The following is a 54,563-nucleotide window of genomic DNA, read 5'->3' as shown; positions in this document are numbered from 1 at the left end:
GGCAAGAGACCTTTGCCGGTTTTCAGGGCCAATGGCACCCCATGCCCTGGTACTTGCGCACCTTGTCCAGCTGGATCAATGCCCTGGACATGGCGGGGTTCAGGCTGATCGCCCTGCAGGAGCCGCAGCATCCGCAAAACCCGCTGCCGCAATCCTTGTTGCTGGTGGCCGAGTCGAGAGGATGAGCTCGGTCACATCCCATTCCATCCACGTAAAAGGAAGCACGCGTCATGAGCGAAGAAACAAAAGTAAAAGGGCCAGCTTCGTACTTCCCCTCCATCGAGAAAAAGTACGGCCAGCCCATCAGCCACTGGCTGAACCAACTTGGCACGGTCAACGACAAGAAGCACATGGAAATGGTCAACTGGCTCAAAGCCGAACATGGTATGGGCCATGGCCATGCCAATGCGCTGGTGGCGTACTTTTTAGCGAGCGCTAAAAACACCTGACGATACAGGCCCGATACCACAAAGCACAGGCATCACCGCCGAGCGGGTCGTGCTGTCGGTGCCGCACTTCATGTTCCTCGCCTCGGTGCTGGCTGCGCGAGCTGATCAGCCGTTGCCTGGCAACGTCCTGACCGGCGAACCTGGCTCAGCGGTCTTTCGCCAGGTAAAACAGGATATAGCCCGAACTCACTAGGCTACCGGCCGCTATTTCGGCGTTGAAGCAGGCCTTGAGTGCATCCTCATCGGCAAAGCCGTACGAAGGCAGTCTGCCCTCAGCAAAGCCGGCGAGCCGCCACAGGTCGAAGCCATCGAGCTCACCCTGCTCGCCAAAGTCGAAATCGACGGGGCCGGTGGGCAAGTGAACCGCACAGCCGTAACCGTGCTTGAAGTAACCAACGCCGCCATCAAGCTCGCCGCGATGGGGGATATCCATCGTCACCCACGCCATAGCGCTCGAGGGTCTCGGGATGCCTGAGCGTTGCATGAGTTCGACAGCGGCGCTGACACTTGCCTGGTAATCGCGGATCAGTCTGGCGAGGAGATTGTTCATGCCGGCTCGCGTTGACAGGGCTGGTCCTGGTCACACCAGCCAAGCGCTTTGTAGGAGGTTTTATCCTGCTCGGGAAAGTCGCTTCGGTACTCTCCCCAGTCCATGTAGGCATAGTATTGGCTCATTGCGTCGAAATAACTGTCAGCTTCGACTTCCCACACAAGCCTTGAGCCGGCGCCCATCAGCGCCCGCGCGTTGTCACCGCGGGGCCCGGCCAGGCAGAAGGTTTGACAGTCATCCGGCTCCATCCAGAGTTCATGCTTCATGTACAACGCTCGCGATTGAGTCCGCGCTATCGTGCCCGAAAACATCGGTGCATGACCACTCCAAATCCTGTGGGGGCTGCGGTGCGACGTCCCGACTTGCCCAGCAATCGAGCGCGAAGCGGTCGCAACCCAGCCGGTGCCTACCGTGATTCGTGCAAAGCCCGGCAACACTGCTATTCCTGTACCCAGGTCCGCGTTTGCAAGGAACAACCGTCCAATGCTGGTCATCGAACACCTGCACAAGTCCTTCAGCACCGCCCAAGGCCCGCTACCGGTGCTGCAAGGCGTCGACTTGCACCTGGCCCAAGGCAGCAGCCTGGCGTTGATGGGCGAGTCCGGCAGCGGCAAGAGCACCCTGCTGCACCTGGTCGCCGGCCTCGATCGTGCCGACAGCGGGCGCATCCTGATCGACGGCCAGCCCCTGGACGGACGTTCAGAAGCCGCCCTGGCACGCTGGCGGCGGGAAGGCATCGGCCTGGTGTTCCAACAGTACAACCTGATCAGCAGCCTCGATGTGGCGGCCAATCTTGCCTTTCAGGCCAGGCTGGCGGCGCGCTGTGAGCAGCACTGGCTGGACTACCTGACCACCCGCCTTGGCCTCGCCAGCCTGCTGCAGCGCTACCCGGAGCAACTCTCCGGCGGCCAGCAGCAGCGGGTTGCCATTGGCCGCGCACTGGCTGCCCGCCCGCCACTGGTGCTGGCTGATGAACCCACCGGCAGCCTCGACGAAGCCAGCAGCGATGAGGTACTGACGCTGATGCTGCAACTGGTCGGCGAGGCCGGCAGCAGCCTGCTGATGGTCACCCACAGCCCGCGCCAGGCTGCGCGCCTGGAGCAGCGCTGCGTCCTGCATGCCGGGCGTATACAGCGCGAGGCGCTGTGATGAGCCCGCTGCTGATTGCCCTGCAGGCACTGCTGAGCCATTGGCGGCGCCATCGCTTGCAGTTTTTCAGCATCTTTACCGGCCTGTGGCTGGCCACCGCCCTGTGGACCGGGGTGCAGGCACTCAACAGTCAGGCCCGGGCCGACTACGCCCGCGCCAGTGCGGTGCTGGCCGGCCCTGCGCAAGCGCAGCTGGTGGCCCGTAGCGGTGAGCGCTTCGATCAATCGCTGTATCTGCAACTGCGCAAGCTCGGCTGGCAGCTGTCGCCGGTGCTGGAGGGTCGCCTGCGCTTTGCCGGCGAGCAGCCGCTGACGGTGCGCCTGATCGGCATTGAGCCGCTGAGCCTGCCAGCGGCAATGACCGTTGCCGGCACCTCGCTGCAAGGGTTCGACCTGCAGGCATTCATTGGCATGCCGGGGCAAGCCTGGGTAGGCCCCGATACGTTGCGACAACTGGGTGTGGATGCCACCGGGCGAGCTACCAGCAGTGATGGTCAGGTGTTACCGCCCCTGGTGGTGCAGCCGCAGTTGGCACCGGGCGTGATCGTGGTGGATATCGGCCATGCACAAGCGTTGTTGCACGCGCCAGGGCAATTGTCGCGATTGCTGGTGGGCGATGAGGCCAGGCCCTTGCCGGCAGCATTCGCCGAGCGCCTGACCCTGCACGCGCCCAGCGACGACGGCGACCTGCAGCGTCTGACCGACAGTTTTCACCTAAACCTCACCGCCCTCGGCCTGCTGGCTTTCGTCGTCGGGCTGTTCATCGCCCACGCCGCCATCGGCCTGGCCCTCGAACAGCGCCGCGGCCTGATTCGCAATCTGCGCGCCTGCGGCATCAGCTTGAGCACCCTGTTGATCGCCCTGGTACTGGAGCTGGGTGTTTTCGCCGTACTCGGCGGCCTGGCCGGGGTCGCCAGCGGTTATGGCCTGGCCGCCCTGTTGCTACCTGATGTCGCCGCCAGCTTGCGCGGCCTGTACGGCGCCCAGGTGGCCGGGCAACTGAACCTGCCGGCCTGGTGGTGGCTGGCGGGGGTCGTGGTGAGTGTCTTCGGTGCCTTGCTCGCAGGTGTGAGCAGCGTGCTGCGCGCCGCCCGTTTGCCGTTGCTGGCCCTGGCGCAGCCGCAAGCCTGGCGCCTGGCCCAAGGGCCCTGGTTGCGCCGCCAGGCGCTGGCGGCCGGGCTGTTGCTGGCGGTTGCGCTGGGCTGCTGGCAATGGGGCAACAGCTTGGCCAGTGCCTTGCTCCTGCTCGCCACATTGCTTCTGGCGGCAGCGTTGCTGTTGCCCGCCCTGCTCGATAGCGCGCTGGCCTGGCTGGCACGCCTGTGTCGCGGGCCGTTGGCGCAGTGGTTTGTCGCCGACAGCCGCCAGCAGCTCCCTGCCCTGAGCCTGGCGCTGATGGCGCTACTGTTGGCATTGGCCGCCAGCGTCGGCGTAGGCAGCATGACCGAGGGTTTTCGCAAGACCTTCAGCGCTTGGCTCGACCAGCGCCTCTCTGCCGATCTTTACCTCACTCCCCAGGACACGACACAGGCCCTGCAGATCGCTGAGTGGCTAAGCCGGCAACCGGCAGTCACCGTGCTGCTGCCCAGCTGGCGTGCAGAAATACGCTTGCAGCAGTGGCCGGTTCAAGTCCAGGGCATCATCGATCACCCCGCCTACCCTGCGCGTTGGCCATTGCTGGAACAACGCCCGCAGGCCTGGGCGCAATTGGCCAGCGGTCGGGCAGTGATGCTCAGTGAACAACTGGCCCGGCGCCTGGGCGTGCAGGTGGGCGCCCCCCTGCAGCTACCGAACCAAGCCATGACCGTGGTCGGCATCTATGCCGACTATGGCAACCCCAAGGGGCATCTGCTGGTCAATGCCGACTGGCTGCGCGGGCACCTGCCAGAGGCAAAGCTGAGCACTATCAGCCTGAACCTGGCGCCTGAAGGTATTGCGCCGCTCAAAGCCGACCTGCAACAACGCTTCGCCCTGGACGACAGCCGCGTGGTCGAGCAAGCCAGCTTGAAACGCTGGTCTACCGAGATCTTCAGCCGTACCTTCGCCGCCACCACGGCGCTCAACAGCCTGACCCTGGGGGTGGCGGGCGTCGCTCTGTTCATCAGCCTGCTGACCCTGAGCCAGAGCCGCCTGGGCCAGTTGGCACCCCTCTGGGCCCTGGGCGTGCGGCGCACCCAGCTGGTGTGGTTGTCACTGGGCCAAACCCTGATGCTGAGCAGCCTGACCGTGCTCCTGGCCATCCCCTTGGGGCTGTTGCTGGCCTGGTGCCTGGTGGCGGTGGTCAATGTCCAGGCCTTCGGCTGGCGCCTGCCCCTGCATGTATTTGCCGCGCAACTGCTGCAACTGGCGCTGCTCGGCCTGTTGACCAGCCTGCTGGCCAGCGCCTGGCCGTTGTGGCAACTGGCGCGGCGCCAGCCGAGCGCGCTGCTGAGGCAATTCGCCGATGAAGCGTAACCGCTGCCTGTTGATCGGCCTGTTGCTGCTGGCCGGTTGCGACCAGCCTGCGCCAACGCCCAAAGGCTTTGCCGGATTGGACCAGGACGCCACTGCCTTCAGCCAGGTGACGCGCGCCCATTCGCTGGTGTTCCCCCTCGACCACGCGGCCCACAATGGCTTTCGCATCGAGTGGTGGTACGTCACCGCCAACCTCAAGGACAACCAGGGACGTGACTGGGGCGCACAGTGGACGCTGTTCCGCTCGGCCCTGCGCCCCGGCCCGGAAACAACCGGCTGGAACAGCCCCAACCTGTGGATGGGCCATGCCGCACTCACCGGCCCTGGCGGCCATCAGTCCAGCGAAACCCTGGCGCGCGGTGGCATTGGCCAGGCGGGCGTCGAAGCCACGCCGTTTCGGGCCTGGATCAACGATTGGTCATTGCAGGGCAGCAACGACCTCGCACGCTTGCAAATGACCGCCAACGGCAAGGGCTTCAACTACACCCTGAACTTGGTCAGCACTGGCCCGCTGGTGCTGCATGGCACCCAGGGCTACAGCGAAAAATCCGGCAAGGGCCAGGCGTCGTACTATTACAGCCAGCCGTTCTACCGGGTCAGCGGCGAGGTCGAACGCGACGGCCAACGCCTTGCGGTGACCGGCAGTGCCTGGCTCGACCGCGAATGGAGCAGCCAGCCCCTGGCGTCCGGGCAGTCGGGCTGGGACTGGTTTTCCCTGCACCTGGACAGCGGCGCCAAACTGATGCTGTTTCGCGTGCGCGAGACCCAAGGCACACCCTACCGCGCAGGTACCTGGATCAGTGCCGAGGGTCGCGCCCAGGCACTGCAGGGTGAACAGATCCAGTTGCAGGAGCTGGCCTGGGGCAAGCAGGAAAACGGCCGCGAGGTGCCTACCCGCTGGCGCGTGCAGGTGCCGGCGCATGACGTGGATGTGCAGGTCGATGCGCTGGAGCCGAACGCGTGGATGTCTACGCGTTTTCCGTACTGGGAAGGGCCCGTGCACTTTAGTGGAAGTGTGAGCGGCAAGGGCTATCTGGAAATGACCGGGTACTGACTTTGCAGGAGCGGGCTTGCCCCGCGATAGCGTTCTGTCAGCTACATCGCATTGCGGGGCAAGGCCCGCTCCTGCAGGGTTATTGACTAGGCACTGTACTAAAAGTAATTTCGCAAACACCGCATAGCACAAACTAACGAGACCATCGCTCCGTAGTTTTTCGCGAGCTTGTCGAAGCGTGTCACAATGCGGCGGTTTTCTTTCATCCAGCCGAACATGCGTTCGATGATGTTGCGTTGCCGGGAAGTACGCTATTAGCGTCGCAAAGCATATGAATCTTGGTCGTCAGCTCTCCGAGACTGCGACCTAGTGCGTGATCTGAGGGCTCATCAGGCCCCCTTTTTTCCCGGCGCCAGATGAGGCTCGGGTTACGCGTTCAGCAGTGGAGTCGATCATCCAGGTTTCCAGGTCGATCAATCTTTGCTCGTTCAGCTTGATGTGCCGCCGCTTGTGCATCAGGTTGAACGTTCCTTGGTTACGCCAATCCCGAAACCGTTGGTAGACCGTTGACCAAGGGCGGAAGCGATCGGATATTTCGCGCCACGCGGCGCCTGAGTAAAACACCCAGAAGCACTGAGCATCAAGCGGTCATCGGCTCTCGGCCGACCGTTGCGGCGGGGCTGTTCAAAGAGCTCAGCAACCAGCTCCCAGGCTGCATCAGGAATTTCGTACCACTTAACCATCCTGGCCTCCTGCCTTCAATGGGCCCGCACTCTTCCGAATCTCAGTGTTCAGGTGCGGCAACAGCGGTTTCAAAGAGTTTCGTACAGAACCTGACGTCCTCAGACCCCGTCACTCAAACCCGAAGCAAAATTCCAATTTTGCTCTATAGCAGGTTCAGAACGCTCTGTAGTCGAATGGCGAAGTCAGCATCTCCGCCTCCTCCAATGTAATAAATTTTTCGCCATATCATAGAATCCAGGATTACTCACCAAATGGAAATTTTCAAACTCACGCCTAACATCTTTCAATAACCTATCAGGCATTTTACTGACACTCTGATGAGCTTTGAAGTACACACTCCTCGGGGAGGTTAACGGAGAATAAAGTGGTTTGACTCCTGTGACGGGAAAAATAAATTCAGCATAGAAATCCTCTGCAAATTTAACTGCCACACCCTCCTCAATCGCAGCTACTGGAACAACATTCGTGTCAGCCGGACCGAGAAGATGTACAGATTCATGAGCAAGCTCGTAAAAAAACTGCTCCCAAGTTTCCACCAAAGTCCCAATACAAGCGAGATTCACTACATCAGGATTATCTGTCGTAGACACAGTTACGCCCACACGTAATCTTGGAGAGTCCAGAAAAGCTGGCCTGGTACAAATTTCGTGATCTTCCAAGGTCGAGCGCCCATATTTTTGCTCGACGAGGTTAAGTAGCAACTCACCTGTACAATCAACGACACATCGATTGTCGGCGTGACGTAGATCTTTTGAGACCGGCGCCATTCTCTTGTTTATACGATCAAGAATTGCATTCAAGTCAGAGCAGTCGGACATTATCACTTCTGTCATTTTAATAATGACGCTTTTAACCCAATCCAAAGTACCTCCTCAGGCAAATTACTCAAACATCGACAAACAGTCATATCTTATTTACTAGGAAAACTGGACTGCCCCCGCCCCCATAGGCATTTTCGTACACCTGCTTAAACGAATCTGCTTTTACTGTGGGACATTTCCGATTCCGTCCACCGGTGCGTTATGCCGCTAGCGTTGGTGCTAGGTTCCGGGCCTCATTGCCCAAGGAACCTGCGCATGACAAGGATGCCGCCCTCAACTGCTTCTCCAGCCCCCTCGATAACCTCTACCTCCGAATCGCTGCAGCCCGGCTTCTACATCGTGCCGCGCAGCATGACTAGCGGTCAGGTAGTGGCATTGCTTACTACTGCACATGGACCGCAATTGATCGCCCGGCTGCAGCGGCTTAACCCGACCTTTGCCAGCGGCTTCAAGGCAGGCGAAATCTTCGTCATTGGCGACCCGGACATCGACAGTGCCTGCACGCGCGAAGAAGCCCAACTAATGAATTCAGCAGCCCAGGTACGCGAAAGCCTGGCCTTGCTCACTTCCCATGAAGCAGACTTCATGATGCGCAACCTGCCCGAAATCGCCGGCATGCTGGGCACCGCAAGTCTATCGATGGGTATTGGCAAAGATATGCTGGAGAAGGGCTTGAGACAGATAGAAGGTACATTGCGCAGTATCGAACAATTACACCAGCGTGAGTTCAATCGCAGTGGCAGGTTGAATAGTCCAGCGTTCTTCAATGCCCGGCGCGCGCTCTTCCAGCAGCTTGATGCACAGTTGAGGAGTATCTTTCTTAAGAAGCATCTCAGCCTTGGTAGCCACGAGAGCTTACGCAAGAACCTGGGGATTTCCACCCGCAGTCTGGTTCACCACTGGAGCCGCGCTGGTGGAGCTGGACAGATTCCTGGCTACGCTACGCATCTGGAACAGGTGGCAAAGACCGCCAAGTATCTCAAGTATGGTGGCTATGTTGGAGTTGGACTGGGTGGAACTGCATCCTGGTTGAAGGTGCAGAAAGCGTGTCAAGCTGGAGCGACTGAGGAATGCAGGAAAATCCGTTTTACCGAGACCGGCAGCTTCACGGGCGGACTTGGAGGCGGGTTGGCTGGCGCATACGCAGGTGGCAGAGCCGCCGCTTCGGTATGCGTAAGCTTCGGACCGCACGGCGGCGCCGTTTGCGGCATAGTTCTGGTAGGCATTGGCACTTATGTGGGAAGCGTGGTTGGCAACACCTCCGGTGATCTTGCGGGAGAGCTATTCTACAACTGGACAGGCCCATGACTATTGACCCTCGCTCATGGCCTCCGGAAGTACAAATAGTGCTAATCCTTGGCCCGTGGATCATCATGTTGACTGGGATCGTGATGAGCGCATGCATCGCAAATGGCCGAAATTTCGAGAGGTCACTTGCAGCGCTGCAAAACAGCACCTGGCTTGAGCAGCAAATTCGCGTTTGGGGGACGTCAAGCCTGATCTCCCGTTGGGTGCTTATCGGGATGATCAGTGGCTTGCTGGCCTATCCGCAAAAACATATACGCCAAGGCCAACTCGATGCAACGCAACTGCACAACTTCCCCAGGCAGCTCAGGCGCCGTTTGCTTGTTTCCGGCAGGCTGATCTTTATTGGGTTCATGCTGATGATCATGAGTGTCGGGTTGTACAAAATCTGCGAAGCCTAGCCCGCGAGGTGTCCAGTACAACCAGCGCCCACACCATGCCCTGAACACACAACAGGAGACGCACCATGGACCACTTCACCGGCGGTTGCCTGTGCGGCAACGTGCGCTTTGCAGCCTCGGGACGCCCCTACCGGGTCGGCCTTTGTCACTGCCTGGACTGCCGCAAGCACCACGGCGCGCTGTTTCACGCTTCGGCGATCTTCCCCGAGGATGCGCTCAGCATCGAAGGCGAAACCCGTGACTACGCCGGGCGCCATTTTTGCCCCCGTTGCGGCTCGTCGGTGTTCGCCCGCTCAGGCGATGAAGTCGAAGTGAACCTCGGCTCGCTGGATGCCCCGGACCTGCTCACGCCCACCTACGAAAGCTGGACCCTCCGCCGCGAGTCCTGGCTGCCGCCCTTCCCGCTCAGCAGGCACTATGAACGGGATCGCGACCCTTCAGGGCGCTTCGAGGATTAAGCGCTCAGCTGTCGCTGCATCCCCTGCGACATCAGGCTGGAACCCTCGCGCAGTGGCTCCGGCGCGCCAATCGGCTGAAAGCCATGGGCCTGGTACAAACGCATCGCCGGGCTATCGGCGAGGGTCACGCCCAGGCCAACCCGGCGCACCGCAACGCTGGTAGCCCAGTCCAATGCCGCCTTGAGCAAGGCACCGCCGGCGCCCAGGCCGCGCGCCGCCGGGTCGACCCACATCTGATAGATGTCAGCCACACCCGGCTCGGCGGCGGACAATTTGCACCAGACCAGCCCGCATACCACGTCGCCATCAACCGCGAAAAACGCCCGGTCGTTGCCACTGGCATGGGCCGCCGCAATCCGCGCCGCCCAGTTTTCATCGGTTCGTTGCGACTCTGCTGCGAAGGTGCTGCCAAACGCATCCGGCGAATCCTGCAATGCCTGCAGGCGCAGGTCGCGGTAGGTTGGCCATTCATGGGGTAAAACGGGACGGATGGCGATCACAAGGCTTCCTGCTCTGGTTGACCCTAAACAGCTGCCAGACTACCACCAAGGTGCGATCATGCCGCTCTTCACCGACACCGCAGGATCAATGCACGATGCTTTCAGCAAGATGGACCTGGCTGGCCCTTACCCTGTTACCCGCTTTGACCCTGGCCGCAACGCCGGAACAGGTGCCCTTGACCCGGGTATTCCAGGACTGGCGGGTAGCCTGCGACAACACCCGCCGCTGCACCGCGGTGTCGGGCAGCACCGACAACCCGGGGATGGGCCTGTACATCGTTCGCGAAGCCGGCGCCAAGGGCAGCACCCGGGTCAGTGCGATCAGCTACGACGACGTCGCCCTGCGTTACGAATTTCACCTCGATGGCCACCCCACCGAACCTTGGAAATACGGCTCGAAGGGCCGTGAGTACTATTATCTGGAAAACGACGCCGCCATTGAGAAGCTGCGCGAGCTGCGCAACAGCGACACCCTGAGTTCCAACAGCAACTTTGGCGAACGCCGGGTATCGCTGCAGGGCTTGAGCGCCACCCTGCTGCTAATGGATTCGGTGCAAGGGCGCATCGGCCACCCCAGCGCCTTCGTGCGCCCCGGCTACCAGCCGGACAGCCGCGTGCCGCCGGCCCCGGCCACTCCCAAACTGCCGCGTTTCACCCTGGCACCGGCCTTGAACGAGGCCGAGCAACAGGCCATCGGCGACTACATGATCGCCTTGAGCAAAGACGAACTGAGCGCTGCGCCCCATCAAAACTGGCAGGCCCAGGCCGAGGTCTACCCCCTGGACCCGGCTCACGCCCTGGTGCGCCTGCGCTACGGCTGTGCCGAGGACGGCTGCAACCACAGCCTCTACCGCGTCTCGCGTACGGCGCCTTACCAGGCGACGCCGCTTGAGCTCAAAGCGGCCCCCGAGGCTGATTTTGCCCCTGACCTGTACGGGTTGATCAGCTTCAACCCGGTCAGCGGCCAGTTGAAGATTTTCCGCGAGATGGGCAAGGACTGCGGCGATAGCTCGATCTGGCAATACGACGGTACGGCCATGCAGCTCAAGGACCGCCGGACCATGTGGCGCTGCGACAGCATCAACGAGGACTATTGGCCAGTGACCTGGCGCGCCAAGGGTTGACTCAAGCGCCCAGGTCATCCCAATACGGCGGCGTGCCGATGGCGTCGAGAAAGTAGTCCCACACCCGCCGCACCTTCTGCGAGCGCAGGCGGTTTTCCGGTGACAGCAGGTGGATCTGGCTCGGCGTCGCCTCCACGGCGCCTTCCCAGTCGGGCAGCAGTTGCACCAGAGCCTTGCTGGTAAAGCTGTGCTTGCTGAACAGCCAGGACGGAAAGAACACGATGCCCCGTCCGGCCAGGGCCGCCTCGACCAGCACCTGGGCATTGTTGCTGCGCAGCGGCCCGTGCACGTCGACCACTTCAACGGTATCGCTGCCCGGGCGGCGCAAGTGCCAGCGCTGCGCCCCGCCGGTGCCTTTGTAGACCAGGCAGCAATGCTGGCGAAGGTCCTGCGCGGACGTCGGCTGGCCATATCTGTGCAGGTAATCGGGGCTTGCGCACAGCACATACCGCTGGGTGCAGATCTGCCGCCCGATCAATCCAGAATCCTCCAGGTGGCCGACGCGGAAGGTGATGTCGGCGCCCTCCTGCACCGGGTCGATATAGGCATCGGTGGCCGTCAGTTCAACGGTCAGCTCCGGGTACTGCTCATGCAAGCCATTGAGCAGCCGGACGATGTGCAAATGGGCGAAGGCCACCGGCGCGTTGATCCGCACCAGGCCGCGAATGTCGCCGGTCTTGCCGCTGATCGATTCGTCGGCGGCATCCAGCAGCTCCAGCACTTCGCGAATCTGCAGGTAATAGCGCTCGCCGGCGTCAGTCAACTTGACCGCACGGGTGTTGCGGTACAGCAACTGCTGCCCGACCTCGCGCTCGAGCGCGGCGATGAAGCGTGACACCGATGAGGCCGGCACCTGAAAGTGCCGGGCGGTGGCGGAGAAGCTGCCGGTTACCGCCACCATGGCGAAAAAGCGGTGGGCCTTGAGGTGCATGGGCAGCTCCTGCAACGGGAAATCCGCCCAGTATAGGCGCACATATTGCTGTTACAGCAATAGTGTTTTGCCATTTGCCTCGATTGTAGCTGTTTTCGCAAGACCCTAGGATGGCGCCATTCCACCGAGAGGCCCCACTCATGAATGACCTGTTTGCCCCTTATGACCTCGGCTCGCTGCAACTGAGCAACCGTTTCGTCATGGCGCCCATGACTCGCTCACGCGCCCCCGAAGACATCGCCACCGAACAGATCGCCCTGCATTACACCCAACGCGGCACCGCCGGTTTGATCGTCTCCGAAGGCACGCCAATTTCCCGCGAAGGCCAGGGTTACCTGTTCAACCCGGGCATTTTCACCGAGCAGCAAGTCCAGGGCTGGAAGCTGGTGACCGACTCGGTGCACAGCGTCGGCGGCAAGATCTTTGCCCAGCTGTGGCATGTCGGCCGGGTATCGCACACCTCGATCCAGCGCGATGGCCAGGCCCCGGTCAGCGCCACCAGCAAGGTCGCCCAGGGCGCGATTGCCTTCGGCTATACCGACAGTGGCGAGCCCGGTTTTGTCCCGACCTCGACACCGCGCCCGCTGAACACTGAAGAAGTCGGCCGGGTAGTCGAAGACTTCGCCCAGGCCGCCGCCAACGCCGTTGCCGCAGGCTTTGACGGCGTGGAAATCCACGGCGCCAACGGTTACTTGATCGAGCAGTTCCTCAACCCGCTGGTCAACGATCGCAGCGACCGTTACGCCGCAGACACCCTGGAAAACCGCCTGCGCTTCGTTTTTGAGGTGGTCGATGCCGTCGTCAGGCGCATCGGCGCCGACAAGGTCGGCATCCGCATCTCGCCGTACGGCCAGCTGTTCGACATGCCAATCTACGCGCAAATCGACGAGACCTACTCGGCCCTCTGCGCCGGCATGGGTCAACGCGGCATCGCCTATGTGCATGTGATGGACCAGACCCACTTCTTCCTCGCCAGCGAAGGCGCGGTGGCCCAGGAGCAGGCACTGCGTGAGCTGCTGGCGCAGTGCAAGGCGCAACTGGGCCAGACCGCGCTGATCCTGGCCGGGGACATGACCTTGGAGCGTGCCCAGGACCTGGTGGACGCAGGCTTGATCGACCTGGCGGGCTTTGGCCAGCCGTTCATCGCCAACCCCGACCTGGTTGCCCGCCTGAAAAACGGCTGGCCGTTGACCGCGCCGGATCGCGACACCTACTACGGTGGCGGCGCCAAGGGTTACCTGGACTACGCCCCGTACGCCCCGGCCTGATCAGCGAGCAGACCCGCCGTCGTCATGCGTGGCATGATTTGCGAAAAGCCCTGTCCCCTTTTGTTCGCTCGCTTGTCATCAAGGGCATGTGAACCCAAAAGAGAGCGCAACAATGCCCGCACTGACACGCCACCGAACGCGCCTGGCGTCTTCGTTTTCGTCCCCGACCCTGTGCCTGATGCTCGGCCTGGCGTCGCTGGCCCCGCTGTGCGCGCTGGCCGACAGCGCCACCCGCAGCTACCAGGTGCCGGCTGGCGACCTGGGCGCGGCGCTGACCCGTTTTGCCGCCCAGGCCGGGGTCAGCCTGTCGGTGGACCCGGCCCTGGTCAATGGCCAGCGCAGTGCCGGCTTGAGCGGCAGTTTCAGCGTCGATGAAGGGTTTGCCCGGCTGCTGCAGGGCTCGGGCCTGCAATTGCAACCGGTGGCGGCAGGCGCCTATACCCTGGTGCCGGCACCGCAAAGCGGCGACGCCGTGGAAATCGCCCCGACCAGCATCCTCGGTGCCCACAGCGGCGCTGACGACGATGGCCAACGCTATGCCGGTGGCCAGGTCGCCCGCCGTGGCTCGCAAGGCTTGCTCGGCTCGCGCGACTTCATGGAAACCCCCTTCAGCATGACCACCTACACCCGCGAGGCGATCAAGGGCCAGCAGGCGCGGACCCTCGGCGACCTGATCGCCAGCGATCCGTCGGTGCGCGCCACCAACCCGGCTGGCGGGCGCTTCGAGCAGTTCACCATTCGCGGCTTCAGCCTGTTCAACAGCGATGTCGCCTACAACGGCCTGTATGGCATCCTGCCGACCTACTCCATCGACATGGAAATGGCCGACCGCGTCGACATCATCAAAGGCCCCAGCCAGCTGATCAACGGCATCTCGCCACGCGGCAGCGTCGGCGGCGGCATCAACGTGGTGCCCAAGCGCGCCAGCGACAAACCGATCACCGAGTTTACCGGCAGCTACGCTTCCGACAGCCAGGTCGGCGGCGCCGTGGACATCGGCCGGCGTTTTGGTGAGGACGGCAAGTTCGGCCTGCGCTTCAACGGCGTCAAGCAATCGGGCGACACCGAATGGGACCAGCAGAGCGTCGACCGCGAGATGGCCGTGCTCGGCCTGGACTTTCGCGGCGAGCGGCTGCGCCTGTCCACCGATATCGGCCATACCGAGCGCAACACCGATGCGCCCCAGGAGCGGGTGATCGTCGGCGCCAATGCCAAGGTTCCGGATGCCGAGGAGGTGCGACGCAACTACGCCCAGGCCTGGAGCAAGGCGCGCACCAACGATACCTTCGGCGCGGTGAACGCCGAATTCGATATCAACGACTCGCTGATGGCCTACGGCGCCGTCGGCGCGCGCAAGAGCAACCATGACTTCCTCCGCCACAACGTGCCGGTCTCCAACGATGCCGGTGACTTCAGCGTCCAGCCGCGCGACTTCACCCGCGACGAGAACGTGCGCACCGCCACCGCCGGCCTGCGCAACTGGTTCGAAACCGGCCCGGTGAGCCACGAGGTCAACCTCGCCGCCAACGACTTCTACATGGATTTCGAGAACGGCGGCGGGCGTTATGCGGCACGCCCGAGCAACCTCTACAACCCGCGCCCTACCCCTACTCCCGGCCCCCTGCTGCGCTCGGACCCCAAGGTCTATACCGAGAACCGCTTCAGCGGCGTGGCGCTGTCCGACACCCTGGGCTTTTTCGACCAGCGCCTGCTGCTAACCCTCGGCGCGCGCTGGCAGCGGGTCCAGGTCGATGACTGGAGCGATGGCATCAAGGGCGACACCGCCTATGACGAAGAGAAGGTCTCGCCCTCGGGCGGCATCCTGTTCAAGCTCACCGACCAGCTCTCGCTGTATGCCAACTACATGGAAGGCCTGAGCCAGGGCAAGATCGCCCCGTCGACCTCGATCAACGAAGACCAGATCTTTGCACCGTTCATCAGCCGCCAGGTGGAGGTGGGTGCCAAGTATGACCTGGGCAGCTTCGCCCTGACCGCCAGCGCCTTTCGCATCAAGCAGCCGGCTTACGAGACCAATGCCAGCACCCGGGTGTTCGGGCCCAACGGCAAGCGCGAAAACAAAGGCGTCGAGCTCAATGTGTTTGGCGAGCCGCTCAAGGGCTTTCGCCTGCTGGGTGGGGTGATGTACATCGACAGCGAACTGACCGACACCGTCGGCGGCAGCTTCGACGGCAACCGCGCCCCGGCAACGCCGGAGTACAACGTCAGCCTGGGCGCCGAGTATGACGTGCCTGCCCTCGCCGGCCTGACCCTGACGGCCCGCGGCCTGCATTCCAGCTCGCAATACCTGGACCAGGCCAACAGCAAGCAGATCGACGGCTGGGAGCGCTACGACCTCGGTGCACGCTATGCCTTCAAGGTCGATGACAAGGACATCACCCTGCGCGCCAGTGTCGAGAACGTGCTGGATGACCGCTACTGGGCCTCGGCGTGCGCCTCCGATGACAGCGAAGCGGGGTTGACCTTGTCGACGCCGCGCACCTACCTGGTGTCAGCGACCTTGGGTTTCTGAGGGCACAGCGGTTAGCTGCAATAGGATCCCTGTGGGAGCTGGCTTGCCAGCGATGAGGCCAGTCCAGTCAATACATCAAGTGCTGACCGGACTACGACCGCTGCGCGCTCGATCGCTGGCAAGCCAGCTCCCACAGTTCAACCCCTGACCGCCGCCTCAATCGCCGCAATATCAATCTTGCGCATCCCCATCATCGCCTCGAAGGCGCGCTTGGCCGCAGCACGGTCTGGGCTGGTCACCGCCTCGACCAGCACCCGTGGCGAGATCTGCCACGACAGCCCCCACTTGTCCTTGCACCAGCCGCAGGCGCTTTCCTGGCCGCCATTGCCGACAATGGCATTCCACAAGCGATCGGTTTCGGCCTGGTCTTCTGTTGCGACCTGGAACGAGAACGCCTCGTTATGCTGGAACATCGGCCCGCCGTTCAACCCCACGCAGGGGATGCCCAACACGGTAAACTCCACGGTCAGCACATCCCCCTCCTTGCCTGAGGGAAAGTCGCCCGGCGCCCGATGCACTGCACCGACCTTGCTGTCGGGGAAGGTTTGCGCGTAAAAGGTCGCAGCCTCCAGCGCGGTGCCGTCGTACCAGAGGCAGATGGTTGTTTTATTGCTCATCCTGGTTCTCCACGGTTGGTGAATGGCAGGTTGATTCTAGTCATGAAGACAGCGCACATACGTGAGGATTTATACAGCATGACCAGAATCAGCATTGCCTGCGCCTCACCCACCCGTGACCTGGAAATCGCCGTGTTTTTGCATCAACGGCTGAACATGTCGATCAGCGGCGCCCGCAAGCTGTTGGCCCTCGGCGCGCAGGGCTTTTTCTATAGTGCTGACCTTTACGGCAATGACCATCTGCAGCGCGACAGCGACATTCGCGACATCCTGGCCTTCTTCCAGCAAAAACAGCTGGCGCTGCTGTTGGTGGAAACCGACGAAGGCCAGGCGCTGCCTGTAGAGGATCTTGAGCAATATTCAATACCCGAAGAGTACCTGCTGAACGCGCTGGATGCCTGCCGAGGGCGTTACCACTAGCGGCTTCATGCACCGGCAAGCTCACAACGCGCCATTCAACTGCCCCAGATCCGCTGCCAGTTGCAACCGGGCGGTGTACCAGTTGACCAGCGACTCCACGCGCCGCTGCTCGGCGATGGCCAGATCGTTCTGTGCCCTGAGCAGCTCGATGATGCTGCCCACCCCGGCCTTGTAACGCCCCAATGCCACCTGATGGGATTGCCCGGCGCTGGCGACAAAACTACGGCTGATCGCCAGCGCCCGGGTGCGCGCATCCAGAGCCTGGCGGCTCTTCCAGACGTTGAGGGCGACCGTGCGCTCGGCCTGCTCCACCGCCTGCTCGCGGGCACCGGCTTCGTAGTCGGCGGCACGGGCACGACGACGGCTAAGAAAGCCATCGAAGAGCGGCACGGTGATCTGCACCCCGACACTCCAGGTCTCGATCTGCTGGCGCGTCGACACCTGGTCGATCGGTGTGTCCTCCTGCTGGTAGCTGCTGAACAGCGACACCTTCGGGCGCCCCTCGGCACGCGCTTGATCTGCCTTGGCGCGGGTGGCGGACCACTCGGCGCGAGCCTTTTCGATGGCCGGGTGCAGGGTCCTGGCTTGCGCCATCAAGGCATCGACGCTGGCCATGAACTCGCCCTCCTGCCCCGCTGGCTCGTTCAAGGCCGTAAGCTTCAGCGGCGCCGAGGGTGACAGCCCGAGCGCGCTGGCCAGGGCCCCCTGGGCCGCCGCGTATTCACCCTCGGCCAGCACCCGTTCGAGCTGCGCCTGCTCATGAGTGGTCTGGGCCTGCAAGCGGTCGGTCTGCTCGCCGGCCCCGGCCTGGTATTTGGCCGTGGCCGCCTTGAGGCTGTTGGCCGCCAGCGATTCGGCGCTGCGCTTGGCCTCGAGCAACGCGGCGTTGGCCTGGACCTGGTAGAAGGCTTTGCTGGTGTCAAGCACCGTTGCCTGGATTTTTTCCACGCGACTGCTGGCGGCGGCATTCAACAACTGGCGGGCCCCCTCCACTTTCGCCGCCCGCAGGCCAAAGTCATACAGCACCCAGCTCAGGTTCACGCCATAGCTGTTGGTGCGGGTGTTCAAGGTTGAGTCCGCTTCGGGAAAGTTGTCATAGCGTGTCTTGCGGCTCGCCCGCCCGCTGCTGAGCTGGGCTTGTGCGGTCGGCCAGTACGCCGAGTGCTCGGCATCGAGGTTGGCCTGGCTGCTCAGCTGCGACAGCCAGGCTTCGCGCACCTCAGGATCGGCGCACAGGGCAATGGCGACTGCCGTGGACAACCCCAGCGGCTCGTCCAGTTGCACGCGACCGGGGCAGGCATCAAGCGGTTCGGCGGCCCAGCCCGGCGCAGCCAGGCTGGCTGCCAGCAACCCTGCCAGACACAGGCTGAGCAGGTGCCGGTTCATGACGACGACGCCGCACCGCGGATAATCTCGCCCGACTCGGCTGGCGCGTGCTCATCCGTCTCGATCAGCGGGCCGTCATAGACCACCCGGCCGTTGTCGAGCGCCAGCACCCGGCGCGCCGAGCGGATGGTATCGGGGCGATGAGCGACAATGATGCGGGTGATGTTCAGCGCTTGCAGCGCCTGGTTGACCGCCGCCTCCCTGGCGATGTCGAGGTGGCTGGTGGCTTCATCGAGAAACAGCAGCTTGGGCCGCCGGTACAGGGCCCGCGCCAGCAAGATTCGTTGCTTCTGCCCACCCGACAGTACCGTGCCCATGTCGCCCACCAGGGTGTTGTAGGCCATGGGCATCTGCGCGATGTCATCATGCACCGCAGCCATGCGCGCACACTGCTCGACCCAGCGCGGGTTGGCTTCGGCACTGAAAAAACTGATGTTGTCGGCAATCGAGCCGGCGAACAGCACATCGTCCTGCAACACCGTGGCGCTGATCCGCCGCAGGCGGTCCAGGTTATGGCTATCGATGGCAACGCCGTCGAGCAACACGCTGCCGCTGCTGGGCGTGAGGATGCCGAGCATGACGTTGAGCAAGGTGGTCTTGCCGCCGCCCGAGGGGCCGACAATCGCCAGTGAATCCCCGGCCTCGATGCGCACCGACACCTCATCCAGCACATAGGGTTCATGCTCGCCGTAGCGGAACTTGAGCTGGCGTACTTCAAGGCTCGGTACACACTCATCGGCGTCGCTGTCGCCGGCGGCCGGGAACTGCCTGTGTTCGGGTACCTGCAGCAGGATATCGGCCAGGCGCTCGCCATGCAGGCGCAGCATCAGCACATCGACCAGCTTGTCGATCAGCCCGGCCACACGGCTGTTGAACTGCTCCTTGTAAGCGTTGAAAGCGATAAGCATCCCGGCGCTGAACTGGCCCTCGAGCACCAGCCTTGCGCCGAGCCAGATCACCAGCAACGTCACCAGGCCAAACAACAGGCCGTTGAAGGCGCGATAGGCCAACTCCAGTTTCTGCGGGCGCAGGCCGGCGTTGATTTCCTCGACCAGCAAGCTGCCCCAGGTGCTGGCGCGCTGCTCCTGATGGCCGAACAACTTGATGGTGCGCACCCCGCGCATGCTTTCCAGAAAGTAGCTCTGCTGCCGGGCGGCGTGTACCAGTTGCTCTTCGCTGGCGCGGCGCAACGGGCCGAACCAGGCCCAGCGCGCCAGTGCATAGATAACCATGGCCAGCAGGGCGATCAGCGCCAGCGGCGGACTGTAGGCGAACATCAGACCCAAGGTCACCAAGGTCATCAGGCCATCGAGCAAGGCCTCGACAAACGAGGTGGTCAGGGTGTGCTGGATCGATTTCAGCGAGCCGAAGCGCGACACGATATCGCCCAGGTGGCGACGCTCGAAAAAGGCCACGGGCAAGCGCACCAGGTGACTGAATACATTGATCTGCCATTGGCTGCTGAGCAGGGTGCCCAGGTACATCAAGGCCCAGGAGCGGGCCAGTGCCAGGGTTTGCTGCATCAGCAGCAGCAAGCCAAAACCGATCGCCAGGACCGCCAGCAGGTCGAGGTCGGCGCTGACCAGCACCTTGTCGATCACCGTTTGCAAAAAAAACGGGCTGAGCACAATACACAGCTCCAGCGCCGCCGCCAGCAACAGCACATGGCTCAGCACCCCGGCAAAGCCTTGCACCCGGCCCAGCAGCTGGCGCAAACGCAGCGGTGGGTTGGCCGGCCCCGGCTGGAAGTCGCCCTGAGGCCACAGCTCCAGGGCCACGCCGGTGAACGCCGTCGAAACTTCATCGAACGACAGTTTGCACACCCCGCGTCCCGGGTCGTGCAGGATTACCCCGCGCGGCCCGACCTCCTTGAGCACCACGAAGTGGTTGAAGTTCCAGTGCAGCACACAGGGCAATCGCAACTGCCCCAGCGCTTGCAGCTCCAGGCGCAACGGCCGGCTGGCCAGGCCCAACTGAGCGGCCATGGCCATCAGTTGCTTGAGGGTTGCGCCCTTCATTGACGGCGACAGCTTCTGGCGCAGCGAAAACAGGTCGTGGTGCTGGCCATGGTAACCGGCGATCATCGCCAGGCAGGCCTGGCCGCACTCGGCGGCTTCGGCCTGGAGCACCATGGGCAGCTTGCGACCGATGCCGAAGGCCAGCGATTGGCGAATATTCAAAGGCGTTTCCCTATGCCGCGCAGGGGTTCAAGCAGCCACTCATAGAGAGGCATGTTCTCCTGCAGGATGTCTGCGTCCAGTTGCATGCCCGAGCGCAAGCGCTCGTTCAATCCGCGCCCGAGCATGCTTTGTTGTTCGAGGGTGACCCTGACCCGGTACAACGGGCCCTGTTCGCGCTGCTGCTCGGAGACGCCGCCCACGGACATGATTTCATCGGCCGGCAGCGCACTGCGCGACACCGACGCCACAGTGCCGCGGGCCAGGCCAAAATGCTGATAGGGATAAGCCTGATAACGCAGCAGTACCGCATCCCCAGGGCGCACGAAGCCCACCGAGCGGCTGGGCACATAGAGTTCGGCATACAGCTGGGCATCCTTGGGCACGATGCTCAGCAACGGCCTGTTACTGTCGGCGCGGGTGCCATTGACCACGCCAATGGCCGTCACTTCGCCACTGGCCGGCGCGGTAATCACCACCTGGCGTTTGACTTCGCTTTCCAGCAGGCTGCCCTGGCTCTGCGACAAGCGCCGCTCAAGCTCAGCCAATTGCTTGCCCTGGTTGAACGGCAACTCGGCAAGCTCGGCGCGCAACGTCGCAATATCGTTGCGCAACGACAACAATGAACGGCTCAGTTCCTCGCTGCGCAGGCGCACTTCCAGCACCGCATCCTGCTTTTCCTGAAGCTGGTCGCGGGACACGTAGTCCTGGCGCTGCAGGTCGGCGTAGCGTGCGGCGATGCCCTGAGCCAGGCCCAGGCGCTGGCGGCTGATGTCCATCTGGGTGACGACTTTGTGCTGCTCGCTTTCCAGCACGGCCAGGCGCCGTCGCTTGCCCTCCAGCTCTTGCAGGTGCAGCGCCCGGGTAGTGGCGATCTCCTCGGCAAGGCTATCGTTACGGCGCTTGATCAAACGGCTGATGGCGACCTGCGCGCCACCGGCCTCGGCATACAGGTCACTGCCTAGTGCCATCAATGTCGCGCCCGCCTCGACGGTCTGCCCCTCGACTGCGGCCAGGCCTTGCACCACCCCCGCCTGCGGCGCAAACACCTTGATCAGGCCCCCCTGGGGTACCAGCACACCGGTCACGGTGGCGCGGCGGGTGTAGCTGGCGCAGGTCAGAAACACGATCAACAGCACGCTGAACAGCAGCGCAGCAAGTGCCGCCCAGCGCAGGGGCACGGGCGCCACCAGCAGCACACTGCCCAACTCCTTGTCACGCCGTGCGTGCACGGCTTCGCTCCTGAATAACATGCCAATCCATGACCCGGCGGATAACGTTAATCACACTGAACAGACTGTTCACCTGAGTCCGTAGCAGCATAACGGCGGGTTAATCCGCAGGCACTAGCACACTTGTACTATTGCACGTGAGCCCGTGGCATTACTAACTTGGCCGGGGATCGAAACAGCGAACAACTGTAATTACAACTGTGATCGGTCTCTCATTTTTAAAATGAGTAATACGCTGCGCCCAGGCCCTCTCCTGGGGGGATCAACCTAGGACGAACCCACTGTATCAACGAGGTAACTATCTCATGACCCATGCACAAAACATCGACATGACCACCGCCACGCCAGCCGCCCTGCGGGTGCTGGACGATCAGGAAGTAGACCAGGTAAGCGGCGGATTTTCCGTCAGCGCAGGCTCCTGGACACTGACCGGTGGTTCCTACAACTTCGGCGCTGGCGCCGGTTACCGCTTTGACTTGTACAGGGGCGGTGCGCACCAGGGCAGCTATACCCTGTGTAAATAAACGCGGCACTTAGATGAGTTGGTTGTAAGTAAAGGGCCATTGCGGCCCTTTACTTAATATAAAACTCAACCGTGGGAGCAGGCTTGCCCCGCGATCTTTTACACCTGCCACAACATCAATTACCGTCCGCCACCTTGCGCTCGATTTCAGCGATCTTGCGGCTGAGCTCTTCGGCGGCGTCTGCCTGGGTACGATGGGTGGTCGGGGTGATCGGCCGGTTGGCAGGGTCGTTGTCTTCAGCAGGCTTGTCCGTCTCGTTGGCGGGCTTGTCGCGGTCATTGCTGTTCATTGCAGTTACCTCCCGTGTCATACCCGTTGGATAGCACAGCAGCCTCGGAGTTCTCATCGGCAACGGCTTGAAGTTGGCCTGGCTTCTGCGATGATGCCCGGCCAAAACGCACGTTCGCTTACCCCGCAGGATTGAACCACAATGGTTGACGCAAGATGGAACTGGCTGCCCTTGATGCTCCTGCCGGCCCTGGCCCTGGCCGCGCCGGAACCGGAACAGGAGCCGGTGCTCAAGCAGTTCAAGGAATGGGTTGTGGGCTGCGACAACACCCGGCGCTGTACCGCCGTGTCGCGTAGCGTCGACCAGGGCGTGGGCCTTGAGCTTGTGCGCGAAGCCGGGGCCGAAGGTGCCACCGCCTTGACCCTGTTCACCGACGCCAGTGTCGACCTGGGCGCCAGGCTGCTGATCGACGGCGGCCCGGCGCCAGCGGGATTTCGGCCAGGCTCGCAGGGGCAGATGGGTTATCACGCAAAAGGTGACGTCGCCGTGAGGTTGCTGCGCCAACTGCGCAACGGCCAGACCCTGTCATTGGACACTACCAACGACCAGCACCCGGTATCGCTGCAGGGCCTGAGTGCCTCCTTGCTGTTTATCGACTCAGTGCAGGGACGCATCGGTCACCCCAGCGCTTTCGTAAACCCCGGCACGCGACCCGACAGCCAGTTGCCGCCAGCACCGCCGACACCCACCCTCGCCCCCTTCACACCGGCGCCAGGGGTGAGCGATGGTGAGCAGAAGGCCATCGCCGACGCAGTCATTGCCATCACCCGGCATGAATGGAGTGAGCCCGAGTATGACAACTGGCAAGCCGAAGCCGAGGTCTCGGCCCTGGACGCGACCCATGTGCTGGTAGGCCTGCGCTACGGCTGTGCGGCCCAGGGCTGCATGTACAGCTATTACCGCGCCTTGCGAACCGCACCCTATCAACCCACCTCGCTGCACATCTCGGTTCCCAAGCATGATGTGCTGGGCGGCGAGATGTATGGCTTTTTCAAGTTCGACCCGGCCCGCGGCGAGCTGACCCAGCTGCAGCCGGGAGGGCGCTACTGCGGCGCGAATGCAACCTGGCGCTATGACGGAGCCGTGATGCAGCTCAAGTCATTTAGCCGGATGAGCTGGTGCGACAGTGTGGATACCGCCCACTGGCCGCAGATCTGGCGTACCAAGGGATAGCGCCAGGCATACAGCTTGGCGCAGGCATTCGGTACACTCCGCGCTTTGACCCTAGAGCTCATGCGCATGGATGCCCTCGCCCGCTTCGCCCTCAAGCCGCTTGCTGCGGGTCTCGGTGTGTTCACCCTGGCCGCTTGCAGTCTCATCCCAGCAGGTGGCGAGACCGACCCGCCAGGCGACGGCCACCTGCCTATGCACCAGCGTCAGGCCCCCGACTGGCGAGCCCTGAACCTGGACGCGGATCAGGACTGGCTGCTGATCGACCTAAACAGCCTGCAGCATGAGGGCGGCATTACCTACGCCTGGACCGGCATCCAGCGCCACCGCTATCCAATGCAATACGGCCACGCGGTGATGGCCCTGCACAGCCGCGAGCACCTGGCGTTTTATTGCGAGCGCCAGCTCATCAGCCGGCAAAGCCAGTTCTTCCTCGACAACGACAACCGCGTAGACAGCACCCGGCTCAAGTCGCAGCCCTTCAGCGCGTTCTACCGGCAGGCCCCGCTGTACTATCAGCAGTTGTTCAACGCCGCCTGCCAACCGCCGGCCGAGCTTGCCAAGCTTGCGCCGCTCAAAACCCGTACGCCGTTGCCGCCGCCGTTCCTGCCGCCCAGGGCCAGGCCTGAAGTGCTTGCGGCCATCGCCGCCCTGGAGCTGCCGGCGCCACGCCTGACCCTGCACAGGCTGGACTATCGCTACGAGGCGAAGCTGACCGACGGGAACGCTACCGTCGACAGGCCGCGTCAGGTGTTCCTCAGCAACGACAGCCGCTCCGGCCAGCTGTTACTACAGGCCGTGGACCCGACGATAGCGCAACAGCTGCAACTGAGTTTTCGCGGCCTGTTCGATCTGGCCGCACGCGGTATCGACATCATGACCGGGCAGGAACAGGACGCCAGCGACAGCTTGACCGCGCTGTCATTCACCGGCGCCTGGCAAACCCTGCCCGCCCATGCGCAACTGAGCTACACCATCAGCTATGCCGGGCAAACCGCGAGCATTACCCGCACCACCCACTGCCAGGTCGGCAAGGCGCGACCGGCCAGCACCTTGCACTCGGCCCTGCAGGGCAGCGCCAAGCCGTTGACCTGCACCTGGCAGAGCCCACGCGGCAACCGTTGGGTCGAAGGCTACAGCTACCTGAGCGACTATGGCGTGTTCGTCCGTACCCGAGAAGACAACCCGCTGGGCACCTGGCGCTGGAAAATCGAGTCGCTGCAGTGAGTCAATGCAGGACGGTGGCGAAAGTCGCGTCCATGCGCTCGCGGTCGTAGTCCAGCAGCCACGGCTGATGCTGACGGTACAGCAGCGAGAGCACGTCATGGTTGGGGCCCACCACATCCATGCCCCGATCGTCATAGGGCAAGGCCATCAACCGCTGGTTGAGGTTGAACAGGTAGACAGCGCAGCAAGGGTTCGGGCGAATGGTCCCCGGGTTATCGGCCAATGCGCACCAGAGCACCGGTTGCAGCAGCGACAGTGGCGCCTCGAAGGCGAGGTGCAGCCAGTACTCGGGCTGGTGCTCTTCGAACCAGTCGTCCGGGTCCAGCCGCTGGCTCCACAGTGAGCGCTGGGCGGGGATGCGAATACCGGCGGCACGCAGATCGCGCAACACGTCGCGATGGGCAAAACCGTTACCGTTGGAGTGCACGCGCAGGCACACCACCATCGATTGCTCGCCGGCAAACAGGTCGCGGCACACCGTGGTTGCCTTGCTGACCGCCAGCAGAAAGCGCTCGAGGGTCCCGGCGCCTTCGGCCAGCTCGAAGCGCAGGCCTTGCGGGTAGCGATAGAACAACGGCCTGGCAAAGGCCAGGCCGCTGAAGATCTGTTGGATTTGCAGTTGTAGAGTCACATTACCTTCCTGGCTGTCGGCCCCACACTTCAGGGGCCAGAGTCCGTTCAGGCATACTACTGGAAATCAACTGGCTACCGCCACGCTGTCTACTGAAAGGAGTTCACATGGACGTACACTGCACCTCGATCGAAGAAGTTCGCCACCACATCGACGGCATCGACCGCGAACTGGTCGCCCTGCTCGCCCGGCGCGGCAACCTGGTCAACCAGGCGGCGGCGTTCAAGAAAACCCACGACGATGTCCGCGCCCCGGCACGGGTCGAGCAGGTGATCGCCAAAGTGCGCGCCCTGGCCGCGGAGTCCGGCGCCTCTGAAGAGGTGGTCGAGCGGGTTTACCGGGCAATGATCGCAGCCTTCATCGATGCAGAACTCAAGGCGCATGCGGCGCTGTCAGTGCAGCCTGCACCTTAGTTATGATCGCGGGGCGACGCTTCGACTTGCCCCGCGATGCCTCACTCAGTGCGGTGCGCGGGGGATGGTCTTGAGCAGGTCTTCAGGGCTGATGTGGCCCACCACCTGCTGCACGCTACCCGGTTGCGGCAGGCCGAGGATGTGGCCTTTCATCTTGCCGATCACGTGCATTTCGCACGGTTTGCAGTCGAACTTCAGGGTCAGCACTTCATCGCCGTGAATCAACTGCATCGGCGCGACCTTGGTGCGCACGCCGGTAACGCCCTTGGCCTGCTTGGGGCACAGGTTGAAGGAGAAACGCAGGCAGTGCTTGGTGATCATCACCGGCACTTCGCCTGGCTCTTCGTGGGCCTCGTAGGCGGCGTCGATCAGCTTGACCCCGTGACGGTGATAGAAGTCGCGGGCCTTCTGGTTGTAGACATTGGCCAGAAACGACAGGTGCGACTCCGGGTACACCGGCGGCGGGCTGGTCTCGGCCTTGCGGCCACCGCGCGGGTGCGCCTGGATGCGCGCGGCGGTCAGCGCTTCGATGACCTCGCGGCGCAGCGCCTTGAGCTGCGAGTTGGGGATGAAATACGCCTGCGGCGCATCAAGCTGAACGTCGGTGGCATGGTACTCGGTGGTACCCAGCTGGCCGAGCAGGTCGCGCAGTTGCTCCAGCGCCTGCTCCGGCTTGTTGGCCAAACCAAACGGACCGTCCAGGGCGACGCTGGCGCTGATGCCCTCCTCGCTGGTGGCGGTCAGCGCCAGGCGCTGCTCGCTCAACTGCGCAACCCAGGCCAGGCCGATACGGCGCTCGGCCGAGGTCTTCTGCAGGGCCTGCTGCCAGTTGTGGTCGAGGTTGCGGCTCAGCGGGTGATTCGGCCGCAACTGGTGCAGGCCCTTGGGCATCTCGTTGGGCTCGACACGGTAGCGGTAGCGCTTCTCGCCTTCTTCATCGAACTCGCCCTTGGGCTCGGCGATGTTGGCGCGAAAACCCACCACTTCGCGCTTGACCAGCACATTGAGGCCGTCGCCGTTGGACAGTGGCTCATGGGTGACCACCTGCAGGTCACGCTTGCCGACTTTTTCAACCACGCCCACCGGCAGGCCGGTGAAGGTCGGCGAGTCGAAGGCGCCGATGTCGATCTTGCGCTCGCTGACAAAGTAATCGGTGCTGCCGCGGTGGAAGGTCTTGTCCGGGTCGGGCAGGAAGAAGTGCGCGGTACGCCCGCTGGAGGCGCGGGCGAGGTCCGGGCGGTCTTCGAGCACGGCGTCCAGACGCTGGCGGTAGTAGGCGGTGATGTTCTTCACATAGCCCATGTCCTTGTAGCGCCCTTCGATCTTGAACGAGCGCACACCGGCCTCGACCAGGGCACGGATGTTGGCGCTCTGGTTGTTGTCCTTCATCGACAGCAGGTGCTTCTCGTAGGCGATCACACCGCCCTTCTCGTCTTTAAGGGTGTACGGCAGGCGGCAGGCCTGGGAGCAGTCGCCACGGTTGGCACTGCGGCCGGTCTGGGCGTGGGAGATGTTGCACTGGCCGGAGAAGGCCACGCACAACGCGCCGTGAATGAAGAACTCGATCGCCGCGTCGGTTTCGTCGGCGATGGCACGGATTTCCTGCAGGTTCAGCTCACGGGCCAACACCAGCTGGGAAAAGCCGGCCTGGTCGAGGAACTTGGCCCGGGCCAGGGTGCGGATGTCGGTCTGGGTGCTGGCGTGCAGCTCGATCGGCGGGATGTCCAGTTCCATCACCCCCAGGTCCTGGACGATCAGCGCGTCGACGCCGGCATCGTACAGTTCGTGGATCAGCTTGCGCGCCGGCTCCAGCTCGTTGTCGTGGAGGATGGTGTTGATGGTGGTGAACACCCGGGCGTGGTAGCGATGGGCGAACTCCACCAACTGGGCGATATCGCTGACGTCGTTGCAGGCGTTATGGCGAGCGCCGAAGCTCGGGCCGCCGAGGTACACGGCGTCGGCGCCATGCAAAATGGCCTCGCGGGCGATGGCGACATCGCGGGCGGGGCTGAGCAATTCCAGGTGATGCTTGGGCAGGGACATGTTTTTTTAGTCAGGCTGTCACGGTCGAGGCGCGCATTGTAGCGGCGAAACGCCCGATCGGCACCCGTAGCCTGCCCGGTGGCCTGTGTAGGTCTATCGCTGGCAAGCCAGCTCCCACAGGTTCGGCGCTGTTCCCAGGATTAGCGCAAGACCTGTAGGAGCGGGCTTGACCCGCGATGAGGCCAGCCCAGCCACCGCAACAACTCAGGCCTTGGCCGCCATCGCCGTTACTTCCACACGCATGCCTTCCACTGCCAGCGAGGCCACGCCGACGGCGGCGCGTACCGGCCAGGGCTTGGCGAAGAAGCGCTGGTACACCTCGTTGAAAGCAGCACGCTCGGCCATGTCGGTAAGGTAGATGGTCAGGTGCAGGACCCGGTCCATGGAGCTGCCGGCACGCTCCAGGGCGACCTTGAGCGCTTGCAGGGTGCACTCGCTCTGGGCAGTGATATCGCCCAGTTCCAGGCTGCCGTCGGCACGGGTAGGGATCTGGGTCGAGACCAGGATGCCAGCGAAACCGGCAACGTCGGAAGAGATCGACTCGGCGTCCGGATCGGGGATGAAACTGATGTCTTGGTTAGCCATGGATATCTCGTGTCTGGGGAACTAAAAAAGGGCGGTCACCCGCCCCTTTTGCTTACTTGCCGCTGGCCAGCGCTGGCGTACGCGGAGGCACCAGGCGCTTGGACCCGGTCGACTCAAACGCCGCCGCCAGGCGCAGCAACGACGAATCGTCGTAGGCGCGGCCGGCAAAGGTCAAGCCCACCGGCATGCCGATATCGGCCATCACACCCATCGGCACGGTCACCGTCGGCACGCCCAGGTGACGGATCGCCAGGTTGCCGTTGGCCACCCACACGCCGTTGCTCCAGGCAATGTCGGCGGACGCCGGGTCGACATCGGCGTTGGCCGGGCCAACGTCGGCGACGGTCGGGAAGATCACCACGTCGAGCTTGAGTGCATCCATCCAGTCTTCAAGGTCAATGCGCCGGGTCTGTTCCAGGCCGCGCAAGCCATCCGGCACGGTGCTGATCTGGTCCCACGGGGTGATGCCGCGCTCGGCCATGCGCACATATTCGTCCATGCCGGCCGCCAGGTCGCCTTCGCGGTTGGGCAGCGTGCCCGGATCATGCGGGAAAATCTTCGGCCCGTCGACGTCGACCAGGCGGTTGAGTTTGGGGTCGCCGTTGGCCTGGAGGAAATCATCGAAGGCCCAGGCGGTCAGGTCCCATAGTTCATGGTGGAGGAACTCCTTGGACACCAGACCGCGGTTGAACACGGTCGGCGCGCCCGGGCGGTCGCCCTCGCAGTTGGACACCAGCGGGAAGTCGACTTCGATCACTTCGGCACCGGCCGCTTCCAGCGCCTTGCGCGCCTGCTCCCACAGGGCGATCACCGACGGCCGGGTGTTGATCCGCTGCCCGGTCGGGCCACCGATGCCGGGGGCTTCGCTGGTGCCGGCTTCAGGGTCGGCGTTGATGTACATACGCGGCACGCCGAAACGCTTGCCCTTGAGCGCGCTGGCATCGGCCGCAAGCTCGTGGTAGGACGCCGGGCGCACCGAGTCGACGCTCGGGATCGGTACCCAAGGCTGCAGGCGCCACAGGTCGCCGCGTTTGTCCGGGTCCTCGGCGACGACGATGTCGAGCACTTCCAGCAGGTCGGCCATGGTCCGGGCAAAGGGCACCACCACGTCCATGGTCGGCGTCAGCGGCCAGTTGCCGCGCACCGAGATCACCCCGCGCGACGGCGTGTAGGCACACAGGCCGTTGTTCGAGGCCGGGCCGCGGCCGCTCGACCAGGTTTCTTCCGCCAGGCCGAAAGCCGCGAAGCTTGCGGCGGTGGCGGTACCGGCACCGTTGGATGAGCCCGAGGCAAAGGGTGCCGTCAGGTAGTCGGCGTTGTACGGGCTTTCGGCGCGGCCGTAGACCCCGCGCTGCATGCCGCCGTTAGCCATCGGCGGCATGTTGGTCTTGCCCAGGCAGATGGCGCCGGCAGCGCGCAGGCGTTCAATGGTGAAGGCGTCGCGATAGGCCTCCAGGTCAGCGAAGGCCGGGCTGCCGGAGGCGGCGGTCAGGCCCTTGACCAGGTAGCTGTCCTTGGCGGTGTAAGGGATGCCGTCGAGCGGGCCGAGGGCCTGGCCCTTGGCGCGGCGCGCATCGGAAGCCTGCGCTTCGCTCAAGGCTTCGGGGTTACGCACCACCACGGCGTTGAGCTTGGTGGCAGTGTTCGGGCCATCGTAGGCGTCGATACGCGCCAGGTAGGCTTTAACCAGTTCAACCGCAGTGGTCTGGCCGGACTCGAGCGCAGCGCGCAGCTGGGCAATGGAAACCTCTGTGACTTCGATCATGCTGCTACCGCCGACTGTTGATGGCTGACTGGGTGAAGGCTTCCATCACAAGGGGTCTGGAACACAGGGACTTCACGGGTTTCAAGATGGGTTCTCATAGCTGTTCTCATTGCACGGCATGACGCTGCAGGGTCTGGACGAATTACCTGAGCGGCCTATTTAGCACCAAAAATGCCCACAGAGGAACGGGTGGCCAGCGGGCAGCGGTGCATTCAGCCGCGTGCGGGGTTGCAAAATCGGGCGGAGCCCCAGCTCCGGCGCCAGCCTCGATTCAGCTTTACCCTTCCCGACGCCACGAGCATCATGCGCAGTTCGCGTTCACGGAGGACTTCGCACATGTTCAGGGCACTTTTCGACACGCTGTTCAGACGCACACCTACAGAGGAAGGGTTTGCCCGGACCTTCATCAAGGCCGCCCGTGCCGGCGGCTATGCCGAGCCCCTGGACTACCTGGCCGACGAATTTCGCCTGCGCTACGGCGACAGCGGCTATTTCAACCTGCACAGCGCCTACCGCGACTACCTGAACGCCGACAAGTCGCGCAAAGCCGATGTGCTCGCCAGTTACCTGCGCGCCTTGATCGACACCCGCAACAGCACAGCGCCACAACCGCTGGCGCAGGTGCGCCCGCTACTGAGGCCGGTGATCCGCAACCTGGCGATGCTCGAAGAGATCCGCCTGCACCATGTGCGCAGCGAGGGCTGGGACTCGCCCTGCCCGCTGGCCTGGCAGCCGTTCTCGGAGGATTGCGTCACCTTGCTGGCGGTGGACTACCCCGACACCACCTCGACCCAGACCATGGGCCCGCAACAGGACTGGGGCATCACCCTTGAGCAGGCACTGGCAATCGCCCTCGACAACCTGCGCGACGCCAGCCCCGATGCCTTCGAACAGATCCTCCCGGGGTTGTACCAGGGCGCCTGGCAGGACGGCTACGACACCAGCCGGGTGCTGCTGCCCGACGTGCTGCAGCGCGTGCCGGTATTGGGGCAGCCAGTGTTCATGATGCCCAGCCGCGATGTGCTGATGGTCACCGGTGACAAGGACGCCGAAGGCCTGCGGCAGATGGTCGAGCTGTGCTTCCATGCCCTGGAAAACGGCCGCGCGCAGTCCAGCCGGATCTACACCTACCAGGACCGCCGGATCGTTCCCTTCCAGGTGCAGGACGGGCACCTGCAAGCGCGCCTGGGCGACCTGCAGCGCTTGTTGCACCACGGCCTCTATAGCACGCAAAAAGAGTTTCTCGACAAGATCCACGAAGCCCACCCCGAGGACATCTTCGTCGCCACCCACAGGCTCTACAGCGATGCCGACAACCCCGGCAGCAGCTTCTCGATAGCGGCCTGGACCGAGGGCGTGTTCACTTCACTGCCGAAAACCGACCGGGTGATCCTGGTCCAGCCTCAGGCCGATGGTTCGGCACAGACCCGGATGGTTGCCTGGCACGAGGTCGAGTCGCTGCTGGGCGAGCTGCTGAGCAAAGACGGCGAGCTCTACCCGCCACGCTTTCGCACCCTCGGCTTTCCCAGCGCCGAGCAGTTGAGCCAGTTGACGCCCATGGACTGACCCCGCGGCCTGCTCGCGCCCTTGACGCTGCACATCAGCCGCTCAGGCAGACGTGCGCCGCCCGGCGTTCTGGTAAAATTTGCCAACCGCTATCCACCACCAAGAACCACAGCGATGAAGCCCCTGAACCCGCCCCGCCACATTGCGTTCGTCGCCTACCCACAGATGGGCCTGCTCGACCTGACCGGTGCGCAAACGGTGTTCTGGGCGGCGTCCAGGGTCATGCAGGCGCGCGGTCTGCCCGGTTACCAACTGCATACCGCAAGCCTGGAAGGCGGCCTGGTACCCAGTGCCGAGGGCCTGGCCGTGGATACCTCGCGCCTGGAGCAACTGGCCGCCGTGGCCATCGACACCTTTATCGTCCCCGGCGCCCCGGCAATCTGCCAGACCCTGGACGACTACAGCACCCTCACCGACTGGCTGCACGCCAATGCCGCGCGGGGCCGGCGTATCGCCTCGGTGTGCAGCGGGGCCTTTCTGCTGGCCAAGGCCGGCCTGCTCGACGGACGCCGCGCCGCCACCCACTGGGCCATGTGCGACACCCTCAAGCAGGCATTCCCGGCCATCGAGGTGGATGCCGATGCGATCTTCATCCAGCAGGGTACGGTATGGACGTCGGCCGGGGTCAGTGCCGGCATCGACCTGGCCCTGGCCCTGGTAGAGGCCGACTGCGGTCGCGAGGTCAGCATGGCCGTAGCCCGCGAACTGGTGGTGTACCTCAAGCGCCCGGGCGGCCAGGCCCAGTACAGCACTCTGCTGCAGTCACAAAGCCGGGACGCCGCAGCGTTTGAGCACCTGCACCTGTGGCTGAGCGAAAACCTCGGCGACCCGCGCCTGAACGTCGAGCGCCTGGCCCAACAGGCGTGCATGAGCCCGCGTAACTTCACCCGCATGTACAAGCTCAAGACCGGCCGTACGCCGTCCAAGGCCATCGAACTGTTCCGCCTGGAAGCTGCCCGGCGGCTGCTGGAAAGCTCGACCGGCAACATCGAGCAGGTCGCCCGCCAGTGTGGTTTTGCCGACGAGGAGCGGATGCGCAGCACCTTCCAGCGCCACCTGTCGATCTCGCCGCGCGACTACCGCAGCCGCTTCAGCGGCACCGCCTGACCCGCCTGGCCGAAACTCAGGGGTATTTGGCCTGGGGCCGCCGCCGCCCTGCCCTTACGATTGCGCCATCGGCAGTCAGCCGTAGCGGTTGATGCCCCGTGGTCATTCGTCGTCAGGAGCTCTCCCATGCAACAGCACATTCTGGTTATCGGCGCAGGTTTTGCCGGCGTCTGGAGCGCCTTGAGCGCGGCGCGGCAGTTGGACCTGCATGACCGTCAGGACGTCACCATCTCGGTACTCGCCCCGCAGGCCGAGTTGCGCATGCGTCCTCGCTTCTACGAGGCCGACGCGCATACGCTGTTTGCCCCCTTGGGCGCGTTGTTCGAGGCGGTGGGCGTGCGCTTTGTCAAAGGCTCGGCAATGGCTATCGATGCCCAGGCGAAAACCGTCGGCTACCGCAACGAAACCGGCACCTTGCAGCAACTGCGCTACGACCGCCTGGTCCTGGCGGCGGGCAGCCAACTGATGCGCCCGAACCTGGCCGGCATGCACCAGTACGCCTTCGATGTCGATGAACTCGAATCGGCAGTGCGCCTTGAGCAGCACCTCAATAGCCTCAAGTCCCGGCCCTCGAGCCTTGCGCGCAATACCGTGGTGGTCGCCGGCGGCGGCTTTACCGGCATCGAAACCGCCACCGAAATGCCTGCGCGTTTGCGAGCGGTCCTGGGGGATGACAGCGAAGTGCGGGTGATCATTGTCGACCGCGCCAGCAAGGTGGCCGCAGCCATGGGCGAGGCCATCGCCCCGGCGATTGTCGAGGCCAGCGAGCAGCTGGGCGTCGAGTGGCTGCTCGGTGCTACGGTGGAGTCGGTCGACGCCCAGGGCGTGACCCTCGCCGATGGCCGGCGGATCGACGCCAGCACGGTGATCTGGACCGTCGGTTTTCGCGCCAACCCGCTGACCGAACAGGTGCCCGGCGAGCGTAACGGCCAGGGGCGCCTGCAGGTCGATGCCAACCTCAAGGTCATCGGCCAGGAGCATATCTATGCCGCAGGCGATGTCGCCTACGCCGCCACCGATGAGCTGGGCAACTACTCGCTGATGTCCTGCCAGCACGCCATCGCCCTCGGCCGCCACGCCGGCAACAATGTCGCCGCCGACCTGCTCGGGGTTGCACCGCTGGCCTACCGCCAGCCCAAGTACGTGACTTGCCTGGACCTCGGGGCCTGGGGCGCGGTGTTCACCGAGGGTTGGGACCGTCAGCTAAAGTTGCTGAAGGCAGAAGCCAAGGCTCTCAAGGCCCAGATCAACACCGTGTGGATCTACCCACCGGCTGCGGATCGCAGCGCCGCCCTGGCCGCCGCCGACCCGCTGATTCCGGTGGCCTGACGTGCGGGGGGCTGGATAAAAACGGCACAAAGCGCCATCCTCCCCGCCTTTTGCCCGCGCGCCTGACCGGCCAAGGAGTTACCCATGCACGACCAGCCACTCGCTGCCGCCGATTTCGAGTTCCTCGAAGCCACCTTGCAGAGGTACGGCGATGACCATTCGGTGCTCAACGCCTCGGAGCTCGACGGTTATTTCACCGCGCTGGTTTCGAGCCCGGTGCAGGTGGACATCAGCGAGTGGTTCCCGGCCATCTGGGGTGGGCAGAACCCGGAATGGCAAAGCGCGCAGGAGTGCCAGCGCTTTGTCGAGCTGTGTGCCCGTCATTTGAACAGCCTGGCGACCCAGCTGGTTGAGGCGCCACAGGCGTTTGCGCCTCGTCTGGAGCAGACTGAACACCTGGGCCAGCCACTGCCGCTGGCGGAGGAATGGTGCTTTGGTTACCTGCGCGGCATGGCCATCGCCAACTGGCCTGCGCTACCGGCGCCACAAGCGCAGGCGTTGCAGGTGATTACCGGATGGGCCGAGCAGGATGAATTCGAGCTGCCGGCGGATCTGGACGTGACCTTGCACCGTCAGCGGGTAGTGGCGATTGCCCCGGCGGCGCGGGCGTTGCATGACTACTGGTTGGCGCAGCGCTAGAACGCTTGTGCCTGTGTCGCCTGGATTGCGACCTCTGTGGGAGCTGGCCTTGCCGGCGATGAGGCCGGCGGGCAAGTCCCGCTCCTACAGGTTTGGCGCTATACCTGTGGGAGCGGTGCCCCCCGCCTCAACTCACTTGAGGTCAAACCGATCCAGGTTCATCACTTTCGTCCACGCAGCAACGAAATCCGTGACGAACTGCTCCTTGGCGTCGGCACTGGCATAGAACTCCGACAGCGCCCGCAGTTGCGAGTTGGAACCAAACACCAGGTCAACCCGGGTGCCGGTCCACTTCAACGCGCCGGTCTTGCGATCGCGCCCTTCGAACGCGTCGTTGGCCGCCGACACCGGCTTCCATTCCACGCCCATGTCCAGCAGGTTGACGAAGAAGTCATTGCTCAGCGTGCCCGGCTGCTGGGTGAAGACGCCGTGTTTGCTCTGCCCATCGTTGACCCCCAACACCCGCAGGCCGCCCACCAGCACAGTCATTTCCGGCGCGCTCAGGGTCAGCAGTTGCGCCTTGTCGATCAGCAAGGCCTCGGCCGGTACCCGGTAGCTGTTCTTCAGGTAGTTGCGAAAACCATCGGCATTGGGCTCAAGAAAGCCGAACGATTCGACGTCGGTCTGCTCCTGCGAGGCGTCCATGCGTCCCGGGGTAAACGGCACGCTGATGTTGACCCCGGCGTTTTTCGCCGCCTGCTCGACCGCCGCACTGCCCGCCAGCACGATCAGGTCGGCCAGGGAGACTTTCTTGCCGCCGCCCTGGGCACTGTTGAAGTCGCTCTGGATGGCTTCCAGGGTGCTCAGTACCTTGGCCAGTTGCTCGGGCTGGTTGGCCTGCCAGAACTTCTGCGGCGCCAGGCGCAGGCGCCCGCCGTTGGCACCACCACGCTTGTCGGAGCCACGGAAGGTCGACGCTGCCGCCCAGGCCGTGGACACCAACTCGGCCACCGAAAACCCCGAGGCCAGCAGCTTGGCCTTCAGTGCGCTGACATCGCTGTCATCGACCAGGGCATGGTCGACCTCGGGGATCGGGTCTTGCCACAGCAGCTCCTCGTTAGGCATTTCCGGGCCCAGGTAACGCGACAGTGGGCCCATGTCGCGGTGGATCAACTTGTACCAGGCACGGGCGAAGGCATCGCTCAACTGCTCGGGGTTTGCCAGGAAGCGCCGGGCGATTTTCTCGTAGATCGGGTCGAAGCGCAGCGACAGGTCGGTGGTCAGCATGGTCGGGTTGCGCCGCTTGGACGGGTCATGGGCATCGGGAATGATCCCGGCCCCCGCGCCGTTCTTGGGCGTCCACTGGTTGGCCCCGGCCGGGCTCTTGGTCAGTTCCCATTCGAAGCCGAAGAGGTTCTCCAGGTAGTTGTTGCTCCAGCGCGTTGGCGTGGTGGTCCAGGTCACTTCCAGGCCGCTGGTGATGGTGTCGGCGCCCTTGCCGGAGCCAAAGCTGTTGCGCCAGCCCAGGCCCTGCTCTTCAAGGCCGGCGGCTTCCGGTTCCGGGCCGACGTTATCGGCAGGGCCCGCGCCGTGGGTTTTGCCGAAGGCATGGCCGCCGGCAATCAGGGCCACGGTTTCTTCATCGTTCATGGCCATGCGCGCGAAGGTTTCGCGGATGTCCTTGGCGGCGGCGACCGGGTCGGGGTTGCCTTCCGGACCTTCCGGGTTGACATAGATCAGGCCCATCTGCACCGCGGCCAGCGGGTTTTCCAGATTGCGGCCCTGGTCGGTGCGGCTTTCTTCGTTGCCGTGCTGCTCGGGCTCGGCTACCAGGGTGCCTTCGCCGGGCTCCTGCATTGGCTGCGGGCCCTTGCCGTAGCGGGTATCGCCGCCCAGCCACTTGTTTTCCGAGCCCCAGTAGACGTCTTCATCCGGCTCCCAGACATCCGGGCGGCCACCGGAAAAACCGAAGGTTTTGAAGCCCATGGACTCCAGCGCCACATTGCCGGTAAGTACGATCAGGTCGGCCCAGGAGATGCTCCGCCCATATTTCTGCTTGATCGGCCACAGCAGCCGCCGGGCCTTGTCCAGGCTGACGTTGTCAGGCCAGCTGTTGAGCGGGGCGAAGCGTTGCTGGCCGGAGCCCGCGCCGCCACGGCCGTCACCGGTGCGGTAGGTACCGGCGCTGTGCCAGGCCATGCGGATGAACAGCGGCCCGTAATGGCCAAAATCCGCTGGCCACCAGTCCTGGGAATCGGTCATCAGCGCATGCAGGTCTTGTTTGAGGGCTTGAAAGTCCAGGCTTTTGAAGGCTTCGGCATAGTTGAAGGCATCGCCTTGGGGATCGGACTGCGGCGAGTGCTGGTGGAGGATCTTCAGGTTCAGTTGGTTCGGCCACCAGTCACGGTTCGTCGGACCACCGCCAGCGGCTTGACTGAACGGGCATTTCGATTCAGTAGACATGGGTGAGCTACCTTTGTATCCAGCGTTTTAGTTATCTCCACATCAGGTCCGGCCGGCACATGCCAGCACATCTTCAAGGCTAGTCCCGCCCCCGGTAGTCAGCAAATAGACGCAGTGTTACCCGTCGATAGCCATAATCTCTTATACCAACCCCAGGGACGGAGCAGATCGTAGGTGTAGCCGCCTCCCCCTGAGGTCATGATCATGAACAGCCGTGCGCGTCGCACCGCCTTCCACGAAGCAGGCCATGCCCTGGCCTTCTGGTGGAACGGCCTGGCGATCAAGCGGGTGACAGTGCGCACCCGCGCCGAAGCGCTGATCGGACCGATGGTTGATTTGCGTGGCAACCTGCAAGCGGTCAAGGGCCTGGTCGAGGCCGACTACCTGGTGCCATTGCCTGCCTTCGAGCCCCCGGGGATCGCCGAGTATCTGCCATCGATGATCGAGCTGATCGAACGCGATCTGCTCAACTGCTTTGCCGGGCCGGTGGCCGAAGCGGTCTATCGGCATTGCGCCGTTGATCGTTTCCTCACCACCAGCGGTGCCGGCGACCTGCGCCGGGCCCATGAACTGATCGCCCTGCTGCCCGCGCGCAAGTTGCTGGATGCCGAGCCGGTGGCGCTGGTGCGTTGTCACTGCCTGGTGCGACGTTACTGGCCGGCATTGCGCGCGCTGGCCGAGCAGCTGCGCGAGCGCGGAGCGCTGGATGGCGACACGCTGATCGCGCTGCTTTGCCAGTTGACCGGCGAGACGCCACAACGGCTCAGCAATCCGCTGACACCCCTGGATCAGCCATCACGCAGCGGTAGGAGCAGCGGCGCGACGCCTCGACTTGCCCGGCAATAAGCGCTTCAGCCCACCGACGGCACCTTGACCGGCTGGCCATGCTGACGGGTGGTGATAATGCCGATGAAGGAAATCACCAGCGCAAGGCCGATGGTGGTGGTCACCTCGGCACGGTGCTCAGGGGTCACCAGCATGACCCCGAGCGCTGCGCTGATGAACACGATGACCAGGTAGGTGAGCCAGGGGAACAGCCACATGCGAAACGTCAGCTCGACCTTCTGCTTGAGTAGCATCCGGCGCATGCGCAACTGCGACACGGCAATCACCAGGTACACCAGCAAGGCAATGGCACCGGAGCTGGCCAGCAGGAACTGGAACAAGCCGGCCGGGGCAAAATGACTGACCACGGTGATCACTGCACCCAGCACGGTGCTGGCGATGACCGCTGCGCGTGGTACGCCAACGGCCGAGGTCAGCTTGACCTGCCGGGGCGCTTCACCGCGCTTGCCCAGGGAGAACAGCATGCGCGAAGCAATGTAGATCGAGGAGTTCATGCAACTGGCCACTGCCACCAGCACCACCACATCCATCATCAGCTTGGCGTGGGGGATGTTCATCAGCTCCAGGGCGCGCTGGTAAGAGCCCACCGACGCCAGTTGCGGGTCGTTCCAGGGCACGATGGAAATGATCACGGCAATCGACAGCAGATAGAACACACCGATGCGCCAGATCACCGAGCGGGTGGCCTTGGCGATGTTCCTCGCCGGGCTCTGGGATTCGGCGGCGGCAATGGTCACCGCCTCCGTGCCGATAAAGCTGAACATCACCGTGATGAACGCACCGACCACCGCCGACACGCCGTTGGGCGCAAACCCGCCCTGGGTTTCAAGCAAACGGCCCAGGCCGCTGACCTCGCGCTCCGGCACCCAGCCCATCAGCACGGCTGCGCCGAGGGAGATGAAGGCGATGATCGCCACGACCTTGAACAGCGCGAACCAGAACTCGAACTCACCGTACTTGGCCACGCTGAACAGGTTGGTCGCGGCCAGGACGATGATCGACAACAGGGCAAACAGCCAGGTATCGACCATGGGCAGCCAGTTGTTCAGCACATGCCCGGCGGCCAGGGCCTCGATGGGGATCACCAGCACCCAGAACCACCAGTACATCCAGCCGATGGTAAAGCCGGCCCAGGGCCCGATGGCCTGGTCGGCATAGGTCGAGAACGAGCCGGTATCGGGGTTGGCCACGGCCATCTCGCCGAGCATGCGCATCACCAGGATCACCAGCAGGCCGGACAGCACATAGGCCAGGATTGCCGCGGGCCCGGCGGCGGCAATCGCATGCCCGGAGCCGACGAACAAGCCGGCGCCGATGATGCCGGCGATGGAAAGCATGGTGACATGGCGCGGCTTGAACCCCTGCGCCAACTGACCGCTCGAATCCTTGGAGCCCAGGCTGATCATTATATTTATTCTCTTGTGATCGGAACGCATGGCATTGACTGCTGGCGTCACCTTACCTGTGCTGCTTGACGGCGGATTTGCCTGAGCGCGCCGTTCGCTGTGTCTGATCTCGCCATGAAACGTTCGTGCCAGCTCAGTGCAACGCCCGCGTCACCAGGAAGTTAACCAACTCTGGCTCGTCGTCCAGTTCGATCGAACGTACCGGGCGCGGCAGGTTGTCGAGCACTGTGCGCCAGAAGGCGTGGGCGGTTTCGTCCTGGTCGTAGTAACGCACCAGCCACTGGTTCTGCCCGCTCGCCAGCACCTGGCTGGCCAGGGCGCTGGCGATGCCTTTGCGCCGATAGCGCTTGAGGATGAACAGGTCGGCCAGTTCCAGGGCATCGAGGCCGGGCAGCTCGCTGCGTTCGATCAGCAAAAAGCCTGCGATGTAGCCGTCGACCAGGATCAGGTTGGCGCTCCACTGCGGCTCTTGCCAGTAACGTTGCAAGTGTTCGTCGTGGACATAGAAACGGCCGTCGACCTCGACGTCTTCCTGCTCCCAGTCCGAAGACTCGTAGGCGTAGAACTGGTAAAGGTTGCGGATCAGCTCGGCCTGCTCGGGGCCGGTTTGCAACAGTTCGACAGTGAGGTCGCTCATGACTGGACCTCATACAGCGGAAGTATCGACGGCATTGGTATCTCGATAATTGAACGAACAGCGCGTATTGCGGGCGCTATTGTTTACAAAAGCCGGGGCCAATGCCATCGCTAAAACGTCTTACCTGCCGGGCAGCGCGGCGACCGCGTCGATTTCGATCTGCATGCCGTCCAGGGCCAGGCGCGGCACCGGGATCAGCGTGCAGGTCGGGGTCATGTTGGCGCCCCAGGCGCGCTGGGCTTCGGCGCCCCACAGGCGCAAGCGGGTTTCGTCGTGATCGACGATCAGCAGGGTCAGTTTGAACACATCGGCCAGGGTCGCGCCTTTGGATTGCAGGGCGATCTGCAGGTTGGCCAGGGCCTGGCGTGCCTGCTCGGCAAAGTCGCTGGACAGCCGGCCCTCGAGGTCTTCCCCGCCCTGCCCGGCGATGTACAGCAACCGGGCATTGGCGGCGACTTCAGCCACATGGGAGTAGGCATTGCTAGAGGGGTCGTAGAGGCCTTCGGGGTTGGACAGGTGGAAAGCTGCGGTCATGGTGCTGCTCCGAGTGGTTGGAGCGGCGAGTATCAAACCTCGACCTAAGTAGAGGTCAAGCCTGATGTTGCCAGCGCTGCGCGCTGGATCGCTGGCAAGCCAGCTCCCACAGGGTCGATGTACACAGGTTCATTGTGGGAGCTGGCTTGCCAGCGATGAGGGCTGCAGCGGGTAAAGTCTCATTGCTCATGGCTCGCCCTCCTCAAGGATCAATGATGTCTGCCGTGTTAATGTAGCCTCTCGCACGGATTCGACCAGAGAGCAGACATGCCCATAGACCTACCTGAAACCATCCGCCCGCTGTTCGTGGCTGCCGGCTGGCCTGCCCAAGTGACTGCCCCAGAGGCGGACATCGGGCCCAACGGCCACCCCGCCAACGACTTGCTCAGGGCGTTCAATGGCCTGTGCGTCGGCCACTGCGGCGCCGGTGAAGAATGCGCCGCCGGCGACATCGAGTTCAGGGCCAAGCCCGGCCTGCACGACGAAAAAGTCATCGTGGCGATGCAACGCAAGCTGAACACAACCCTGGTGTGCATCGGCGATGTGCACCACGGCCATGGCGCGCTGTTTGTCGACAGCCGGGGCGCCTGCTACCTCATGAGCCAGGTGCACGACGCCTTCTGGCTGCAGGGAAACACCTTCGCCGTTGCCGCAGAAGGCCTGTTGCTGGGCCGCAAGTCACAAACACAACTGCTGTGAAATTCAGGCGCAAATAAGGCAAATTGCTGGCCCCCTGCTACCCGCTTCGTAGGCAAACTCGCTTTCTTTTCAGCAAGTTAGGTAGGTGCTATGCGGGCTTATGGATTGACCCTGGCAGCGTTTTTTCTGGTCGCACTCCCGCTCGGCGCCCAGGCCAAAACCCTGGGCAACAATGACCGCTACATGTGCAGTTGGGGCTCGGACATCGCCGCCGGTGCCCAGCAATCGAAGCTGTCCGGGGTGACCCTGTACGCTGCGCGCAAGCGCCTGCAGGTGCGCAAATTCACCAAGCCGTGGATGCGCATGACCGCCATGGGCATCACCGAACAGACCTACAACAGCCAGTCACGCCTCAAGCCTGCGGCCATCAAGCAGACCTACTATGAGCAATGCGTCAGCCATGCGCTGGCGCGGCGCTGAACACGCCGGCTGATTCGAGCGTTTCAATCAGCCGCTCCGGCCACACCGTGTCGGTGGTTTGCCGCAGTTCCTCGGCCGACCACCAACGATGGTCGGCCATCACTTCGACTTCCGAAGGCGTCCATCCCTGGCGGCACAGCTGCTGGTTCTGCGCCTGAATCAGGTAATACTGCTCGACCGAGGTAACCCACTCGCCGCTGGGCAACTGCATGGCAAAACGACGCTCGTTCAAGGGTGCGCCCACGGCGTCGACCTGGATGCCGGTTTCTTCGCGTAGCTCACGAATCGCAGCTTGCTCGAAGGTCTCCCCCTCCTCCACGCCGCCCCCCGGTGTTGCCCAGTAATCGTCGCCGGCCAGCGCGCCGTTGCGATGGACGAAGCGAAACAGCAATACGCTTCGGGAGGGGCTGATGACCAAAAGCCGGGCTGATTTTCGCTCACGCATCGTGGTGTTCCTGTCCTTGGTTTATGATCGCGGGCGAGATTCTACCGGGCCCCAAGGATGAACAACGACAAATCTGCGCTGACGACCATTGATTATCACGGCAGCTGCCTGTGCGGCGCCGTCAGCTATCACATCGACACCCAGATCAAGGCCATCACCCATTGCCATTGCAGCCAGTGCCGCAAGGCCCATGGCGCAGCCTTTGCCACCTATGGCAGCGTGCCTGCTTCGGCCTTGAGCTGCAGCGATCCGCAAAGTCTATTGCGGGTGTTCAAGTCATCGCCAATGGTCAGCCGCAGCTTTTGCTCAGCCTGCGGCGCGAGTTTGTTCTGGGCCAATGCCAGTGGCGATTATCCAGACTGGATCAGCGTTGCGCTGGGCACCCTGGACACACCTTTCGAACCTGCCCGACAAAAACATGTGCATGTGCAGTCCAAGGCCTGCTGGCTGGTGATTGGCGATTCATGGCCACAACACCAGTGACCCGTAAAACATCAAAGCAAGGACGCCCCATGTATCGTTTGATCTACCCCTGCATCGGCGCATTCATGGCGCTGACTAGCACGGCTCAGGCAAGCAGCCTGTGCCCTGGCGCCAACACCGAAGCGCAGATGCTTGAATGCATGCAGCAGTCGTTGAAAAAATCCGATCGGCAATTGAATGAGCTCTACCAGGCCTTGGTCGCACGCTTCAAGGCGCAGGGTTCGGCGCCCGGACAACCCACCCAGGACCTGGCGCTGAAAAAAGCCCAGCGCGCCTGGATTGCCTTTCGTGATGCCAGTTGTGAGTTCGAAACGTACGAATCCGTTGGCGGCAGTGGCTTCGCTACAATCCATACCCATTGCCTGCTGAAGCAGACGCAAGCCAGAGTCCAGTACCTGAAGCGGGTTACCGGCATGCCCTGAAGGTTCAGACCGGCACGCTGGCAGCCTCGCTTTGCAGGGCTGCCTGCACCGCCGGCCTGGCCGCTACACGCTCGACATAGCCAGCCAGCGCTGGCCATTGCGCGATATCGATAGCGAACACCGGCAACCAGCCCAGCACGGTGAACAGGTAGGCGTCGGCGATGCTGAAGTCGCCCCGCAGGTAGTCATTGCAGCCCAGCACCTCGCTCAAGTAGTCCAGGCGCTTGAACAGCTTGTCGCGAAAGATCGCCTTGGCCGCCTCCGGCAGCTCGGCGTTGAACAACGGCGCGCTGCCGGCATGGATTTCCGAACTGATGAAGTTGAGCAGCTCCTGCAGCCGCGAGCGTTCCCAGCTGCCATTGGCCGGCGCCAACCTGGTCTCGGGCTTGAGGTCGGCCAGGTACTGGAGAATGGCCGGGCCCTCGGTCAATACCTCGCCATTGCCCAGCACCAGCGCGGCCACGTAACCCTTGGGGTTGATGGTGCGAAAGTCGCGGCCGTCGGCGCTGCGTTTGCTCTGGTTGTTGACCCGCACCAGCTCGAACGGCAGGCCGAGTTCGCGCAGGATGATATGCGGCGCCAGCGAGCAGGCATTGGGGGCGAAGTAGAGTTTCATCGGGCGTCTCCTGACAGTGTCGAGCGACACAGGATCAGCCGGCGCATGCCCAAGGTAAACTTAGGGTTTTACAAACTGATCATTAGCAGCGCTTATGTCAGGTGACCCGTTCCCCTACCGGAACTTCAACGCCAAGCATGGCCTTGTGCACATGCTTGAGCAGCGCCTGGGCGGCAGGCGATAGCGCCTGTGCTGACGAACCGAGCAGCCCGAAACGTCGGTAGATTGGCGGATCCAGGTCATACACCCGTAGCCAGCGCGGAGCCTCGGGCAGCGTCGAGGCCGGCATGATCGACACGCCCAGGCCCTCGCCCACCAGCGCCAACGCCGTGTTCCAGTCGCGCACCGTCAGGCGCACATTGCTCAGGTTCAGCCCCGCCTGTTGCACCAGGCTCCGGCCATGCAAGTGACAGCCGCCCGTGGCGACAATGAACGGCTCATCGACCAGCTCGGCAAGCCCGAGCGGGCTCAGGCTCCCGCGCCGGGCCAAGGGGTGGCCAAGGGGAATGGTGGCCACCCAGCGGTCATGCCCGAGCATCACCGGCGAACGTTCTGCCTGCGGATTCATCACCACGCCCAGGTCGATATCACCCGAAGCCAGCCAGCTTTCGACCTCCTCGTCGGTGCCCTCCAGGCAGATCACCTCGATGCCCGGGTGCAGGCGCTTGAAAGCCTGCAACAGCGGCGGCAGCACCGAGGCGAACACGGACGGGAACGTCGCCAGGCGGATGCGCCCCAGGTGGCAACCACGGCTGGCATCGACCAGGTTCTGGATCGACTCAAGCTCGGCAATCATCCGCCGCGCGCGGACCAGCACCTGCTCGCCCAGCGCGGTAACGCTGGTGTGCTTGCGCTCGCGCACGAACACCTTCACCCCCAGTGCCTGTTCCATCTGGCTGATCGCCTGGCTGGCGCCGGACTGGGTAATGCCGAAGGCCTCGGCGGCACGGGAGACATTGCCGGCATCGGCCACGGCCACCAGCAGCTTCCAGTGCATCAGGTTCATCATGATCGTGGTCTTCCTGGCAGCCAACACGCTGCCGCCGATCTTAGCGCCGTTGGACAAGCGCACAAAGCCCACCATACTAAGTCGTCACTGCGAGCACGTACGCCCGCAGTCTAACCAGACTTATCTGCGAAACAAGGAGTTCCCATGCCAGGTTGGTTCGAGTTGAACACCAGCAGTGACGGTCAGTACCGCTTTGTTCTCAAGGCGGGTAATGGCGAAATTATTCTTACCAGCGAGTTGTACAAGGCCAAGGGCTCTGCTGAAAGCGGCATTGCCTCGGTCCAGGCCAACAGTGGCGTGGACGATCGCTACGAGAAGAAGGAGGCCAGCAACGGCAAGTTCCACTTCAACCTCAAGGCCGCCAATCACCAGGTCATCGGCACCAGCCAGATGTATGCATCAACGCAGTCGCGCGATGCCGGCATCGCCTCGGTGAAGAGCAACGGCAGCAGCAAGACCATCAAGGACAATACCTGAGCCGATGCCCCCGCAAGTGCTACTCGTCTGCACTCGCGGGGGCTGCGGCTTGCCCCTCGGACGAGCCCCTGAGCTGCCCCTTGACGCGCATTGACACGTCGCCATCGACATAGATGAATACTCGCTCTCGACCGCTATCTTCGATAGCCAAGTAAGCACCTGCAGAATTGAAAATCACATGCACATCGCCGGTATAACCGTGCCCCGACAGGTGAATCTGGTCTTCACCCAGTACTTTTTGGAACCTGACCATGCCAGCGTAGAAGGATAGGCACAGAAGCATCCCGACAACCAGGTACAGGTACTCCTTCAACAACCGCCGCCGCAACGCCACCCGGCGCTTGTCACGAATTCGAGCGATCTGCGCCTTGCCGCGAATGAGAATGCCCGACTTGAGTATCGCCGCCGCGATGATCCCTAACGTCAGGCTGATAACCATGCCCCCGGCATCACTGAAGTCGAATTTCAAATAGGAAAAATTCAGCAGCAGCGGGAAAGCGATGACCATGACAAGGCCATAGGCAATTTTTTCCGCCAGCGGCGTTTCCTTGTGCAAGCGCACGGCTGCCTTGCGCAACCGCCCTGGCTTGATGCGCCCGGCGGCGTACACACAGGCTGCAAACGGCGCGATGAACGAATAGTAGAATTGCGAAATGGCGAAAGAAAAAACCTTCGCCACCAGATAACACAGCGTCACGTAGAAGGTGAAAACCCCGACAAAGCCAACCAGAAACGTGATGGAGATTATCGACAGCACTTCAAAAGGCACTGCCATGATAAAGCCCATGTAATGGGCGGTACCCAGCGAGGCCAAGGTTAACGCTACCTTGCCGGCCATGATCAGCCCTGGCTTGAGCTGCGACTGCCGAGATTGCGACAACAACTGCTTCCACATCTATCCAAGTCCCTTTGAGTTGTATTGTGAAGATTCAATTTCTAAAGCTGTAGCCTGCTGCGATCCGCCGCTTGGTCTCCAGCGTTAGTCAGAGCCGATACTCAACCCGGTCCGCCTCCACCGGGGTCGGCACTTCCCAGCGAAAGTACATGCGCTCGATGTCCTTGTTGCGCAGTGTGGTATCACGGCGGGCGTTGCGGCGCATCAGCTCGCGCTCGCTCTGCTCCAGGTACACCAGTTGCACATCGGCGTCATAGCTGTAGAGCAGGTCGAGCGTCTTCTTGCGCATCTGCTGCGACAGGTGCGTGCTGTTCCACACGAAGGGTTCGCGGCGGCGCAGCAAGGTCTTGGCCTTGTCGATGGCGTACTGCGCCACCGGCCCCTTGTCGCCGTGGCTCAGGCCCAGTTCCTGGCGGGCATCGTCGAACGACACCACGGCCAGGTCCGCCGCATGCTGGCTGACCCAGGTGTCCTTGCCGCTGGCCGGCAGCCCCGCCAGCATGATCACCTGCGAGCCCTGCACCTCACGGTACAGGCTGTACTGCGGCAGCACCGAGGCACCGCGAAAATAGCTGCGCCGGGTGTAGGCATCGGCAAAGGCCTTGGGCTGGTGCAGGCAGCCTTCGTCTTCGGCCAGCAGGCGGAACACCTCGATATCGTCGAGCACCCCCTGCTTGCCGGCAAAGCCGCGGCCCTGCATGTCGGCGCTGGCCACTGAGCAGAGCATCCACAGCGGCAACTCCCACGACAGGCGATGGAGGATCTGCTCGGCCGAACGCCCGCTTTTGTCCCCTGCCAGGGCAAAGAACGGCAACTGGTGCACGCTGATGATCCGGCAGATGGTTTCACGCAGCTCAAACGGCACGCCGGCCTGCCACAGCAGGATTCGCGCATCCACCGCGCCCCGGCGTGAGTGCCCGGGCTGGCCGATCTTGCCGGTGATTTCATCGATCACCGTGCACGACGGCTTGGCGATGTCATGCAGCAACGCGGCGTAGAACAGCACGAACTGCTGGTCCGGGCTGGCGCGTTGGTACGCAGGGTCGGCGAGCAAGGCATCGACCACCATCATGGTGTGGGTCCAGACGTCGCCCTCCTGGTGGTAGACCGGGTCCTGGGGGGTTGCCGCCAAGGCGCGCAGAGACGGGATCGCCTCCAGCAGCGCCAAGTAGTCGACCGCGCGGCCGGGGCCGGGCATCAGCCCTTGCAATGTGTTCATGTCCATAATCATTCAACTCCTTGTGCGGCCGCCGCAAGGCTGGCCCAGGTGACCTGGGGCTCGGGCGCATACAGGTCGACACCGGCTGCCAGCAGATTGGGGATGTACGGCTGGCGCAGGTGGTGTTCATCGGCTTCGAGGATGGCCTGGACGAAGTCGTGGCGCACCCATTTGATCCGCCCGGTGGTGTGTTCGGCGGTCTCGATTTTCAGGTACAGGCCTTCCATCAGGTCAGAGCGGTCGCCCTGGTTCCAGGCCTTGGCAAAGTCCAGTTGCTGGCGGGCGATGACCTCGGCGAAGGCGTCCTTCCAGCGCCGCGACTTGGCTTGGGAATGACCGACCAGGGCGAGCAAGTCTTTCAGCCGTGGCGGCGCAATGCCTTCGAACAGCACCGGCACCGACAGCACCGGGCCGCCCGCGAGCAACTGCTGGCGCCGCGCCGTGGAGAGGAACACCTGCTCCTCGCGGTCCCAGATATCGAACTCGAAGAACAGGTGCGGCAACTGGTCGTAGAACACGCTGTGGCGCTTGCTCATCACCTCGCCAAACAGCACGTAGCGGTCTTCCAGGTGCTCGAGCAGCCAATCTTCATGACAGGCCGCCCATTGCTTGAACTGGCTGAACTGGCGCTCGCGGCTGCCGCCAGCCAGGTAATGGCCACGGGACTGCAACAGCAGCTCGCCGGCGGCGGAAAAACTGATCGCGGCATTGGCGCCGTCGAGTTTTTCCTCGACCACCAGGTACTGGCCGTTCAAGCGGCTATAGGACAACTGGTCATGATCGCTATCGCCGGCTTGCAGGCGAGAACTTTGCAGGTGCGGAGTGCGCGGGTATTTGTACAGGTCGAGCTGCGCGAGCTCGCGGATATCGAGTGTCATGGGTCTTCTCCAAAAGGGGGAAAACCGACGACAGCGGGCAGGTGAAAGTGCGTGCGCAGGCAGGCACCAACAGGCTTAAACGTCCGTCGTCGGCATCAGGCGTGTTGGTTGGCGTGGGGCACTGGCTTCACCTAAATAATGAGGGGTGGTGGATCTGAGGGTGCGGATTGGAAACGAGATGGGGGTTGGCTGTCAAGCGGTGTGTTGTCTGGGATGGCCTCATCGCGGGTCAAGCCCGCGCCTACAGGTACTGCGCCCATCCTGTGGGAGCGGGTCTTGCCCGCGATCGAGCGCGCAGCGGTCGTAATCCAGTCAACACTTCATGTGCTGACTGCACTGGCCTCATCGCTGGCAAGCCAGCTCCCACAAATGTATCTGTGAAAACCTCAGGCAGATTGGCGCTGCGCGTCGTTGAGCGCTCCCCCCTTCGCGCTTTTACGCTCATGCCCCTGGCGCAAACGCAGCGCCGCCAACGCCGCCACCACCAGCACCACGGCGATGAACTTCAGGCCGTTCACGGCATTGCCGGTGCTCTGCTCGATCATGCCCATCAGCGACGGCCCGAAGAACCCGCCCAGCAGCCCGCAGGAGTTGACGAACCCCAAGCCGCCCGCCAGCGCCGCGCCTTTCAGGCGCGAGGCCGGGTACAGGAAGATGATCGACTGCACGACAAAGAACATCACTGCCGAGAGGCAAAAGCCCAGCAGGCTGATCACCGGCCCCGCCTGGGAGGCGATGGCCAGGCCCAGGGCCATGGTCAGCAAACCGCTGACCAGAATCCGCCGCGCCCGCTGCGCGCTGCTGGCAAAACGCGGCAAGACGATCGCCCCTGCCGCCGCCGCAAGCCAGGGCAAGGAGGTGAGAAAGCCGATCTGCACCACGCTCAGGTCACCGTACTTGCCGATGATGCCCGGCAGGAAAAAGATCACCGTGTAGATGGTGATCTGGTGGCAGAAGTAGACAAAGATCGCCAACAGGACCTGCGGCGTCAGGCATTGCTTGAATGAATGCCCACTGTGGCCCGCGCCCTCCTCGGCCTCGCTGGCCAACTGGCGCTCGATCTGCTCGGCTTCTGCCGGGCTCAGCCATGGCGCCTTGCTCGGTCGGTCGGGCAGTTTCTTCCATACCACGTAGGCGAAGAACACCGCCGGCAGGCCTTCGAGCATGAACATCCACTGCCAGCCGTGCCAGCCCATCAGGCCGTCCAACTGCATCAGCGCGGCGCCCAGCGGCCCGCCGATGATGTTGGCAAAACACACGCCGAGCAGGAAGTAACCGGTGGCGCGGGCACGTTGCTCGCGGCCGAACCAGTAGGTCAGGTAGAGCATCACCCCGGGGAACAGGCCGGCCTCGGCGATACCCAGCAACAGGCGCAGCACGTAGAACGAGGTCTCGCCCTGGACGAAGGCCATGGCTGCGGAGATCAGGCCCCAGGTCACCATGATCCGGGCAATCCAGAAGCGCGCGCCGACCTTGTGCATGATCAGGTTGCTGGGCACCTCCGACAGCGCATAGGTGAGGAAAAACAACCCGGCGCCCAACCCGTAGGCAGCCGCGGAAATCCCCAGGTCGACATCCAGTTGATGCTTGGCCAGGGCGATGTTGGTGCGGTCGAGAAAGCTCAGCACGTAGGCGGCAATCAGCAGTGGCATGAGTTTGACGAACAGCAACCGGTTGAGGGTTGCAGGATCACGGGGCACAGTCAGTTCTTCGGGCGATCGGGTAATGGTCATGGCACCAATCTCTAGTGTGACGGCAGCGGTGGGAAGGCCCCGGCCAACGCCGGCCGGGGCAGGCAGGCAAGCTAGAAGTCGACTGCGTAGCGGCCCTTGAGGTTGAGCATTTCCCGCGCCTCGTCGGGGCTGGCGACCCGCCCGCCGAGCGCTTCGATCACTGTGCGGATGCGCTTGACCTGGTCGGCGTTGGACGCCGCCAGTTTGCCCGGGCCATCCCACAGCGAGTCCTCAAGGCCCACGCGCACGTTGCTGCCCATCGCCAGGCCCATGGTGCCCAGCGGGATCTGGTTGCGCCCGGCGCCGAGGACCGACCACTCGTAGTTGTCGCCAAACAGGCGGTCAGCGGTACGACGCATGTGCGCCAGGTCCTCGGGGTGGCCGCCGATGCCGCCACGCAAGCCGAATACCGACTGGATGAACAGCGGCGCCTTGAGCAAGCCGCGCTGGAGGAAATGCGCGGCGGTGTAGAGGTGGCCGATGTCGTAGCACTCGATCTCGAAGCGCGTGCGGTTCTCGGCGCAGGCATTGAGGATGTAGGTGATGTCGCGAAAGGTGTTGCGGAAGATGCGGTCGTCGCTCTCTTCCAGGTACGGCCGCTCCCAGTCGTGCTTGAACTCGGTGAAGCGTTCGAGCATTTCGTACAGGCCGAAGTTCATCGAGCCCATGTTCAACGAAGCCAGCTCCGGCTTGAGCTGGGCCACCGGTTGCAGGCGCTCTTCAACGCCCATGGTGGGCGCACCGCCGGTGGTGATGTTGATCACCACATCGCTCTGCGCCTTGATCTGCGGCAGGAACTGGCGAAACAGCTCGACGTCCTGACTGGGTTTGCCGTCGAACGGGTCACGGGCGTGCAGATGGACGATCGAGGCGCCTGCCTCGGCGGCGCCAATGGCTGCGTCGGCGATTTCCTGCGGGGTGACCGGCAGGTGTGGCGACATCGACGGCGTGTGGATAGCACCGGTGACGGCGCAGGTGATGACGACCGGGCGTTTCTTGGACATGCGAATTCTCCGTTTTTATTCTTGGTGAGAAAGCAGTGCGGTAAAAGCGCGGGTGTTGCTCAGAGGTATTCGACGTTGCCATCGACGCTGATGGCTTGCCCGGTGATGTTGCGGGCGGCCGGTGAACAGAGAAACAAGGCCATGGCGGCGACGTCTTGCGCGCTGACCATGCGCTTGAGGGAAATCTTGTTCAGGTACTCCTTGCGCATCACCGCTTCGGGCACGCCCACTTGCGCGGCACGATCACGAATCACCCCGTCCATGCGCGGGCCTTCGACGATGCCGGGCAGCAAGGCGTTGACGCGGATATCGCTCTCGCCCAGCTCCGCAGCCAGGGACTTCATCAGGCCGACGATGGCCCATTTGCTCGCCGCGTAAGGCGTGCGCCAGGCGTAGCCGAGGCGCCCGGCCACCGAGGCGATGTGCAGCAGGTGGGCGTTGGGCGAGTCCTTGAGCAGTGGCACCGCGTGGTGGGCAAAGCGGTATTGCCCGGTGAGGTTGATGTCGAGGGTGCGCTGCCAATCGTCGTCGCTGATGGCGTCGATACCAGCGGTGGGCCCGGCAATGCCGGCGTTGTTGACCAGCACATCGAGTCCGCCGAACTGCTCGCGCTGGACCTTGAACACCGCCGCAACCTGCGCCGCATCGCCGACATCGGCGCGGGTGGCGACGCTGCCCGGGTAGCGATCACGAAACGCCGCCAGGGCCGCTTCGCTGACATCGCAGACATGCACCCGGGCGCCAGCTTCGAGATAGGCCGCCGCCAGCACTTCACCGATACCGGCAGCGCCGCCGGAGATCAACACGCGCAGGCCCGGATACGGCAGCAGACGCTTGAGAACGCTCATGCTTTTTTCACTCCTGAAACAGACCGCGCACGGTCGTTGTTGAGCAGCAAACGCGCCAGGGAATCGGCGGCCTGCATGATGTCGTCGGTCACCGCTGCCCGCGCAGCCGCCGCATCGCGGCCGGCCAGGGCGGCGACAATGCGGTCGTGGGCTTGCATCGAGCGTTGCAGGTGGGCTTTGTCCGGGGCGACCAGGGCAAAGCAGGGGCCCATGTGCAGCCAGAAATTCTCCACTGCGGCGACGGTCAGCTCGGCCTGGGCCACGGCATAGATGCGCCGGTGAAAGGCGAAGTTGCCCCACAGGTAAGCCGGCACATCGACCTTGTCGGCGGCGGCCTGCATCTGCCTGCACAGCTCGGTGATTTCGGCCAGATCAGCATCCGTGAGATGGGCCACGGCCTTCTCGGCCAACAAACCTTCGAGGGCGACCCGGGCGTCGCGGATTTCGCGCAGGCGTTCGGTGGTCATCACCCGCACCCGCAAGCGCGAGGTTTCGGTGACTTCAAAAGCGTTTTCGGCGCTCAGGCGCTGCAGGGCTTCGCGTACCGGCATGGGGCTGGAACCCAGCGCTTCGGCCAGGCCACGGATGGTCAGTTTCTGCCCGGGCTGAAAGCGCCCGCTCATCAGCGCTTCGCGGATTTGCCGGTAGACCTGGTCTTGCAGGGTATCGCGGGACACCTGACGCAGGGCCGGCAACAGGACGGGACGATCGGTCATGGGAAAAGCCTGTGTTGTCGTTCTTGTGATCCGAATATGTGATCACAAATCAAATATGTCAAATAATATTCGATGCGCACGACGAAGCGCCTCTGCCTGGTTACGGACAAGGCAATGTGCAGGGTAATCGGTTCGTTCCGTGCGGCGGCAGGGGTTGGTCATTGTGCAGCGAATCGCCGCCAGCACCCGGGGCCCGGCTCACGTTGCCTTTTGCCTTGTAACGGGCCTATAGTCGCAGCCGGCGTCATCCACGCCACCCGTCCGCGGAAAGGGCTGCGCCCAGGTTGTACACCCCACATTCTTGTCTACGACTCCCGGCCTGACAGCGGACAAGGCTCGCACAAGGAGTTCGTATGTCCGCTCGACTGTCGTCGCCGTCCCACGACGGGCGCATCAACCTCGAACAACAACGCAAACGCGCCAAAGAGCTGCTCCAGCGCCTACGCTCGGGTGCCGCACCCGCACAGCTGGCACTGCTCAGCCCTGCTCCGGCCTCCCCCCGCCTGGCCGATGCCCAGTGGCTGATCGCCCGCGACCTGGGCTTTGCCAGTTGGCCCACGCTCAAGGCGCATATCGACGCCATCGATTTTGCCGCCCGCCACCGGCAATTCGCTGCCGATGACGAAGCCGCTACCCAGCATTGGCGCTGCGGCAACGACATCAGCCACAGCTTGCGCCTGGCCGGGTTCACCGGCGCCTTCCACATGCTCAGCGACCCTCTGGTCATGGGCCCGGTGCGTGATTTGCCGACAGCGCCGTACCGCACCCTGCGCTGCGACTACATCAGCCAGGCCTATGGCCTGGAGCAGGTGCAGGTGCAGCGCAAGATGGAGGATGAATACGCGGCCCTGGCCCGGCTCGACGGCTGCCCTGGCGCGGTGCTCTGGTGCGAGGCGGATGCCTATGACCAGTTGTTTTTGATCCGCGTGCTGGCCGGGCTGCACAACCCGCCGCAGCGCCTGGAGCTGATCGAGATCGACCGCATGCCCGGGGTCGAACGCTTTATCGGCATCGGCCAATTGGCCCCGGACGTGCTGGCCTGGTTGTGGCCGCAGCGCCGGGCAGTGGACGCGCCAATGCTGCAACTGGCGCGCGAGGCCTGGGCCGCGTATTGCGCACCGTCGCCGCAGGCCTGGGCACAGTTGGCCCATCGGCACGACCTGGCCCTGCCCTTGCTCGCCCCTGCGCTGTTGCGCCAGCTGCAGGAGCTGCCCGGGGTGGACGATGGCTTGTCGCTCAGCGAACGCCTGGCGCTGCAGATCATCAGCGAATTCGGCCAGGTGCCGTTCGGCCGGGTGTTTGCCGAATTGATGGGCAAGCGCGAGCCGCTGCCCTATCTGGGCGACATGATGTTCCACGCCTTGCTGCGCCCGCTGATCGATTCGCCCACGCCGCTGCTCAACGAAGCCCAGGCTGAGCTGGAATGGCCGCGTCGGCCTTTGAGCCTCACCCCTTTGGGCGAGCAGGTGCTGGCGGGCCAGGCCTACTGGCTTGACCAGCAGGCCTCCGAACGCTGGGTCGGTGGTGTGCGCGTGCTGGCCGGGCAAGGTCACTGGGCGCTGGGCCGTGACCTGTGGCCGGTGTGGCGCGCAAAGACGGATTTTGTCGGGCAGAGGTAGCGCCGTGCCCATAGAGGCAGGTCGATACAGCGCCTGGCTCAGCGTTGCACGGCGGTGGTTTTCAGCCAGGTCTGAAAGTGCAGCGAGCCAACGATGGCACCGGCATCCGGGGTCAACGAACAGTCGTTGATCGGTGCGCCAAAATAGGTGGCCGCAGGGTCGGTAATGACTTCCCGGGCATCTTGATTGTGCTGCAGGTAGCTGCGCACGAAATCGGCCAGCGGCAGGCGATCGGGGCCGGCGACTTCCAGGGTGCGGTTGGCCGGCGCTTGCTCGACGAGGTTGGCCAGGGTCAGGGCCACGTCCGATGAGGCCACCGGCTGCAAGGTGGCGTTGGCCAGGCGCACGCAGTTGCCTTCGGCGCCGGAATAGGCAATGGCGCCCATGAACTCGAAAAACTGCGTGGCACGCAGGATGGTGTAGGGCCTGTCCGAGGCCTTGATCAGTTGCTCCTGGG

Annotated in this window: 56 protein-coding genes and 1 pseudogene (2 of these 57 running past the window's edge); 27 read left to right on the top strand and 30 right to left on the bottom strand. The window is 63.4% G+C overall.

Annotated elements, in window-relative coordinates; all coding sequences use genetic code 11:
- Both PspR32_RS10595 and PspR32_RS10590 read left to right on the top strand, forming a co-directional pair.
- A protein-coding gene (locus PspR32_RS10595; RefSeq protein ID WP_010225631.1) for a class I SAM-dependent methyltransferase crosses the window boundary here: on the top strand, nt 1-185 show its 3' portion. It extends 487 nt beyond the left edge of the window; only the last 185 of its 672 coding nucleotides appear in the window; its start codon lies off the left edge, out of view; its stop codon occupies nt 183-185.
- Nucleotides 186-230: 45 nt separating this feature from the next.
- Complete coding sequence (locus PspR32_RS10590) at nt 231-449, top strand: DUF4287 domain-containing protein (RefSeq protein WP_010225630.1); 219 nt, start codon at nt 231-233, stop codon at nt 447-449.
- Between the two features lie 145 nt (nt 450-594).
- On the opposite strand, the gene PspR32_RS10585 is transcribed toward PspR32_RS10590, so the two are convergent.
- Nucleotides 595-999: a DUF6896 domain-containing protein gene (locus PspR32_RS10585; RefSeq protein WP_036996072.1), complete on the bottom strand. Its 405-nt coding sequence runs from the start codon at nt 997-999 to the stop codon at nt 595-597.
- Nucleotides 996-1,265 (bottom strand): hypothetical protein, encoded by a 270-nt coding sequence (locus PspR32_RS10580; RefSeq protein ID WP_100782356.1) that lies wholly within the window; start codon nt 1,263-1,265, stop codon nt 996-998. Before PspR32_RS10580 ends, PspR32_RS10585 begins: the two co-directional genes overlap by 4 nt.
- Before the next feature lie 217 nt (nt 1,266-1,482).
- On the opposite strand from PspR32_RS10580, the gene PspR32_RS10575 reads away from it, so the two are divergent.
- The 3 genes from PspR32_RS10575 to PspR32_RS10565 are packed head-to-tail and all read left to right on the top strand — an operon-like array spanning nt 1,483 to nt 5,655.
- A complete protein-coding gene (locus tag PspR32_RS10575; RefSeq protein ID WP_036996073.1) occupies nt 1,483-2,148 on the top strand; it encodes an ABC transporter ATP-binding protein in 666 nt (221 codons plus the stop codon).
- Nucleotides 2,148-4,601: an ABC transporter permease gene (locus PspR32_RS10570; RefSeq protein ID WP_159388434.1), complete on the top strand. Its 2,454-nt coding sequence runs from the start codon at nt 2,148-2,150 to the stop codon at nt 4,599-4,601. Before PspR32_RS10575 ends, PspR32_RS10570 begins: the two co-directional genes overlap by 1 nt.
- Complete coding sequence (locus tag PspR32_RS10565) at nt 4,591-5,655, top strand: lipocalin-like domain-containing protein (RefSeq protein WP_159388433.1); 1,065 nt, start codon at nt 4,591-4,593, stop codon at nt 5,653-5,655. Before PspR32_RS10570 ends, PspR32_RS10565 begins: the two co-directional genes overlap by 11 nt.
- A 98-nt stretch (nt 5,656-5,753) precedes the next feature.
- Here the strand turns inward: PspR32_RS10565 and PspR32_RS10560 are convergent.
- A pseudogene (locus PspR32_RS10560) lies at nt 5,754-6,338 on the bottom strand (IS5 family transposase).
- A 183-nt stretch (nt 6,339-6,521) separates the two neighbouring features.
- Nucleotides 6,522-7,202 (bottom strand): hypothetical protein, encoded by a 681-nt coding sequence (locus PspR32_RS10555; protein ID WP_159388432.1) that lies wholly within the window; start codon nt 7,200-7,202, stop codon nt 6,522-6,524.
- A gap of 213 nt (nt 7,203-7,415) precedes the next feature.
- Between PspR32_RS10555 and PspR32_RS10550 the strand changes: the two genes are divergently transcribed.
- From PspR32_RS10550 to PspR32_RS10540, 3 genes are all read left to right on the top strand, one after another.
- Nucleotides 7,416-8,468 (top strand): hypothetical protein, encoded by a 1,053-nt coding sequence (locus PspR32_RS10550; protein ID WP_159388431.1) that lies wholly within the window; start codon nt 7,416-7,418, stop codon nt 8,466-8,468.
- Nucleotides 8,465-8,866 carry a hypothetical protein gene (locus PspR32_RS10545; protein WP_036996078.1) on the top strand — a complete coding sequence of 134 codons (402 nt, stop codon included), beginning with the start codon at nt 8,465-8,467 and terminating at the stop codon, nt 8,864-8,866. The genes PspR32_RS10550 and PspR32_RS10545 overlap by 4 nt, the downstream gene beginning before the upstream one ends.
- A 65-nt stretch (nt 8,867-8,931) precedes the next feature.
- Nucleotides 8,932-9,324 carry a GFA family protein gene (locus PspR32_RS10540; protein WP_159388430.1) on the top strand — a complete coding sequence of 131 codons (393 nt, stop codon included), beginning with the start codon at nt 8,932-8,934 and terminating at the stop codon, nt 9,322-9,324.
- Here PspR32_RS10540 and PspR32_RS10535 read toward each other — a convergent pair.
- Nucleotides 9,321-9,824, bottom strand: coding sequence for a GNAT family N-acetyltransferase (locus PspR32_RS10535; protein WP_159388429.1), 504 nt, complete (start codon nt 9,822-9,824; stop codon nt 9,321-9,323). The genes PspR32_RS10540 and PspR32_RS10535 overlap by 4 nt on opposite strands.
- A 95-nt stretch (nt 9,825-9,919) precedes the next feature.
- Between PspR32_RS10535 and PspR32_RS10530 the strand changes: the two genes are divergently transcribed.
- Nucleotides 9,920-10,948 (top strand): DUF1176 domain-containing protein, encoded by a 1,029-nt coding sequence (locus PspR32_RS10530; RefSeq protein ID WP_159388428.1) that lies wholly within the window; start codon nt 9,920-9,922, stop codon nt 10,946-10,948.
- Between the two features lies 1 nt (nt 10,949).
- Here PspR32_RS10530 and PspR32_RS10525 read toward each other — a convergent pair whose 3' ends face one another.
- Entirely contained in the window at nt 10,950-11,879 is a 930-nt protein-coding gene (locus PspR32_RS10525) for a LysR family transcriptional regulator (protein WP_010225615.1), read from the bottom strand.
- 140 nt (nt 11,880-12,019) lie between these two features.
- Here PspR32_RS10525 and PspR32_RS10520 point away from each other — a divergent pair, with 140 nt between their 5' ends.
- Both PspR32_RS10520 and PspR32_RS10515 read left to right on the top strand, forming a co-directional pair.
- Entirely contained in the window at nt 12,020-13,147 is a 1,128-nt protein-coding gene (locus PspR32_RS10520) for an alkene reductase (RefSeq protein WP_159388427.1), read from the top strand.
- Nucleotides 13,148-13,259: 112 nt separating this feature from the next.
- Complete coding sequence (locus PspR32_RS10515) at nt 13,260-15,677, top strand: TonB-dependent receptor (protein WP_159388426.1); 2,418 nt, start codon at nt 13,260-13,262, stop codon at nt 15,675-15,677.
- A 137-nt stretch (nt 15,678-15,814) separates the two neighbouring features.
- Here the strand turns inward: PspR32_RS10515 and PspR32_RS10510 are convergent, their stop codons facing one another.
- Entirely contained in the window at nt 15,815-16,294 is a 480-nt protein-coding gene (locus tag PspR32_RS10510; protein WP_100782241.1) for a VOC family protein, read from the bottom strand.
- A 78-nt stretch (nt 16,295-16,372) separates the two neighbouring features.
- Between PspR32_RS10510 and PspR32_RS10505 the strand changes: the two genes are divergently transcribed.
- Nucleotides 16,373-16,714, top strand: a complete 342-nt coding sequence (locus PspR32_RS10505; RefSeq protein ID WP_036996086.1) for a hypothetical protein — start codon at nt 16,373-16,375, stop codon at nt 16,712-16,714.
- Nucleotides 16,715-16,735: 21 nt separating this feature from the next.
- Here the strand turns inward: PspR32_RS10505 and PspR32_RS10500 are convergent, their stop codons facing one another.
- Genes PspR32_RS10500 through PspR32_RS10490 form a run of 3 tightly spaced genes read right to left on the bottom strand, consistent with a single transcriptional unit; the run spans nt 16,736 to nt 21,530 of the window.
- Nucleotides 16,736-18,100 (bottom strand): TolC family protein, encoded by a 1,365-nt coding sequence (locus PspR32_RS10500; RefSeq protein WP_100782242.1) that lies wholly within the window; start codon nt 18,098-18,100, stop codon nt 16,736-16,738.
- Entirely contained in the window at nt 18,097-20,232 is a 2,136-nt protein-coding gene (locus PspR32_RS10495; RefSeq protein WP_442967032.1) for a peptidase domain-containing ABC transporter, read from the bottom strand. Before PspR32_RS10495 ends, PspR32_RS10500 begins: the two co-directional genes overlap by 4 nt.
- A gap of 44 nt (nt 20,233-20,276) precedes the next feature.
- On the bottom strand, nt 20,277-21,530 hold the full coding sequence (locus tag PspR32_RS10490) for an HlyD family secretion protein (protein WP_036996088.1): 1,254 nt from the start codon (nt 21,528-21,530) through the stop codon (nt 20,277-20,279).
- A gap of 284 nt (nt 21,531-21,814) precedes the next feature.
- Here PspR32_RS10490 and PspR32_RS10485 point away from each other — a divergent pair, with 284 nt between their 5' ends.
- The gene (locus PspR32_RS10485) at nt 21,815-22,033 is read left to right on the top strand and encodes a hypothetical protein (protein WP_010225604.1); all 219 of its coding nucleotides are present in this window, start codon (nt 21,815-21,817) and stop codon (nt 22,031-22,033) included.
- 115 nt (nt 22,034-22,148) lie between these two features.
- On the opposite strand, the gene PspR32_RS26170 is transcribed toward PspR32_RS10485, so the two are convergent.
- Nucleotides 22,149-22,322 carry a hypothetical protein gene (locus PspR32_RS26170; RefSeq protein WP_162835463.1) on the bottom strand — a complete coding sequence of 58 codons (174 nt, stop codon included), beginning with the start codon at nt 22,320-22,322 and terminating at the stop codon, nt 22,149-22,151.
- 141 nt (nt 22,323-22,463) lie between these two features.
- Between PspR32_RS26170 and PspR32_RS10480 the strand changes: the two genes are divergently transcribed.
- Together PspR32_RS10480 and PspR32_RS10475 are read left to right on the top strand one after the other, a co-directional pair.
- Nucleotides 22,464-23,495, top strand: a complete 1,032-nt coding sequence (locus PspR32_RS10480) for a DUF1176 domain-containing protein (protein WP_159388424.1) — start codon at nt 22,464-22,466, stop codon at nt 23,493-23,495.
- Nucleotides 23,496-23,561: 66 nt separating this feature from the next.
- Nucleotides 23,562-24,719 (top strand): hypothetical protein, encoded by a 1,158-nt coding sequence (locus PspR32_RS10475; RefSeq protein ID WP_159388423.1) that lies wholly within the window; start codon nt 23,562-23,564, stop codon nt 24,717-24,719.
- A 1-nt stretch (nt 24,720) separates the two neighbouring features.
- Here the strand turns inward: PspR32_RS10475 and PspR32_RS10470 are convergent, their stop codons facing one another.
- Nucleotides 24,721-25,350, bottom strand: a complete 630-nt coding sequence (locus PspR32_RS10470; RefSeq protein WP_036996092.1) for a DUF3885 domain-containing protein — start codon at nt 25,348-25,350, stop codon at nt 24,721-24,723.
- 107 nt (nt 25,351-25,457) lie between these two features.
- On the opposite strand from PspR32_RS10470, the gene PspR32_RS10465 reads away from it, so the two are divergent.
- Nucleotides 25,458-25,763, top strand: a complete 306-nt coding sequence (locus PspR32_RS10465) for a chorismate mutase (protein ID WP_036996093.1) — start codon at nt 25,458-25,460, stop codon at nt 25,761-25,763.
- 45 nt (nt 25,764-25,808) lie between these two features.
- Here PspR32_RS10465 and PspR32_RS10460 read toward each other — a convergent pair whose 3' ends face one another.
- The 3 genes from PspR32_RS10460 to PspR32_RS10450 form a co-directional block, all read right to left on the bottom strand.
- Nucleotides 25,809-27,806 (bottom strand): peptidase U32 family protein, encoded by a 1,998-nt coding sequence (locus PspR32_RS10460; protein ID WP_010225595.1) that lies wholly within the window; start codon nt 27,804-27,806, stop codon nt 25,809-25,811.
- Nucleotides 27,807-28,010: 204 nt separating this feature from the next.
- Nucleotides 28,011-28,391 carry a RidA family protein gene (locus tag PspR32_RS10455; protein ID WP_010225593.1) on the bottom strand — a complete coding sequence of 127 codons (381 nt, stop codon included), beginning with the start codon at nt 28,389-28,391 and terminating at the stop codon, nt 28,011-28,013.
- Between the two features lie 52 nt (nt 28,392-28,443).
- Nucleotides 28,444-30,156 (bottom strand): amidase, encoded by a 1,713-nt coding sequence (locus PspR32_RS10450; RefSeq protein WP_159388422.1) that lies wholly within the window; start codon nt 30,154-30,156, stop codon nt 28,444-28,446.
- 336 nt (nt 30,157-30,492) lie between these two features.
- Between PspR32_RS10450 and PspR32_RS10445 the strand changes: the two genes are divergently transcribed.
- The 4 genes from PspR32_RS10445 to PspR32_RS10430 all read left to right on the top strand — a co-directional run bounded on the left by PspR32_RS10445 (nt 30,493) and on the right by PspR32_RS10430 (nt 34,797).
- Entirely contained in the window at nt 30,493-31,722 is a 1,230-nt protein-coding gene (locus tag PspR32_RS10445; RefSeq protein WP_159388421.1) for a hypothetical protein, read from the top strand.
- A gap of 114 nt (nt 31,723-31,836) precedes the next feature.
- Complete coding sequence (locus tag PspR32_RS10440) at nt 31,837-32,829, top strand: GlxA family transcriptional regulator (RefSeq protein ID WP_010225588.1); 993 nt, start codon at nt 31,837-31,839, stop codon at nt 32,827-32,829.
- A 126-nt stretch (nt 32,830-32,955) separates the two neighbouring features.
- Nucleotides 32,956-34,158 (top strand): NAD(P)/FAD-dependent oxidoreductase, encoded by a 1,203-nt coding sequence (locus PspR32_RS10435; RefSeq protein WP_100782250.1) that lies wholly within the window; start codon nt 32,956-32,958, stop codon nt 34,156-34,158.
- An 84-nt stretch (nt 34,159-34,242) separates the two neighbouring features.
- A complete protein-coding gene (locus tag PspR32_RS10430) occupies nt 34,243-34,797 on the top strand; it encodes a UPF0149 family protein (RefSeq protein WP_010225586.1) in 555 nt (184 codons plus the stop codon).
- 132 nt (nt 34,798-34,929) lie between these two features.
- Here PspR32_RS10430 and katG read toward each other — a convergent pair whose 3' ends face one another.
- Entirely contained in the window at nt 34,930-37,200 is a 2,271-nt protein-coding gene (gene katG, locus PspR32_RS10425) for a catalase/peroxidase HPI (RefSeq protein ID WP_159388420.1), read from the bottom strand.
- 204 nt (nt 37,201-37,404) lie between these two features.
- On the opposite strand from katG, the gene PspR32_RS10420 reads away from it, so the two are divergent.
- Entirely contained in the window at nt 37,405-38,046 is a 642-nt protein-coding gene (locus PspR32_RS10420; protein ID WP_036996143.1) for a hypothetical protein, read from the top strand.
- A gap of 5 nt (nt 38,047-38,051) precedes the next feature.
- Here the strand turns inward: PspR32_RS10420 and gabP are convergent, their stop codons facing one another.
- The 3 genes from gabP to PspR32_RS10405 form a co-directional block, all read right to left on the bottom strand.
- A complete protein-coding gene (gene gabP / locus PspR32_RS10415; protein WP_010225583.1) occupies nt 38,052-39,452 on the bottom strand; it encodes a GABA permease in 1,401 nt (466 codons plus the stop codon).
- 133 nt (nt 39,453-39,585) lie between these two features.
- Complete coding sequence (locus PspR32_RS10410; protein ID WP_010225582.1) at nt 39,586-40,089, bottom strand: GNAT family N-acetyltransferase; 504 nt, start codon at nt 40,087-40,089, stop codon at nt 39,586-39,588.
- Between the two features lie 120 nt (nt 40,090-40,209).
- Nucleotides 40,210-40,623 carry a RidA family protein gene (locus PspR32_RS10405; RefSeq protein ID WP_010225581.1) on the bottom strand — a complete coding sequence of 138 codons (414 nt, stop codon included), beginning with the start codon at nt 40,621-40,623 and terminating at the stop codon, nt 40,210-40,212.
- Nucleotides 40,624-40,890: 267 nt separating this feature from the next.
- On the opposite strand from PspR32_RS10405, the gene PspR32_RS10400 reads away from it, so the two are divergent.
- Together PspR32_RS10400 and PspR32_RS10395 are read left to right on the top strand one after the other, a co-directional pair.
- On the top strand, nt 40,891-41,322 hold the full coding sequence (locus PspR32_RS10400; RefSeq protein ID WP_010225580.1) for an SUKH-3 domain-containing protein: 432 nt from the start codon (nt 40,891-40,893) through the stop codon (nt 41,320-41,322).
- A gap of 90 nt (nt 41,323-41,412) precedes the next feature.
- Entirely contained in the window at nt 41,413-41,742 is a 330-nt protein-coding gene (locus tag PspR32_RS10395) for a hypothetical protein (RefSeq protein ID WP_010225579.1), read from the top strand.
- Here the strand turns inward: PspR32_RS10395 and PspR32_RS10390 are convergent.
- A complete protein-coding gene (locus PspR32_RS10390; protein WP_010225577.1) occupies nt 41,717-42,187 on the bottom strand; it encodes an NUDIX hydrolase in 471 nt (156 codons plus the stop codon). The genes PspR32_RS10395 and PspR32_RS10390 overlap by 26 nt on opposite strands.
- Before the next feature lie 57 nt (nt 42,188-42,244).
- Between PspR32_RS10390 and PspR32_RS10385 the strand changes: the two genes are divergently transcribed.
- Together PspR32_RS10385 and PspR32_RS10380 are read left to right on the top strand one after the other, a co-directional pair.
- The gene (locus tag PspR32_RS10385) at nt 42,245-42,670 is read left to right on the top strand and encodes a GFA family protein (protein WP_159388419.1); all 426 of its coding nucleotides are present in this window, start codon (nt 42,245-42,247) and stop codon (nt 42,668-42,670) included.
- A gap of 29 nt (nt 42,671-42,699) precedes the next feature.
- Nucleotides 42,700-43,092 carry a lysozyme inhibitor LprI family protein gene (locus PspR32_RS10380; RefSeq protein ID WP_010225573.1) on the top strand — a complete coding sequence of 131 codons (393 nt, stop codon included), beginning with the start codon at nt 42,700-42,702 and terminating at the stop codon, nt 43,090-43,092.
- Nucleotides 43,093-43,096: 4 nt separating this feature from the next.
- On the opposite strand, the gene gstA is transcribed toward PspR32_RS10380, so the two are convergent.
- The gene (gene gstA / locus PspR32_RS10375; RefSeq protein WP_036996107.1) at nt 43,097-43,708 is read right to left on the bottom strand and encodes a glutathione transferase GstA; all 612 of its coding nucleotides are present in this window, start codon (nt 43,706-43,708) and stop codon (nt 43,097-43,099) included.
- Between the two features lie 97 nt (nt 43,709-43,805).
- On the bottom strand, nt 43,806-44,717 hold the full coding sequence (locus PspR32_RS10370; RefSeq protein ID WP_036996102.1) for a LysR family transcriptional regulator: 912 nt from the start codon (nt 44,715-44,717) through the stop codon (nt 43,806-43,808).
- A gap of 144 nt (nt 44,718-44,861) precedes the next feature.
- Between PspR32_RS10370 and PspR32_RS10365 the strand changes: the two genes are divergently transcribed.
- A complete protein-coding gene (locus tag PspR32_RS10365; protein ID WP_010225568.1) occupies nt 44,862-45,194 on the top strand; it encodes a YegP family protein in 333 nt (110 codons plus the stop codon).
- 19 nt (nt 45,195-45,213) lie between these two features.
- Here PspR32_RS10365 and PspR32_RS10360 read toward each other — a convergent pair whose 3' ends face one another.
- From PspR32_RS10360 to PspR32_RS10330, 7 genes are all read right to left on the bottom strand, one after another.
- On the bottom strand, nt 45,214-46,089 hold the full coding sequence (locus PspR32_RS10360) for a hypothetical protein (protein WP_010225566.1): 876 nt from the start codon (nt 46,087-46,089) through the stop codon (nt 45,214-45,216).
- An 88-nt stretch (nt 46,090-46,177) separates the two neighbouring features.
- Complete coding sequence (locus tag PspR32_RS10355; RefSeq protein ID WP_159388418.1) at nt 46,178-47,314, bottom strand: AAA family ATPase; 1,137 nt, start codon at nt 47,312-47,314, stop codon at nt 46,178-46,180.
- Nucleotides 47,315-47,316: 2 nt separating this feature from the next.
- A complete protein-coding gene (locus PspR32_RS10350) occupies nt 47,317-48,186 on the bottom strand; it encodes an RNA ligase family protein (protein WP_036996112.1) in 870 nt (289 codons plus the stop codon).
- Nucleotides 48,187-48,572: 386 nt separating this feature from the next.
- On the bottom strand, nt 48,573-49,919 hold the full coding sequence (locus PspR32_RS10345; protein ID WP_010225558.1) for an MFS transporter: 1,347 nt from the start codon (nt 49,917-49,919) through the stop codon (nt 48,573-48,575).
- A 71-nt stretch (nt 49,920-49,990) separates the two neighbouring features.
- A complete protein-coding gene (locus tag PspR32_RS10340; RefSeq protein WP_010225556.1) occupies nt 49,991-50,923 on the bottom strand; it encodes a 3-keto-5-aminohexanoate cleavage protein in 933 nt (310 codons plus the stop codon).
- Between the two features lie 59 nt (nt 50,924-50,982).
- On the bottom strand, nt 50,983-51,771 hold the full coding sequence (locus PspR32_RS10335) for an SDR family oxidoreductase (protein ID WP_010225554.1): 789 nt from the start codon (nt 51,769-51,771) through the stop codon (nt 50,983-50,985).
- Nucleotides 51,768-52,487, bottom strand: coding sequence for a GntR family transcriptional regulator (locus tag PspR32_RS10330; protein ID WP_010225552.1), 720 nt, complete (start codon nt 52,485-52,487; stop codon nt 51,768-51,770). The genes PspR32_RS10335 and PspR32_RS10330 overlap by 4 nt, the downstream gene beginning before the upstream one ends.
- Before the next feature lie 353 nt (nt 52,488-52,840).
- Between PspR32_RS10330 and PspR32_RS10325 the strand changes: the two genes are divergently transcribed.
- Nucleotides 52,841-54,106: a DUF1835 domain-containing protein gene (locus PspR32_RS10325; protein WP_010225550.1), complete on the top strand. Its 1,266-nt coding sequence runs from the start codon at nt 52,841-52,843 to the stop codon at nt 54,104-54,106.
- Nucleotides 54,107-54,144: 38 nt separating this feature from the next.
- Here the strand turns inward: PspR32_RS10325 and PspR32_RS10320 are convergent, their stop codons facing one another.
- Nucleotides 54,145-54,563, bottom strand: partial view of an SDR family oxidoreductase gene (locus tag PspR32_RS10320; RefSeq protein WP_100782256.1) — the 3' portion only. Its footprint extends 337 nt past the window's final position; 419 of the gene's 756 nt are visible here — the last part of the coding sequence; its start codon lies off the right edge, out of view; the stop codon is at nt 54,145-54,147.

Origin of the sequence: Pseudomonas sp. R32 (assembly GCF_009866705.1) — a bacterium.
Taxonomy (GTDB): Bacteria; Pseudomonadota; Gammaproteobacteria; order Pseudomonadales; family Pseudomonadaceae; genus Aquipseudomonas; species Aquipseudomonas donghuensis.
Note: the sequence above shows the minus strand (reverse complement) of the source record. Positions and strands in the feature narration are given on the sequence as shown.

Excerpts from the sequence above, each read along its gene's own strand:
- PspR32_RS10590 (WP_010225630.1), top strand. The coding sequence starts at position 231 with ATGAGCGAAGAAACAAAAGTAAAAGGGCCAGCTTCGTACTTCCCCTCC.
- PspR32_RS10585 (WP_036996072.1), bottom strand. The coding sequence starts at position 999 with ATGAACAATCTCCTCGCCAGACTGATCCGCGATTACCAGGCAAGTGTC.
- PspR32_RS10580 (WP_100782356.1), bottom strand. The coding sequence starts at position 1,265 with ATGAAGCATGAACTCTGGATGGAGCCGGATGACTGTCAAACCTTCTGC.
- PspR32_RS10575 (WP_036996073.1), top strand. The coding sequence starts at position 1,483 with ATGCTGGTCATCGAACACCTGCACAAGTCCTTCAGCACCGCCCAAGGC.
- PspR32_RS10570 (WP_159388434.1), top strand. The coding sequence starts at position 2,148 with ATGAGCCCGCTGCTGATTGCCCTGCAGGCACTGCTGAGCCATTGGCGG.
- PspR32_RS10565 (WP_159388433.1), top strand. The coding sequence starts at position 4,591 with ATGAAGCGTAACCGCTGCCTGTTGATCGGCCTGTTGCTGCTGGCCGGT.
- PspR32_RS10550 (WP_159388431.1), top strand. The coding sequence starts at position 7,416 with ATGACAAGGATGCCGCCCTCAACTGCTTCTCCAGCCCCCTCGATAACC.
- PspR32_RS10545 (WP_036996078.1), top strand. The coding sequence starts at position 8,465 with ATGACTATTGACCCTCGCTCATGGCCTCCGGAAGTACAAATAGTGCTA.
- PspR32_RS10540 (WP_159388430.1), top strand. The coding sequence starts at position 8,932 with ATGGACCACTTCACCGGCGGTTGCCTGTGCGGCAACGTGCGCTTTGCA.
- PspR32_RS10530 (WP_159388428.1), top strand. The coding sequence starts at position 9,920 with ATGCTTTCAGCAAGATGGACCTGGCTGGCCCTTACCCTGTTACCCGCT.
- PspR32_RS10525 (WP_010225615.1), bottom strand. The coding sequence starts at position 11,879 with ATGCACCTCAAGGCCCACCGCTTTTTCGCCATGGTGGCGGTAACCGGC.
- PspR32_RS10520 (WP_159388427.1), top strand. The coding sequence starts at position 12,020 with ATGAATGACCTGTTTGCCCCTTATGACCTCGGCTCGCTGCAACTGAGC.
- PspR32_RS10515 (WP_159388426.1), top strand. The coding sequence starts at position 13,260 with ATGCCCGCACTGACACGCCACCGAACGCGCCTGGCGTCTTCGTTTTCG.
- PspR32_RS10510 (WP_100782241.1), bottom strand. The coding sequence starts at position 16,294 with ATGAGCAATAAAACAACCATCTGCCTCTGGTACGACGGCACCGCGCTG.
- PspR32_RS10505 (WP_036996086.1), top strand. The coding sequence starts at position 16,373 with ATGACCAGAATCAGCATTGCCTGCGCCTCACCCACCCGTGACCTGGAA.
- PspR32_RS10500 (WP_100782242.1), bottom strand. The coding sequence starts at position 18,100 with ATGAACCGGCACCTGCTCAGCCTGTGTCTGGCAGGGTTGCTGGCAGCC.
- PspR32_RS10495 (WP_442967032.1), bottom strand. The coding sequence starts at position 20,232 with ATGGTGCTCCAGGCCGAAGCCGCCGAGTGCGGCCAGGCCTGCCTGGCG.
- PspR32_RS10490 (WP_036996088.1), bottom strand. The coding sequence starts at position 21,530 with ATGTTATTCAGGAGCGAAGCCGTGCACGCACGGCGTGACAAGGAGTTG.
- PspR32_RS10485 (WP_010225604.1), top strand. The coding sequence starts at position 21,815 with ATGACCCATGCACAAAACATCGACATGACCACCGCCACGCCAGCCGCC.
- PspR32_RS26170 (WP_162835463.1), bottom strand. The coding sequence starts at position 22,322 with ATGAACAGCAATGACCGCGACAAGCCCGCCAACGAGACGGACAAGCCT.
- PspR32_RS10480 (WP_159388424.1), top strand. The coding sequence starts at position 22,464 with ATGGTTGACGCAAGATGGAACTGGCTGCCCTTGATGCTCCTGCCGGCC.
- PspR32_RS10475 (WP_159388423.1), top strand. The coding sequence starts at position 23,562 with ATGGATGCCCTCGCCCGCTTCGCCCTCAAGCCGCTTGCTGCGGGTCTC.
- PspR32_RS10465 (WP_036996093.1), top strand. The coding sequence starts at position 25,458 with ATGGACGTACACTGCACCTCGATCGAAGAAGTTCGCCACCACATCGAC.
- PspR32_RS10460 (WP_010225595.1), bottom strand. The coding sequence starts at position 27,806 with ATGTCCCTGCCCAAGCATCACCTGGAATTGCTCAGCCCCGCCCGCGAT.
- PspR32_RS10455 (WP_010225593.1), bottom strand. The coding sequence starts at position 28,391 with ATGGCTAACCAAGACATCAGTTTCATCCCCGATCCGGACGCCGAGTCG.
- PspR32_RS10450 (WP_159388422.1), bottom strand. The coding sequence starts at position 30,156 with ATGATCGAAGTCACAGAGGTTTCCATTGCCCAGCTGCGCGCTGCGCTC.
- PspR32_RS10445 (WP_159388421.1), top strand. The coding sequence starts at position 30,493 with ATGTTCAGGGCACTTTTCGACACGCTGTTCAGACGCACACCTACAGAG.
- PspR32_RS10440 (WP_010225588.1), top strand. The coding sequence starts at position 31,837 with ATGAAGCCCCTGAACCCGCCCCGCCACATTGCGTTCGTCGCCTACCCA.
- PspR32_RS10435 (WP_100782250.1), top strand. The coding sequence starts at position 32,956 with ATGCAACAGCACATTCTGGTTATCGGCGCAGGTTTTGCCGGCGTCTGG.
- PspR32_RS10430 (WP_010225586.1), top strand. The coding sequence starts at position 34,243 with ATGCACGACCAGCCACTCGCTGCCGCCGATTTCGAGTTCCTCGAAGCC.
- katG (WP_159388420.1), bottom strand. The coding sequence starts at position 37,200 with ATGTCTACTGAATCGAAATGCCCGTTCAGTCAAGCCGCTGGCGGTGGT.
- PspR32_RS10420 (WP_036996143.1), top strand. The coding sequence starts at position 37,405 with ATGAACAGCCGTGCGCGTCGCACCGCCTTCCACGAAGCAGGCCATGCC.
- gabP (WP_010225583.1), bottom strand. The coding sequence starts at position 39,452 with ATGATCAGCCTGGGCTCCAAGGATTCGAGCGGTCAGTTGGCGCAGGGG.
- PspR32_RS10410 (WP_010225582.1), bottom strand. The coding sequence starts at position 40,089 with ATGAGCGACCTCACTGTCGAACTGTTGCAAACCGGCCCCGAGCAGGCC.
- PspR32_RS10405 (WP_010225581.1), bottom strand. The coding sequence starts at position 40,623 with ATGACCGCAGCTTTCCACCTGTCCAACCCCGAAGGCCTCTACGACCCC.
- PspR32_RS10400 (WP_010225580.1), top strand. The coding sequence starts at position 40,891 with ATGCCCATAGACCTACCTGAAACCATCCGCCCGCTGTTCGTGGCTGCC.
- PspR32_RS10395 (WP_010225579.1), top strand. The coding sequence starts at position 41,413 with ATGCGGGCTTATGGATTGACCCTGGCAGCGTTTTTTCTGGTCGCACTC.
- PspR32_RS10390 (WP_010225577.1), bottom strand. The coding sequence starts at position 42,187 with ATGCGTGAGCGAAAATCAGCCCGGCTTTTGGTCATCAGCCCCTCCCGA.
- PspR32_RS10385 (WP_159388419.1), top strand. The coding sequence starts at position 42,245 with ATGAACAACGACAAATCTGCGCTGACGACCATTGATTATCACGGCAGC.
- PspR32_RS10380 (WP_010225573.1), top strand. The coding sequence starts at position 42,700 with ATGTATCGTTTGATCTACCCCTGCATCGGCGCATTCATGGCGCTGACT.
- gstA (WP_036996107.1), bottom strand. The coding sequence starts at position 43,708 with ATGAAACTCTACTTCGCCCCCAATGCCTGCTCGCTGGCGCCGCATATC.
- PspR32_RS10370 (WP_036996102.1), bottom strand. The coding sequence starts at position 44,717 with ATGATGAACCTGATGCACTGGAAGCTGCTGGTGGCCGTGGCCGATGCC.
- PspR32_RS10365 (WP_010225568.1), top strand. The coding sequence starts at position 44,862 with ATGCCAGGTTGGTTCGAGTTGAACACCAGCAGTGACGGTCAGTACCGC.
- PspR32_RS10360 (WP_010225566.1), bottom strand. The coding sequence starts at position 46,089 with ATGTGGAAGCAGTTGTTGTCGCAATCTCGGCAGTCGCAGCTCAAGCCA.
- PspR32_RS10355 (WP_159388418.1), bottom strand. The coding sequence starts at position 47,314 with ATGGACATGAACACATTGCAAGGGCTGATGCCCGGCCCCGGCCGCGCG.
- PspR32_RS10350 (WP_036996112.1), bottom strand. The coding sequence starts at position 48,186 with ATGACACTCGATATCCGCGAGCTCGCGCAGCTCGACCTGTACAAATAC.
- PspR32_RS10345 (WP_010225558.1), bottom strand. The coding sequence starts at position 49,919 with ATGACCATTACCCGATCGCCCGAAGAACTGACTGTGCCCCGTGATCCT.
- PspR32_RS10340 (WP_010225556.1), bottom strand. The coding sequence starts at position 50,923 with ATGTCCAAGAAACGCCCGGTCGTCATCACCTGCGCCGTCACCGGTGCT.
- PspR32_RS10335 (WP_010225554.1), bottom strand. The coding sequence starts at position 51,771 with ATGAGCGTTCTCAAGCGTCTGCTGCCGTATCCGGGCCTGCGCGTGTTG.
- PspR32_RS10330 (WP_010225552.1), bottom strand. The coding sequence starts at position 52,487 with ATGACCGATCGTCCCGTCCTGTTGCCGGCCCTGCGTCAGGTGTCCCGC.
- PspR32_RS10325 (WP_010225550.1), top strand. The coding sequence starts at position 52,841 with ATGTCCGCTCGACTGTCGTCGCCGTCCCACGACGGGCGCATCAACCTC.